A 55,015-nucleotide genomic window follows, 5' to 3' on the forward strand; every position below is an offset into this window, starting at 1 on the left:
ATGCCGGCGGCCGCCCGCTGAGGCCAGTCCGGGTGCTCGTCGAGCCGGACGTCGAACGGGTAGGAGGAGGTCAGGATCAGGGCCTTGAGTCGGACGATCTCGGGCACGTCCATCGCCGTCGCGTTTCTCACCTGCACGCTCAGCAATCTAGTCGACCCATCCGAACGCGGCCGTGACAAGCGCGCGACGCCAGCGCGCAACCGCAGCAGACGACCGCGGCCCCGAAGGGTCGCGGCCGTCTCGTCGAGGGGTGGATTCAGTGCTGGTGCGCCATCCGGCCGCCGTGCCGTGCATTCATCGCGGGCCGGAAGGCCGCGGCGGTCACGACAGCGGCGATGATGCCGGCGATCCACGACGTCCAGGTCGCGGAAGAGAAGGCCAGCGTCGCGGGCGACGCATACATGCCGACCCACGGGGACACGAACAGCAGTACGCCGAAGGCGCACTGTGCGTATTCGAGCCACGGGGTTCCTGGCATGGACAGGTTGAGGATTCCTGTGACGATCAGCAGTCCACCGAACACCAACATCAGTGTCATCGCGATAGGCGTCGTCGTCGCCCAGATGAGCGCTGCAAGCACGGTGAACAGGCCGGCCGCCAGAGCCACGTAGTCCTCCCAACGTGTCCATTTCTTCATGGGAAGTGCTCCTTCCGACTACTCGTCCCCCGGTCCCTCCGGGGGAACCGTCAGGGGTGGTGGTCGGTGCGGTGCGCCGGCACGCGACGCCTCTGGCTCACTTCAAGTGAACCCCGGGATCGGCCCCTTACCAACTGCGCAACGTCACGACTCGGGATCAACTGGAAGCGACTGACAGGGACCACACCTGCCAAGGATCACGGCTAGGGCCGGGCCGGGCCGATGGGCCTGCGGATGGGCTCACCACCTTCCACCACGCGCCGACGACGACTCGTCGTCTCGACGACGGCCATGACGATGGCGATGGCACCCACGACCCACGCCGACAGGGCGAGAGCGTTGCGTCCGGCGAAATCACCGATCCAGGGCGAGGCGATGATGAAGGCGCCGGCGAGAGCCACCATGCCTTCGGCGAAGGCCGAGGCCTTCTCGCGGAACTCCGCCCAAGCGCCGAAGGCGATCAGCATCACGCCGAACGGGACCAACCAGATCGCTCGCGGTTGCCTCATCTGCAACCAGAGCGGGGCCAGGACCAGATAGAGGCCGGCCAGGATGCTGATGTCGTCTTCCCAATGCCGCCGCACCCGAACTTCCAGCGGAAGGTGAACGGCCTGATGACGTGTACTCATGACGGACTGACCCTCTCCTGAGAGCTGTACGGACCGCCGCGGGACAAGACTGCGGTCCCAAGAGCCGTTTCCAGCGTAGTTCCGCTACCTATGCAGGCTCTGTGCCGGCACGTTGAGAGGTCTCGACGGCGACGGCCGCTCGTACCATCGACACGTGGACGAGCGAATCGTGGACGCGGTCGTCATCGGAGCCGGACACCACGGGTTGGTGGCTGCCGCGCTGTTGGCTGACGCCGGATGGGATGTCGTCGTCCACGAAGGTCGCGACCGGCCAGGGGGCGCGGTCGCCTCCCGGACGATCGACGGGTTCGTGGTCGACGAGTTCTCCTCCTACCACCCTCTGGGCAAGGCCTCGCCGGTGCTGCAGTCGTTGGACCTGGAGCAGCACGGCCTGGAGTGGGTCGACCACCGTCCCGCTGTGGTGCACGTCGCCAGCGGCGAGGACGGCGAGGGCACCCCGGTGAGGGCCACCGCGGAGGACACCGCGAAAGCGCTGGACGAGGACCATCCTGGCGACGGCGACGCGTGGCTGAAGCTCTTCACCGGCTGGCGTCGGGTGAAGGAGCCCCTGCTCGACGCACTGCTGCACGGCTGGCCGCCGGTCCGGGCCGGAGCACGACTCGCCTTCGGGCTGGGCGGATCGGAGTTCCTGGACTTCGTACGGTTCGCGATGCTGCCCTCGCACCAGATGGGCAGGGAATGGTTCGGCGGCACCCGGGGACGCGACCTCCTGGCCGGGAATGCCGCGCACGCCGACGTCTCTCCCCTGGCCCCGTGAGCGGGTTGATGGGGTTCCTGATGACGATGCTGGCCCAGGACGTCGGCTTTGCGGCACCCAAGGGAGGCGCGGGCACTCTGGCGCAGGCCCTGGCGCGCCGGGCCGAGCATGCCGGCGCCAGGATCGAGCTCTCGTCGCCGGTCGCCGGGATCACCGTCAGGGGCGGTCGGGCCACCGGCGTACGGCTGGCTGACGGGACCACACGCCGGGCCCGGCGCGCCGTCATTGTGGATGTCTCCGCGCCGGCGTTGTATCGGGAATTGCTGCCCGGTGATGCGGTTCCCGCCGGCGTGCTCGCGCGGATGGACCGCTTCACCTGGGACCCGTCCACCGTGAAGCTGAACCTCCTCCTGACCGGCCCCATGCCCTGGCGGGCCGCCCGCGCCCGGGAGGCCGCCGTCGTCCACGCGGGGCTCTCCCATACGGAGCTGGTGCGCTGGCATGCGGACATCGCCAGCGGCAAGGTCCCTGAGCGCGCCTTCTGCCTGGTCGGCCAGACCACCACGACCGACCCGACCCGCTCCCCCGCCGGCACCGAATCGCTGTGGGCCTACACCCACGTTCCGCTGGTGGAGGCGGGCAAGGACGAGGAGGCCGTCGCCCGGTCCCTGGTCACGGTGGAGGCGATGTTCGACGAGCTCGCCCCCGGCTGGCGGGATCTGGAGCAGGGACGGTGGCTGCAGACCCCCACCACACTGCAGGAGGCCGACCCCAATCTCGTCCATGGCGCGGTCGGCGCGGGTACGTCGCAGTTGTTCCAGCAGGGACCGTGGCGGCCCCTCACCGGCCTGGGGGGACCGTTCACCCACGTCGCCGGTCTCTACCTGGCGTCGGCCGGCACGCACCCAGGGGGCGGCGTGCACGGAGGCGCCGGCTTCAACGCCGCCAAGGCCGCCCTGTGGGGGGCGAACCGCTGGTCGCGTCCGCTCAGTCGGGCCACGTCCCGCGCCCAGCTGCTGCTGCAGCGTCCGCTGCCACGGTTCTGACCCGCTCGGCTTCTGCAGGCAGGTCGCGGGAGGGAGCCCTGAGCTCCTCGCGTCCCTCAGGCCCGGACGACGATCCGGACGACCTCCCTCGGCCGCTGCCGCGGCGACAGGACGGTCAGGTCGAACCGATCCCGCCGCGCCCGCAGGATCAGCTCGGCCAGGTCCGGGTCCCGGGTCACGTACGCGTGCCGCTCGCAGCAGCCCTCGATGACGAAGCCCTCGATCCGCCCGTGGCAGTCGAAGACGATCTCCTCGACCCGCCCGCTGTGTTCGACCAGGTCCTCGTCGCACTCGCCCTTGCCCGGCCGTCCGGTGTCCGGCAGCGGCACGCCGGTCGGCGAGGGCTGGATCGAGTCCGGATCGCCACCCAGGCCGGCCACCCGCCCCGCGACCAGGTCGACGTGGCGTTTCGTCACCGGGTACCAGCGATCGCCGGGTGGCAACTGCCCCAGCCGCCAGCGCAGGATGGCCAGAGTGTTCTCCTCCGGCAGCAGCATCGTCTCGGCGGTCCCGACCGGGATCTTCACCGAGAACGTCCCGATCACGTAGCGCCACGTGGCCCCGGCCCGGGTGGCCGGTTCCTCGTGGTCACCCTCCCGGTGCTCGCGGTCCTTGCGGAAGTAGATGATGCGGTCCGCCTTGTGCCCGAGCCGTCGGACGACGACCTCGTAGTCCTCCCCGGCCCGCACGGTTGTCGGCAGGTCGACGGTCAGCAGGCCGGCGAAGTTCTCCCCGGCCCGGGCCGGGATGGGCAGGTACGTCACCCCACCGGTGACGTCGCAGCGGATCGTGTGCGGATCCGCCCCGACGCTCAGCCCGTGCGTGCGGTACAGCGACGAGGCCAGGTCGAGCACCTCCGTGGCATCGACCGCCGGCCAGTAGATCGAGGCCGTGCTCCCGGCCGGGATCGCGCCCCAGTCGATCATCAGTTCGTCGACGCCGTCCACCGCTCCGAGTTGGCTCGGTCGCACGTCGAAGGTCTGCGGGACGCGGTGCGCGGACGCCGGACCGGGGTTGTCGGACGTGGTGACCTGCAGGTTGCGCTGGGCCAACTTGTCCGACGCCTCCGGGGTGGCCCCGTCGAAGACCGGTGCCCCGTCGTACGCGACCTGCGCCACCAGGCAGTGATGCGTGCCGTTCAGCCACCCCTGGATCTGCCGGCCGTCGATGACGTACGACCCGTCGTAGAGGTTGAGGAAGCAGCCGAAGTACGCCCAGACGCTGTCCTGCCCGCCGGCGATGACGAGGTCACGGGTGTTGGTGCCACCCGGGCCGTAGTCGTTGTTCGCCCCCAGATTGCCGGAGGCGAAGAACGGCAGGGTGGTGTGTCCGGCGCCCACCTGTGGGGCGCTCGGCAGGCCGGCGGCGTCGAGGTCACTGGCGTACGTCGACGTGGGCTGGTAGTCGGTGTCGGCGGTCTCGGTGGACCACAGCCGGAAGAACGTCCGCACCCCGCTGGCCGCGCCGGCCGGGCCGGCGGTGCCACGCAGCCGTACGCGGGCGATGGCGAACTGGTAGTTGGTGAAGATCTGCGGGAAGAAGCCGCTGAAGTCGACCGTGAACGGCGTCACCGACGAGTCGCTGGTGAGGGCCGTGCCCTGGTCCGGCAGGACAGCCGTGAACGGATCAGTCCCGGCCGGGTCCGCGTACGTGGCGTTCAGCCAGGTGAGCAGCCGCTGCACGTAGTCGTACGCCCCGGCGGTGTCGTCGGACAGGAACGCCGGCCCGCCGGGCACCGGGGTCGCGTCCATCCCCGGCGTCGCCGTGAAGACACGTAGGTCCTGACTGAGGTAGAAGACGTTGCCCTGCGACGGGTCGATGTTGGTGACGTACGGGTCGGCGCCGGCGACCAACTCGAAGAGGGTCGACGTGTCGGTCGAGGCCACCTTGCTGCCGTCGGTGGCGAGAAACGCATCGAGGGCGTACGTCTGGCTCCCGCTGGCCGGGAATTGCGACAGCACCGCGGCGTCAAACGTGATGTCGAATGCCACCCGGATCCGCTGCTGCTCGTCGGGGTGGGCCGCATTCTCGAAGTCGATCGCGCCGTTGGCGCTGATCGTCACCCCCGGGATCGAGGCGAACGGCCCGGTCGGCACCGGCGTGGAGACGTTCAGTGAGCCGAAGGTCGTCTGACTGAAACCCTCGACGACGAGCCAGAACGCGTTCGGCACGGTGCCACCGCTCGCGGCGATGAGATCGGCCACCTCGTCGCGACCGAAGGTGTCCTTGTCCACCCAGAAGTCGACCGAGCCGAGCGGCAGGACGCAGGTGTCGGCCGCCTTGCTCCAGTAGCTCTGGACGGAGCAGGTGATGCCGTTCATGTCGACGGTGGCGAACTCGTTGTTGCAGGTGTCGCCGATCTCGTCGTTGGTGACGGTGGTCCCGTTCGACATCGTGCCCTGGACGAGGATGCTGTTGTTCGAGGTGTCGACGTCGGGATTGGTGAGCGCCTCGACGAGTTCGTGGGAGAAGACCTTGGTCACGCAGTCGTGCCCGGTCAGCGAGCCGGTGTTGTCGACCCAGGCGTAATAGGCCGTGGCGCCGTTGTAGGTGAGGCTCTGATGCTGGCCGGCGAACTGGCTGAGGCTGTTGGCGACTCCCTGCGGGGCGATGACGGCATAGAAGCGGTTGTGCCCGGAGGCCGGCTTCGGCATCGACGTGTTGTTCGCGAAGCGACCCTTCAACATCGCGACGACGTCGGCGTCGGTGTAGCCGTTCGACGGGGAGGTGCCGTCGAAGATCTCGCTGTAGACGACGCTGCCCTGCCCGACGCCGCGGTACTGGTTGAGTCCGCTCAGGTAGGGCCCGGTGACGATACCCTGGATGGCCTGCTCGTACTCGTTCCGCGAGGGCGACGGAGCAGGGGTGGCACTCCAGAAGCCGCCCCAGAAGACGAGGATCACCTCGACGTCGGCGAGGACCTTGCCGCCCTTGTCGTCGGTGCTGGTGACCGTGTAGTCGGGGGAGAAAGTCAGGTCCCCGGATTTGGCCTCGGCCTCCGGGTCGACCTTGCGGACGATCCCCCGATGGCGTGTGTCTGATGTGACGTTCCCGCTGTTCCTGGGCATGGCGCCCACTCCCTTTCACGGGCCGGGGGGACACGCTGGGACATTTCGAGAGTAGCGGAACCCCCGCCCAATGTGTCTTAAGTCACAGGTAAGCCTTACCTTCGTGCTCGAGCCGGCGGCGGAGGGGCACCATCCCTCCGCCGCCGGGTCTTCTCCCCCTCGCCGGCCGCCTCAGCGGCCGGACATCTCCTGTGGGGCCGGCCGAGCGGCCACCATTTCCGCGATGAGGTCGAAGCTGCGTTTCGCGTCCGCCTCGCGGTCCTCCTCAGCCACGTCGTGGGTCTCCAACTCGAGGACGTACGACCCCCCGAACCCGTGCCGCTCCAGCGTGTCGATCACCGCCGCGAAGTCGACCGTGCCCCGGCCGATACCGACATTGAGGTTGCCCGGCAGGGCGTCGCGGAAGTGGACGCGCTCGATCCGGTCGTGCACCTGCTCGGCCCAACCGACCACGTCCTCCTCCGAGGCCCCCACGTGCGCGGTGTCGAAGAGCAGCCCGAAAACGGACGGGTCCACCAGCTCCAGCAGCCGGTTCGCCCGGTCCACGGAGTGGATCCATCGGCGGTGGTGCAGCACCTCGACGAGGAGTCGTACGCCGTGGTCGGCGCTGAGTCGGCCGAGGTACTCCAGGTTGCCCGCGACGGCAGCCATGTCGGACCTCTCGTCGACGTAGTCGGCCCGGTCCTGGCGCCCGCAGTTGACGATCAGCGCCCCACCCGTGGCGACCGCGAGGTCCAGCAGTGGCTCGGTCCGCTCCTGCAGCGCCTCCCGGTCGTACGCCGGGTCGTTGATGTTGCCGATGTCGGCGTTCACCGCCCCGGCGCGCAGGTGGTGCCGTTCGAGGAGTTCGAGATAGGCCGCGACATCGCCGTGGAAGGGCACCGGGACGTGGTCGGTGACGTCAGGGATCGCGCCGAGGTCGATCTCGACGGCACCAATGCCCTCGATCAGGCGCAGCGCCTCCTCGAGCGGGCGGTGGCGGAAGGTGATGGTCGAGATGCCGACGACCTCGCGGCCGCGAGGAGCGGTGGGATCGGGAGAGGTGGAGGGGGTTCTGGGACTGGTGGGAGTCATGGGGTCACCGCTGTCAGGGCCGGAGGTCAGGCGATGTAGGTGCCGCCGTTGATGCTGTGGGTGATGCCGGTGATGTAGGCGGAGTGCTGGCACGACAGCCACAGGAACAGGTCGGCGATCTCGTCGGGGCGGGCCTGGCGCTTCAGTGGCACGGCGTCGGCGAGGGCCTGCTCGGCTTGATCCGAGGTGTTCCCGCGGATCTCGGTGCTGACGACGCCCGGCGCCACCGCGTTCACGGTGATGCCGTACTGGGCCAGCTCGCGGGCCATGCCGCGCGTGAGGCCAAGCACGCCAGCCTTCGCGGAGGCGTACGAGGTCTTGGAGAAGACGCCGCCGCCATGCTGGGCGGTGACCGAGGACATGTTGACGACGCGGCCGTAGCCGCCCGCGATCATCTGCGGCACGAAGGCCTGGCTGAGCAGGAACGGACCGGTGAGGTTGACGGCGTGGACCCGGTTCCATTCCTCGAGGGTGAGGTCGAGGAAGGAGGCCGGGCTGGGGATACCGGCGATGTTGCACAGGCTGCCGACGGGCGGCAGGTCGGAGTCGGCGATGGTCTGGGCGGCCTGCGCGATCGACGCCGGGTCGGTGATGTCCAAGGCAAACGTGGCGACCTGCGCGTCCGCGACCTGCTCGCGCACGGCGTCGGCGGCCCGCTCGAGGCCTGCGGCGTTGATGTCGATCATCGCGACAGCCCAGCCCTCCTGGGCGAAGCGGAGGGCGGTGTGGAAGCCGATGCCCTTGAGGGAGGAGGCTCCGGTGACGACGGCGGTGCGGGTGCCGATTCCGGTGGAGAAGCTCATGATGATTGGTCCTTCGGTGTGGTGGTGCGGATCTGGATATGGGGGTAGGGCCCCACAGGGGCGCGCTCGGATGACACCGGGGCGCCCCGGCGGGATGGCCCGTGATCGGGCCGGAGGGGGTTCAGCGTCGAGGAGTCGGCGCCGGATCAGTGCAGGCCGGCGAGGACCCGGGCGACCACGGAGTCCGTGGACAGCCCGTAGCGGTCGTGCAGCGTCGGCAGCGCGCCAGCGTCGATGAACTCATCGGGCAGGCCGATGGCGCCGACCTTCTTGCCGATGCCGCGCTTGACCAGCGCGGCGGCGACCGTCTCGAACAGGCCGCCGACGACGGTGTGGTTCTCCGCGGTGAACGCGGCCCGGTCCGTGTCGAGCTCGGCGACGACGGTCTCCTCGTCGAAGGGCTTCAGCGTCGCGCAGTGCACGACCGAGACCTCGACCTTGTGCTCGCTGGAGAGCTTCTCGGCGGCGAGCAGGGCCCGCATCGTCATCAGGCCCGACGACACGATCACCGCGTCATCACCGGGGCGGACGACCTTGGCCTTGCCGACCTCGAACGTGTAGTCGTACTGGTCGAGGATCCGCGGCACCTTGCCGCGCAGCAGCCGGGTGTACGTCGGGCCCTCGATCGCCGCCGCGGCGGGCACGATGCCCTCCACATCGACGGCGTCGGCCGGGTCGAAGATCGTCAGATCCGGCATCCCCCGCAGGATCGCGACATCCTCGGTCGCCTGGTGCGACGGGCCGTAGCCGGTGGTCAGGCCCGGCAGTGCCGCGACGATGTTGACGTTGAGCTTGGGCTCGGCGGCGTCCAGGCACAGGAAGTCGTACGCCCGCCGGGTGGCGAAGACCGAGTACGTCGACGCGAACGGGACCAACCCGACGGCGGCCATCCCTGCGGCCGCGCCGATCATCACCTGCTCGGCCATCCCCATCTCGAAGAAGCGATCCGGGTACTCGGCCGCGAAGAGGTGCATGTCGGTGTACTTGGCGAGGTCGGCGGTGAGACCGACGATCCGCGGGTCCCGGGCGGCCAGCGCGTTCAACGCGTGGCCGAAGGGGGCCGAGGTGGTCGGGACGCCGGCGTCCGCGATGGACGCGATCATGGCGGCGGACCGCTGCGGAGTGGTCACGGTTGCGGTGGTGGTCGACATGGTCACTTCTCCTCGTTCTGGTAGTCGGCGGCCTGATATCCGGCGGTGAGCTGCGCCATCGCGACCGGCCACTCCTCGGCGGCCACACGCAGGAAGTGCAGCTTCTCCTTCGCCTCCAGGATCGGGACGCCGCGGGCGAGCCGGGTGTCGCAGAGGATCACCTGGGGCTGTCCCTCCACCGTGGCGTTCGCGATGGCGGTGTCGAATGCGGCCAGGACGGCATCCAGGTCGTTGCCGTCGATCCGCTGCACGCTCCAGCCGAAGGCGGCCCACCGCTCGTGCTGCGGCTCACCGCCGAGGATCTGGGCGGTCCGCCCGTCGGCCTGCAGGCCGTTGAGATCGACGATGGCGATCAGGTTGCCGAGCCGCCAGTGTGAGGCCGACATCGCGGCCTCCCAGGTGGAGCCCTCGTTCAGCTCGCCGTCGGAGAGCAGGTTGTAGACCAGCTGCCCGTCACGGCCCTGCTGGCGCAGGCCCAGAGCCATCCCGACGGCCTGACCCAGGCCGTGGCCCAGCGAGCCGCCGGAGATCTCCATCCCGGGGGTATAGGTCGCCATGCCCGACATCGGCAGCCTCGACCCGTCGGCGGCGTACGAGAGGAGCTCCTCCCGCGGGATCACCCCGCCGGCCGCCAGAGCCGAGTACAGCGCGAGGGCGTAGTGGCCGATGGACAGCAGGAAGCGGTCGCGGCCCTCCCAGTCGGGATCCTCGGCGCGGTAGCGCAGGGTGTCGCAGTAGGCGGCGGCGAGGACGTCGGCGATGCCGAGCGCCTGGCCGACGTAGCCCTCCCCCTGGGCTTCGCCCTGCTCGAGGACGCCCATCCGGATCTGGTAGGCGGCCTCGGCCACTCGGGCGCGTCGGGACGGATCGATCGTGGCAGGGTCGGTGGTCGTACGGGTGGCGGTGGTGGTCGTCATGGTGGTCACTCCTCGACGTTCTGGACGAGCCGGTCGGCGGCGATGTCGCGCTGGTACTGGTCAAGCGGGGTGCGGGCGCTGATGTCCTCGGCGGCGCAGCGTTCCTTCGGTCCCCAGGTCTCGCGGGTCATGAGCGTGGAGACCAGACCGATGAGCGAGTAGACGAGGAAGAGGATGGCCGGGCCGGCCCACTGGTACTTCATGTAGAGCAGCGTGGTGAGGAAGGGCGTGACGCCGGAGATCATCGCCGAGATCTGGTAGGCCAACGAGGCGCCGGACGAACGGGTGTTGGCCTGGAAGAGCTCGGGGAACCAGGCGCCCTGCGAGCCGGCCAGGGCGTTCTGGCTGATGATGTAGCTGATCACGACAGTGATCACGACGGCGAGGAAGACCTTGGTGTTGACCACCAGGAACATCGGGACGGCCCAGGCGGCGTTGAAGATCGTCACCCACAGGTAGAGCGGCCGGCGACCGATGCGATCGGTGAGGGCACCCCAGCCGATGGTGGCGGCGATGCCGATGGCCGACGCGATGCACAGGGCGAGGATGGTCTCGGCCGAGGAGGCGATCTTGGCGGTGTGCAGGTAGCTGATCATGAACGTGATGGAGATGGCGTAGCCGGCGGTCTCGGCGATGCGCAGGCCGATGCCGCGCAGGATGTTGCGCCAGTCCTCCACGATGACCTGCTTGATCGGGGACTTGACCACCTCGCCGGCGTCCTTGATCTGGTCGAAGACCGGGGACTCGGGCACCTTGGAGCGGATGATCAGGCCGACGATGACCAGCACGGCGCTGAAGAGGAACGGCACGCGCCACTTCCAGTCTCCGGGCAGCGCGACGGAGACGAGGAAGACGAGGTTGGCCAGCAGCAGGCCGATCGGGAAGCCGGACTGGACGATCCCGGTGAACTTGCCCCGTTTGAGCCACGGCGAGTGTTCGTACGTCATCAGGATGGCGCCACCCCATTCCGCGCCGTACGCAAGGCCTTGGATGATGCGGATCGTCACCAGGAGCACCGGGGCGAGGACGCCCACGGCCGCGACGGTCGGCAGGCAGCCGATCAGGAAGGTGGCCAGGCCCATCACGATCAGCGATGCGACGAGGACGGGCTTGCGGCCGACCTTGTCGCCGAGGTGGCCACCGACGATGCCACCCAGTGGACGGGCGACGAAGCCGACGCCCAGGGTGGCGAAGGAGGACAGCGTCCCCATCAGGGGGTTCTGGCTCGGGAAGAAGGCCGAGCCGAAGTAGAGAGCGGCCGCGGTGCCGAATCCGATGAAGTCATAGGCCTCGATGACGGCTCCGGCGGTCGATCCGAAGGCCACGCGGAGCTGGTCGCCGGTGCCGTGCACCGGGCCGCGCATGCGGTGTTCCGTGAAGGTTGTGGTGGCGGACATCCCCGCACCTTTCCTGGTCAGTGCGACACACCGTTGTGATCGCCTCTGCACTAAGTGTTAACAGTTGACAGTCACCTGTCAAGAGTTGGTTGTTCGACCTCCTGGTCGTATCCTGGGAGAAGCCCGCGACCGACCGGCCGACGAGCCGTCATTGGTAGCATGTGCACCGTCAAGGGAGAGGTGAGGGGTTGTGTCCGTGACCGCGATCAACCGCACGACACTGCGCGAGCAGGTGGTCGACAAGCTTCGCGCCGCGATCCTCGACGGCACCTTCCGGCCCGGCGAGAAGATGGCCGAGGTCGAGCTGGCAGCCCAGTTCGGTGTCAGCCGTGGGACGGTGCGGGAAGCGATGCGTACGCTCCACAACAGCGGCCTCCTTCAGGGTGAGGAGCGCAACAGCCTGCACGTCCGGCGGCTGACGGGCGCCGAGATCGCCGAACTGTTCGACGTCCGGGCGGCGCTCGAGGGACATGCCGTGGTCGCCATCATGGCCTCCCCCGAGCACGACGCGATGATCGACGCCCTCGAGGCCCGCCTGCCCGAGATCGAGGCCGGCTTGTCGTACGCCGAGAAGTTCGAGGTCGACCTGAGGTTCCACGAGGAGCTGTGCCGTCTCTCGGGCAACGCGACGCTGCTGGGGATGTGGACCAGCATCAAGGACCTGATGCGGGTCGCGGTGGTCAGCGGGCCTGACGAGTCGGGCACGTCGTTGATGACCAAAGCCCACCATCAACCCATTATCGACGCCATGCGCACCGGCGATCCCGGCCGGGCACGGGCCGCACTCGCCCAGCACATGGCAGCGGCCGCCGAGGTCTGGAACAACAAGGCTGACGCCTAGCGACGTCGGCGCCCGTGGGGCACCCTGATCCCATGGACACCGAGGCAGGTCCGTACACCGGGGAGCGCCGCGTACGCTTGGCGGACGCCGAACTCGAGGCGACGGTCAGCGGGGTCGGCGAGCCCGTCCTGGTGATCCCCACCGCGGTCAACCCGTACGAACTCGCCCCGCTCGCCGGCCTGATCATCGGCAGCGGCCGCTACCGCGTGATCCAGTACGGCCGTCGCGGGTCCGGGGCCAGCAGCCCCGCGGAGCGGCCTGCCACGATCGACGGAGAAGCGGCAGACGCCGCCGCCCTGCTGCGGTCCCTCGGCATCGCGCGCACCCACGTCATCGGCGCCTCCTACAGCAGCGCGATAGCCCTCGCCTTGGCCTCCGCCCATCCCGACCTGGTGGCGACGCTCGCGGTGCACGAGCCACCACCGATGTTCGTGCCCGCCAAGGAGGACTTCCTGGCGGCCAATCGGAGCCTGTTGCAGTCGCGGGACGAGCGCGGCGCCCGGGCGACGCTGGAGGCCTTCGAGGACCGGTTGGACGGTCCGACCTGGCGTGAGGACCTTGAGCGCTTCACCCCCGGATCGGTCTCGGCGGTCGAGCGTGAGGCCGACCTGTTCTTCGACCACGACATCCCGGCGCTGATGTCGTGGCGATTCGACGCCGAGCAGGCGCGGACGATCGAGTGTCCTGTCCTCTCCCTCGGCGGCAGCGGCAGCGGGCCATGGTTCGCCGAGGTGCACACCGTTCTGGCCGAGTGGTTGCCGCATGCGTTGACGGTCGTGCTCGACGGCGCGGACCACTCGATGATGCTCAACCGGGCGCCGCAGGTCGCCGCGCTCATCACCGGGTTTCTCGGCGAGCACGCGATGGTCTGAGCGGGTGCCTCAACGCTGCCTGTAGGTCAACGCTGCCTGTAGGTCAACGCTGCAGGTAGGCCAGCACCGCCAGCACGCGCCGGTTGTCGTCCTCGGAAGCCGGGAGGCCGAGCTTGGCGAAGATGTTCGCGATGTGCTTGCCGACCGCTTTCTCGGTGATCGACATGGCGTCACCGATCGCCGCGTTCGAGCGGCCCTGCGCCATGTGCTCCAGCACCTCCCGTTCCCGCGGCGTCAGCGCGGCGACCGGCGCCCCGCGGCGGCGCAGCAACTGGGTGACGACCTCCGGGTCCATCACGGTGCCGCCGGCCGCGACCTGACGGACCGTCGTGATGAACTGCTGCACGTTCGTCACCCGATCCTTCAGCAGGTAGCCGACCGCCCCCTCCTCCGAGGCGAGCAACTCCCGGGCGTACAACTGCTCGACGTACTGGCTGAGCACGAGGATCGGCAGCCCGGGTCGCCGGCGCCGGGCCTGCACAGCCGCGCGCAGCCCCTCGTCGGTGCCGGTCGGCGGGAGGCGCACGTCCAGGATCGCGACCTCGATGTCCGGGCGCTCGAGGGCCCGGACCAGGGACGGCTCGTCGGCGACCGCCTCCACGACCTCGATGTCGTGCGCCTCGAGCAACTGGATCAGTCCTGCCCGGAGGAGGGCGTGGTCTTCGGCGACAAGGGCTCGCACGGCATCTCCATGGTCACGACGGTCGGCCCCCCGGCGGGGCTGGACACGCTCAGTGTCCCATCGAAGGCGGCCAACCTCCGGCGCATGCCGACAAGCCCATTGCCGGCCGCCGGCGAGGCGCCCCCGCACCCCTCGTCGCGGACGATCGCTCGCAACCTCCCGGCACCCAACTCCAGCGCGATGTCTCCCCGTGCCGCCCCGGAGTGCTTCACGACGTTGGCGAGGGCCTCCGTGATGACGAAGTAGGCACAGGCCTCCACCGGCGCAGGCAGGCGGACCGTCTCGTCATCACCGAACCCGGCCGTACGGACCGAGACGTCCAACGGCAGGTCGAGCGCCAGCGCGCGGACCGCCCCGACGAGCCCGCGGTCGGCGAGGACGGGGGATGGATGCCATGGACGAGGCGCCTCAGCTCCTGCAACGTCTCCGTCACCGACCCCTGGGCCTCGGCCAGCAGCTGACGCGCACGATCGGGCCGCGAGTCGATCAGCTCCTCCGCCAGCCCCACGGTCATCCCCAGGCTCACCAGCCGCACCTGGACCCCGTCGTGGAGGTCACGCTCGATCCGCCGGATCTCCTGGGCCGCCGAGTCGACGCTGTCGGCGCGGCTCGTGGTCAGCTCCGCCACCCGGCTGTTGAGCACCGAGGTCCGTGAGGGGCCGAGCATGCCGGCCGCGATGGCCGCCCACGTCCTGACCAGCGGTGGTGTGGCGTACCACCAGGCGGCGACCAGTCCGACCGCCCAGAGCCAACCGACCCATCCGAGGGCCCACCAGGGTCCCGGTGCCATCGCCCGCCACGGCGTCAGCGCCAACGCCGGCAACAGGGCGGCGGCCACGCCCCCGACCAGGAACACCAGTGGCAGCAGCGTGAGGGCGAGACCGGCCGTGACGTTGACGCCGATCCAGAGCAGATCCCGCCAGGTGGCCTCGTCCGTCAGCAGGTCCCGGGTGACCACGAAGAAGCCGCGGTGCTGCGCCTGGGAGCGATAAGGCTGCGGCACGTCCCGGCCGAGCACATAGCCCGCGCCGTACCGGTGCGCGGTGAGCAGGCGACGGCCGACCCACGTCGCGCCGATCAGCAGCGGGATCCCCACCCAGAGCAGGGTGAGCGGCAGGCTGACCAGGGTCACGGCCGCCGGAACGAGACAGACCACGGAGAGCAGCGCGGCGATCAGTGCCACCAGGGTCATTTGCAGTCGCCGCTTCACGCCTCCATTGTCGCGGTGTCCCGGCGGTCGCGCGGCACGTCCACGGTCGCCGTCGCGTTCGGCGTCTACGGCGAGCGTCGTACGCAGGGGTGGAGGGGTGCCAGCCCCCCTATGGATTCGGGCTCTGCCACCAGTGTCCCCAGCGCCCTCCGGGACCAGACTCGGAGTATGACCACATTCCTGGAAGCTGCGGCGCCCGAGGCGACGCCGCGTACGCAGCGGCGGAGCGGGCAGAGCACCTTCCGGCCCCTGATCAACCGAATCAAATCCAGCGGCCTCATGGGCGGCGCGACCCGGTTCTACGTCGTCACGGGCATCGCGCTCGTGGTCGCGACGGCCGCCATCGTCGCCGGCCTGGTGCTGCTGTCGGGCAGCTGGTGGGCGCTCCTGCTGGCACCACTGCTGGCCATCGTCTGGGGACAGATCAGCTTCGTCGCCCATGATGCCGGGCACAAGCAGCTCCCCGGCCCGCGCTCCCTGAGCCACCGCGTCGGCCTCGTCGCCGCGAACGTCCTGCTCGGCGTCAGCTTCGGCTACTGGAACGACAAGCATGACCGGCATCACGCCAACCCCAACCACGAGGGTCTCGATCCCGACGTGGCCGAGGGCATCATCACCTGGTCCGAGCGCCAGCACGCGAAGAAGACCGGTCTGGGTCTGTGGATGGCGCGTCACCAGGCCGGCCTGTTCTTCCCGCTGCTGACCTTCCAGGGCTGGGGCCTCCAGGTCGAGGGCATCAACTGGCTGCGCCGTCGTCCCCGTGGCAGCCGGCTGGTCGAAGGACTCCTGCTGACCCTGCACTTCGCGCTCTACTTCGGCCTGCTGCTCTGGTTCCTCTCGCCCCTCCAGGCGCTCGCCTTCCTGGCGATCCACGAAGGCATCTGGGGCTTCATGCTCGCCTCGGTCTTCGCCCCGAACCACAAGGGCATGGAGATGCTCGACATCACCGACACCGAGAAGCTCGACCACCTGCAGAAGCAGGTGCCGACCTCCCGCAACATCATCGGTTCGCCCGTGGTCGACTTCTTCATGGGCGGCCTGAACTACCAGGTCGAGCACCACCTGTTCCCGTCGATGCCGCGAGCCCACCTCAAGGACGCCCAGCCGATCGTCGAGGAGTACTGCCACGAGATCGACCTGCCGTACGTGAAGGTCGGTGTCACCGAGTCGTACGGTCAGATCCTGCGCTACCTGCACGCGGTCGGCACCGGTCAGCGGCCCGAGCGGCTCGTCTGACGGTCGGCGTCCGCAGTGAGTGCCACCAGCCAGGCGACCTTGCGCCCGAGCGCGAACCCGCTCAGGTCCGGGACGCGGACCAGGTACTCGTCCTCCACCAGCATGTTCAGCAGCCGGTAGGCGGTGGCCTTCGGCATCCCCAGGTGCCGGGCGACCTCGGTGCCGGTGACGCCGGCACCGCAGCGGGCCACCTCCTCCAGGACGGCGAACGCGTTGCGTACGGCCTGGGGCTGGCGGGCCCGCAGCCCCACTCCGTCGTCAGGATCGGGGCTCATACGGACGGCTCCTCGCCGCCGAGCACGTCACGCGTCGTCGGGACGTCATAGCGGCCCCACCACCCCGGCGGCCGGCGCCGTACAATCTCCCACCCGGTCAGCACCAGCAGGAGCGGCCCGATCACCCCGATCCAGGCACCCCAGCGGTCGGTGGGCTGCACCGGCCCCGCGACGAAACCGAGCCACACGGCGGCCAGCCCCAGGGCCGTCCCGATCGACCCCAGCACGGGGGCGGCGGTGACCTCGCCGATCCGGCGCAGGAACAGCGGCACGGCGACCGCGGTGAGCAGGTAGGCGAGGACGTACGCCGACGCGGCCGCCGAGGTGGCGATCGAGACCACCGCCCAGGGACCGGCCAGCGCGACGGCCCCCGCCGTGAGCGCGAGGATCGGCACGGCCGTCACCAGGACCGCCGTGACCGGACTGCCCTGGTCCGTGATCCGGCCGACCGCTCCGGGAAGGATGCCGTCCTTCGCCAGGACGAGGAAGAGACGGGACAGCGCCGTCAGCGACGCCAGCGCACAGGCCGTGAAGCCCAGGATGCCGGCCAGCGCCAGCGCCGGGGTCCACCACGTCCCGCTCGCCTGGAGGACGCCCGTCTGGAGGGCGCCGGCTCCGGCCCGCAGTGCCGCCGTCACCGTCAGCAACTGCACGACCGCGACCACCAGGACGCTGGCCGACAGCACGCGAGGGATCGTCCGCAACGGCCGTCGGGTCTCGGCGCCCACGAACGACGCGTGGTCGAACCCGATGAACGCCGCCACCGTGATCATCACACCTGCCGCCACTCCTCCCGGATGCGCCACGGTGGGGCTGGCCGCCGACGTCGCCGCGGCCTGCCCCCAGCCGCCGAGCAGCACTCCGAGCACCGGCACCAGCAGCACCACCAACGCCCCGGCCTCGACAGCCAGCATCACCCGGGAGGAGAGCGAGATCCGCCGGACGAGCAGGCCGAGACAGCCCAGGCCCACGGCCAGGACGGTCCCCACCGGCACCAGCGGTGACACCGGCGCGCCCACGGATGCCGCGAACCGTGCGACGTAGAACCCTGCTCCCGCCAGGGCGGTGACCCCGACCAACCCGTACGCTCCGGTCAGGAAGGCCGCCGTGGCCAGCGTCATCACCCGCCCCGGTGCCCGTGACGTGTCGACCGACTGGGCGACGTACGTGTAGAGCGACCCGGAGCCGCTCAGCCGGCGGGCGAACACCCCGACCAGCAGCGCCATCGCGAGGGCCAGTCCGGCCGCGAGCAGCACCGCGATCCAGGCCTGCGCGCCGCTGTGCTGGAGCAACAGGGGCGGCAGGGTGAGGCCGGCCGCTGTCGGCGCGGAGGCGGCGATCGAGCCGGCCAGGGCGTCGACCGGGCGTAGCGAGCGCCGCCGCAGACCGGCCAATGGCGATGACGTCGCGAACTGCGGTGCGGGCGTCGGGGACGCGATCTCGTCCTGGAGGCTCCTCATGGCCGGGGAGCGTAGGAATCCCGTATGTCCCCGGTGTTACGTACGGATGAATCCGGGAACACTCCCCCGCATCCGCGCCGGTCTCATTTGGACGTCGTGCCGGGTTCACCGCACCGGTGAGCCGCTGAAACACGGCGTCCGCACCATCGTCGCCATGACATCACTCGCACCGGATACGGCGACCACCACCGCCGCCGATCATCGTCTCGCAGGTTCCCTCGGGCCCGGCTCGATCGTGTTCATGGTCGTCGCCGCCGCAGCCCCTCTCACCGTCATCGCCGGCGGAGCACCGCTCGGCATCCTCCTCGGCAACGGCGCCGGCTACCCGGCGATGTTCGCCGCCGTCGCCGTCGTCCTCCTCATCTTCTCCGCCGGGCTGAGCACGATGAGCCGCCTCGTGCCCAAGCCCGGCGCCTTCTTCACGTACGTCGGCTACGGCCTCAACCGCCGCTGGGGCCTGGGCGCCGCCTACCTCGCGCTCCTCACGTACACAGCCGTCCAGATCGCCGTGTACGCCTACCTGGGCTTCAGCCTCAACCTCACCGTCACCTCGCTCGGCGGGCCGTCACTGCCCTGGGGCGTCTACACGCTGGCCATCGTCGCCCTGGTCGGCTACCTCGGCTACCGGCACATCGAACTGAGCTCGAAGGTGCTCGGCGTCCTCCTCGTCGGCGAGATCCTCATCGTCCTCGCCCTCGGCGCCGTCGTGATCGGCACGGGCGGGGCCGAAGGGCTCTCGCTGGCCCCCTTCTCGCCCGCCGCCATGACGTCGGGTGCGCCGGGCGTCGGACTGATGTTCGCCGCCGCCGGCTTCATCGGCTTCGAGTCGACCGCCATCTATCGCGACGAGGCCAAGGATCCCGAACGGACGATCCCCCGCGCGACGTACGCCGCGGTCATCCTGATCGGCGTCTTCTACACCTTCGGCGCCTGGGTGCTGGTGATGGCCGAGGGCCCGAGCCGGGTCCTCGAGGTCGCCGCGCAGGATCCCGGTGCGATGGTGATCAACACCACCGCCCACTACCTCGGCCCGATCGGTGGGGTCATCGTCAACGCCCTGCTGCTGACGTCGCTGTTCGCCTGCGTGCTGTCGTTCCACAACGTCATCGCCCGCTACCAGCACTCGATGGCGCACGCCGGCACCCTGCCCGCCGTCATCAAGGGCGTCCACCCGGTGCACGGCTCCCCGGCGCCGTCCTCGCTCGCCCAGACGATCACGGCGGCCGTCCTCATCATCGGTCTGGCGTTGGCGGGTCTCGACCCGGTGCTCGCCGTCTTCACCTGGTTCTCCGGGGTCTCCACGCTGGGCGTCGTCGTCCTGATGGCGATGACCTCACTCGCCGTGCTGGTGTTCTTCGCCCGGCACCGGGACATCGTCGGCTCCGTCTGGCAGACCCGGGTGCTGCCGGTCCTCGGCCTGATCGGCCTGGTCACGATGTCGGTGCTGATCGTCGCCTACTTCCCGGTCCTGGTCGGCGGCGGCCCGGTGCTGACCGCCGCGCTGATCGCCACCGTCCCGCTCGCCCTGGCCGGCGGTTACGCCCAGGCGGTCCATCTGCGGCGTCGTAGGCCGGAGCTCTACGCCGACCTCACCGAGCACATCTCCGCCTGACCTTCCACCCACCAGTCCCCATCGATCCGCAGAGGAGCACCCATGAGCACGACCTTGATGACCAGCACCCCGAACGCCACCCCGGTCACGAGCACGGACCCCGCCACGGAGGCCCCCTCGCCCACCATCGACTTCCGCTATCTGTCCGAGCAGGACATGATCGCCGCCGGCGTCACGGACATGGCTGCCTGCATCGACACCATGGAGGAGATGTTCGCGCTGCTGGCGGCCGGTGACTACCGGATGGCCGGTGCGAACAACGACTCGCACGGAGCGATGGTCACCTTCCCGGACGTGTCGCCGTTCCCGACCATGCCGAAGAACACGGCAGATCGCCGCTTCATGGCGATGCCGGCCTACCTGGGTGGCTCGTTCGGCACCACGGGCGTGAAGTGGTACGGCTCGAACGTCGACAACCGGGCCAAGGGCCTGCCCCGCTCGATCCTGATGTTCACCCTCAACGACACCGACACCGGCGCCCCGCTGGCGTTCATGTCGGCCAACCTGCTGTCGGCCTACCGCACCGGGGCCGTCCCCGGCGTCGGTGCCCGCTACCTCGCCCGCCCCGATGCGGAGGTCATCGGCATCGCCGGGCCGGGCGTGATGGCCCGTACGGCTCTGCGGGCCTTCCTCGTCGCCTGTCCCGGCATCCACACCGTCAAGGTCAAGGGGCGCGGCCGCGCCAGCCTCGAGGCGTTCGTGAACTGGATCGCGGCCGAGCTGCCGCAGATCACGACCGTCACCGTCGTGGACGAACTCGAGGACGTCGTCCGCGGATCCGACATCGTCACCTACTGCACCTCCGGTGAGGAAGGCGACCCGAGCACCTACCCCTTGGTGAAGCGCGAGTGGGTCAAGCCCGGCGCCTTCCTGGTGATGCCCTCGCTGTGCGAGATCGACGAGGGCATGGAGGCAGCCGACGTACGCAAGGTGGTGGATGCGTCCGGCCTCTACGAGGCCTGGGCCTCAGAGACGAACGGGCCGACCCACCACTCCATCCCGATCATCGGGTGCAAGTTCACCGACATGATCGAGGACGGCCGGATGACCCGCGACCAGATGGAGGACCTCGGTCGCATCGTCAACGGCGAGCTGCCGGCCCGCCGCGACGACGAGGAGATCGTCCTGATGTCGGTGGGCGGGATGCCGGTCGAGGACGTGGCCTGGGGCACCACCGTCTACCACCGGGCCGTCGAGCTCGGCATCGGCACGCCGCTGCGCCTCTGGGACGCCCCGGAGCTGGCATGAACGGCGAGGACATCACGGCCGTCGATGTCGTGGTCGTCGGCGTGGGCACGATGGGGTCGATGGCGCTGTGGCAGTTGAGCCAGGTGCCGGGGCTGCGGGTGCTGGGGATCGAGCAGTTCGGCCCCGCCCACACCTACGGCTCGTTCAGCGGCGAGTCGCGGCTCTACCGTGCGGCGGCCAAGGAGGGCCGGATCTACATCCCGGCCCTCCTGGAGTCCCGCCGGCTGTGGCAGGAGCTCGAGGCGGAGTCCGGACGGCGGCTTCTGCTGCCGGTCGGCGCGCTCAGCATCGGCCCGGAGGGGCATGAGGACCTCGCGTCCACCCTGGCCGCCATCAGGGAGTACGACCTGCCGCACCGGGTGCTCGACGCGGCAGAGCTGGCGGCGACGTACCCGCAGTTCGCCGTACGCCCCGGGGACATCGGCATCCTCGACGAGCTGGGGGGCGGGCTGCGCCCGGAGCTGGCGGTGATGAGCGCCACTGAGCGGGCCGTCGCCAGGGGTGCGGAGGTCCGCTACCACACGGAAGTACTCGGCCTGGCTGAGGACGGTGACGGGGTGACGGTGTCCACCAGCACGGGCACGATCCGGGCACGGCGGGTCGTGGTGACGGCCGGGTCGTGGACCACCCGGGTGCTGCCCGAACTCCGCTCGCTGATCCATGTCGAGGCGTACGCCCTGACCTGGTTCATGCCCCGCCACCTCGAGCTGTTCACCCCGGAGAGATTCCCGGTGTTCATGCGGGACCTCGACGGCGTGCATGCCTTCGGCGCGCCGAGCCTGGACGGGTACAGCATCAAGATGTGTCCCCACCTGATGTGGCCGCCGCTGGACCATCCCTCCCAGGTGCCGGCGACGATCAGTCCCGAACAACTGGCCTGGGCCGGGGAGTGGGCCCAGCGGATGATCCCCGACCTCGTCCCGGATCCCGTCCGCTGGTCGGTGCACCACGACTCGGTGTCGCCGGACCACGTACCGGTGATCGATCGGGTCGGCGCCGGACACATCGTGGTCGCGACCGGCATGTCCGGCAACGGGTTCAAGTTCGCCCCGGTGTACGGGCGGGTGGTAGCCGAACTGGCGACGCAGGGCGCCTCCGCTCTGCAGCATCCGATGTTCACGCTGGCCGGTCACCTGGACCGGGCGGGGGTGGCGGCCTGAGGTCCGCCCGGGTCCGCGGGCATGACGGAGGGTGGGGCATGAGCGGGGGCCATGATCGGGGGCGGCACTGGTGGGCCGCCCCCCTCGGGGCCAGGCAGCCGAGACGCCCGCGGACGATGTGCCCCACCGATCAACCGCCCCGGTCGGGCTCCTCGCGGATGGTCAAGTACCTCGCGGACCACATAACGGCAGCGGGGTGACATGAGCATCCGCGAGGACCCTGCAGACCCCACACCATCCGCGGCAGCCCCCGAGCCCCCGGGGGACTGCCTACCGGGGCGCCACTGAGGTCATGAAGCCGAGGCCCTCCCCGGCGACGCCCACCGACTCACCCGCTGCCAGGAACACCGACTGACCGCTGGTGAGGCACAGGTCCTCCCCCGCCTGGGTGAGCACTGAGTCCCCTGCAGGGTCATGAAGATGCGGGGGCTGTCCGTGGCGGGCAGGTCGCGGCGGACGGTCGACGGATCGAGGCGCCACAGCGCGAAGTGCGGGGCGGGCGTGAGGTAGCGCCAGATCCCGTCACCGGCGGCCTCGACCGGCACGAGGGTGGGGACCGACGGCCGTGGGTCGACGACCTCCATCAGGCCGTCGAGGTCGATGTGCTTGGGCGTCAGGCCGCCACGCAGCACGTTGTCCGAGGACGCCATCACCTCGACGCCGGTGCCGGACAGATAGGCGTGCATGACCCCCGCCGGGACGAAGAGCGCCTCGAACGGCTCGAGCCGCAGGCGGTTCATCAGCAGGGCGACGACGACACCCGGGTCACCGCGGTACTCACGGCTGAGCAGCGCGACGGTGTCGCGGGCCTGGGCCACGTCGGCCTCGTCCTCCGAACGCCCTGCCGCCGCACCGGACTCAAGTTCCGCGAGGAGCTCCGCGTCACCGTTCTCCAGCAGGTCCCGGACGATTGCCACCACATCCGCGCCGTCCGCCTCGAGCCGGCCGGCCAGCCGCTCGGCGGCCGAGCCTCCCAGGGCCCGCAGGATCGTGGCACTGCGCGCCGGCTCACGGAACCCGTACAGGGCCTCGAAGGGGTCGAGGGCGACCATGATCTCCGGCTTGGGCCAGTCGTCCTTGTACGTACGCTTCGGGTCGTCGAGGGCGATGCCGGCGCCGTTCTCCCGGACGAAGCCCGCCCGCGCCTGGTCGCCGGTGGGATGCACCTGGAGCGACAGTGCCCGTGCGGCGCTGAGCAACTTCATCAGGAAGGGCAGTCGATCCCCGAACGCGGCCCGCGACCGCTCACCCAGCACGCTCGGGTCAGCGGCGATGGCCGCGTCCAGCCCGACACCGTCGACGGTCGCCGGGCCGCTGGGATGGGCCCCCAACCAGTACTCGGCGAAGGGTTCGGCCGTCGGGCTCTGCCCGAGCAGGTCGGGGATCCGATCGGTCGTCCCCCAGGCGTAGTTCTTGTCGGCTCCGCGCAGGATGTGCATCGGTCGGTACTCCCTTTCCTTCACCTGTCGCCGGTCAGCATAAGGGAGCCGGCTGTACGGGCGGGGCTGCCCCCGCGCCCTACGGGACGGCACAACCCTTCCGAATACCCCTAGGGGTATGTGCTAGCGTGGAGGCCAGACACTCACCTGAAAGGGCTTGACCATGGCGACGCTGCAACTGACGTCGGAGAATTTCGAGGGCACGGTGCTCGGCGAGGGCATCACGTTCGTGGACTTCTGGGCCGCCTGGTGCGGGCCGTGCCGCGCCTTCGCGCCGGTGTTCGAGAAGGCCTCCGAGGCTCACCCCGAGATCCGCTTCGGCAAGGTCGACACCGAGGCCGAGCAGGGCCTGGCGATGGCCGCGCAGATCTCCTCGATCCCCACTCTGATGGCATTCCGTGACGGGATCCTCGTGTTCCGTCAGTCCGGCGCGCTCCCCGCCAAGGCGTTCGACGAGCTGATCGCCGCGGTCGAGGCGCTGGACATGGACGACATCCGCGCCCAGATCGCCGCCGAGCAGGCCGAAGCCCCCGCGCAGGCATGACCACGACCGTACGCCCGAAGGGCGCGACCCTCTGGGGCCTCGTGCTCACCCTGCTTCTCGGATCCTTGACGCTGGTCGGCTGCAGCTCCGGCGGCGGCGTCACCACGGTGACACCGCACGACTGGCTGACCGCCGCAGCGAAGCCCGGAGTCGTCGTCGTGGACGTCCGCACCCCGGCCGAGTACGCGGCCGGCCACGTACAGGGCGCCGTCAATCTGGACGTCCAGGCTGCCGACTTCACCACGAAGATGAACCAGCTCGACAAGACAGCGACGTACGCGATCTACTGCCACAGCGGGAACCGGTCCGCCGCGGCCACGACCGCGATGGGCAAGGCCGGATTCTCGCACGTGTACAACCTCAAGGGCGGGATCGCGGACCTCCAGTCGGCCGGCGCTCCCATCGTGGCGAGCTGATCCAAAGCGATGGCGAACGTCCGGCCCCCGGAAGCCCCGACGCAGATCACGGTCCCGAGCGCAAGCATCAGGTCCGTCCTGCGCGGTTGGCCCCCCAGCCGGTGGGCGGCAGCGGCCGGCGGGGCGGTCGGCACCATCCTCGTCGTCGGCCTGCCCACCGTCCTCATCCCCAACTCCGTCTTCGCCCGAGCCGTCCCGGTGACCTGGTGGGCCTGGCCGACGTTGATCGTGACGGCGGTCCTGGCCGGGCTCGTGGGTGCGACCTACGTCAGGCGTGGCTCGACCTCCGCCGAGGCGCCGTCCGCCAGCCACGGGTCGAAGGCCGGGATGGCCGGTGGGTTGTTGAGCTACTTCGCCGTCGGGTGCCCGGTCTGCAACAAGATCGCCCTGCTCGCCCTGGGCTACTCCGGCGCGCTGCGCTGGTTCGCCCCGGCCCAGCCCTTCCTCGCCCTGCTGGGCATCGGTCTGCTCGCGTACGCCCTGCATCGACGGCTGCGCGGCGACATGGCCTGCGTCAGCCGATAGCTCGAGGCAGTTGCTCCCAGTCCTCGATCGGCAGCAGGTCACGGTCGAGGTCCACACCCTCCGCGGCATCCAGGAGCGTACGCAGCACCGGGTCATCCAGGGACCCGGGCCCCTCGTACACGGAGTAGTACTCGGTCAGGAACCGGGCCAGCAGGTCGGGCGCCGGGTGGGCATGCCGATCGAGTCGGATCAGGAACATCCCCGCGACCCGTCCCGCGCCGGGCTGCAGCTGGGGCTGGACGAACGCCATCGGCAGCAACCGGGCGCCGTGCCGGCCGTAGAACTGGAGCCGGGCCACCGGATCCCCGGTGCCCGGGGTCCCCGGCCACACCCGCGGGTCGTCGATCTCGGCCAGCAGCACGGCGTTCGGGCTGATTTCGGCCATCGACCCCGCCAGGTGGTCGAACAGTTGCGACCCGATCCCGCCGCCGCGGGCCGAGGAGGCCACCGCCAGGTGGCTGAGCATCAGCACCTGGCCGTCCACGTACGTCTCACACAGGTGGATGCCGAGCGGACGCCCGTCCCGCAGGAGGACCCCCGAGGGTGCGGGGTGGTCGCCGGCATAGACGCGGAGGACGTCGCCGATGCTCGGCAACTCCTCCCGCCGGAAGGAGGGGCGCAGCAGGTCGTCGTACACGGCGATGATCTCCGCCGTGGTGAGCGCCGCGAGCGGGAGGATCTTCGTGCCGGGCCCCTCGGCCACCGCCCGCACAGGCGTCGCCGGTGTCGGACGATCCGGGGCCGTGAAGGGACGTGAAGGGGACTCACGGGGGTTCACGGGGCGATCCTTCCTCTCGGCGCAGTCCTCCCCTCCACTGTGCCAGCACGCCATGCCGGGCGCCTCCGGTTTCGGGTGTTCGGCCTTGTCAGGCCGCGGGCTCTGGACGTGGGCGGCCGGTGGAGATCACCGCGATGCCCTCCAGCAGGGCCTGGCCCCCCAGCAGGAAGCCGAGGAGCTGGGTCGAGGCCAGGCCCAGGTGCAGCAGGACGAAGAGTCCCGCCAGCATCGGGACCAGTCCGCCGACGACCAGCCACCAGCGTCCGACCGGGAGTGCCCAGCCGAAGACCAGCCGGGTCAGGCCACTGCCGAGAAGCATCGCGGCGCCGACGAGGGTGAGATCCACGATGCCGAGCACGGGAAAGCGCAGCAGGATGACCAGACCGGCGACGATCAGGGCGGCCCCACCGAGCACCGACTGCCACGAGCCGGCCGATCGGGACGGGGAGAGCGTGGCCAGGAGCACCACCGTTCCGGAGACCAGGGCGAACCAGCCGATCAACCAGACCGACATCGTGGTCGCAAGGGCGGCTTCACCGAGCAGGACCAGGCCGGCAAGCACCGGCGCGATCCCCACCAGCAGGTCCCACCCGGTCGGCTTCCTCGTCGCGCTGGGGACGGCCACGATGTCCATTGCCATTGCCTCCACTCCCTCGTTCGAGCCGCTGATCTGCGTACGATCCCAGTGTCCGTCGACGGTGGGCCGTGCCGGGCACGCGCGACGGCGATCCGGCCGCTGCAGAGACCCCACTGACACGCATCCCCTGACACCGCATCCCCCTGACAACGAGATGGAACGGGCGTTGGATGGGGCCATGAAGAAGCTCATCAACGCACCGGACGCGGTGGTCGCCGACGCCCTGCGCGGCTTCGAGGCAGCGTACGCCGGTCGGGTGAAGGTCGACCACGAGCTGGCCACCGTCTACCGCGCCGACCCACCGCTGCTCGGCACGGTGGGACTGGTCTCCGGGGGCGGTTCGGGGCACGAACCGCTGCACGCCGGCTATGTCGGGCACGGCATGTTGTCGGCCGCCTGCTGCGGCCAGGTCTTCACCTCCCCGGTGCCCGAACAGGTCCTCACCGCCACCCGACGCGTCGACACCGGGGCCGGGGTCCTCCAACTGGTGAAGAACTACACGGGCGACGTGATGAACTTCGAGATGGCCGCGGAGATGGCGGCCGAGGAGGAAGGCGGCCTCGAGATCGCGACGGTGGTCCTCGACGACGATGTGGCGGTGGAGAATTCGACCTGGACCGCGGGCCGCCGCGGCACCGGTGCCACGGTGTTCGCCGAGAAGCTCGCGGGCGCGGCCGCCGAGGAGGGCCGCCCGCTCGCGGACGTCGCGGCGATCGCCCGCCGGGTCAACGAGAACGCCCGCAGCATGGGCATGGCCCTCGCCCCCTGTACGCCACCCAGCGCCGGACGGCCGAACTTCACCCTTGCCGAGGACGAGATGGAGATGGGGGTCGGGATCCACGGGGAGCCGGGCCGGGCAACCGCGCCGCTCGCCCCCGCCGCCGAGATCGCCGAGCAGCTCCTCGCGCCGATCCTCGCCGACCTCCCGTTCTCCCGCGGCGACCAGGTCCTGACGCTGGTCAACGGCATGGGCTCCACGCCCCTGATCGAGCTCTACCTGATGTATGGCGAGGTGGCCCGGATCCTCGCGGCCCACGGGATCCACGTCGCGCGGCCGTTGGTGGGCAACTTCATCACCTCACTCGACATGGCCGGCTGCTCCGTCACCCTGGTCCGCGCCGACGACGAACTCGTCCGGCTCTGGGACGCCCCGGTCGACACCCCGGCACTGCGGTGGGGGCGATGATGACCCCACCGGACGATCCGACGACCCGGGGCACCGCGGCCACGTCCCTGACCGTCGAGGGCCTGACGCGGTGGCTACGAACGTACGCCACCACGATCGCCGACCACGAGGAGCACCTCACCGAGCTCGACGCCGCGATCGGCGATGCCGACCACGGCACCAACATGGCACGTGGGATGACGTCGGTGGCTGCCCTGCTCGACGACCAGACCTTCGAGACCCTCGACGTCCTGGCCAAGAAGGTCGGAATGGCGCTGGTCAGTGCGGTGGGCGGCGCCGCCGGGCCGCTCTACGGGACCTTCTGGCTCAGGTTCGCCCAGCCGCTGGCGGGGCTGGCCACCGCAGACGCCGACCAGCTGAGCCGGGCCCTGCACGCGGCGGTCGACGGCGTACGCCAGCGCGGCAAGGCCGACGTCGGTGACAAGACGATGCTGGACGCCCTCGTGCCGGCCGTGGACGCGTACGACACCGCGATCACACAAGGGGCGGACCTGCCGGTCGCGCTGACCCGTGCGGCCGAGGCCGCCGACGCGGGATGTGCGGCGACGGTCCCCATGGTCGCCCGCAAGGGACGCGCCAGCTACCTCGGCGAGCGCAGTGCCGGTCACCAGGACCCGGGCGCGACCAGTGCCGCGCTGCTGCTGCGCGCGGCGGTGAAGTGAGACCGTCATGATCGGCATCGTCGTCGTCTCGCACAGCCGGCCACTCGCGGACGCGGCGGTGGCGCTCGCGGGCGCGACGGTGCCGACCGGGCCACGACCGGGAGTGGCGATCGCCGCGGGGATCCCCCAGCACGACGACAGCGGAACAGCCTCCCCGAGCTGGGCCTTCGGCACCGATGCCGCCGTCGTCGCGGAGGCGATCACCTCGGTCGACTCCCCGGACGGTGTCCTGGTGCTGATGGACATCGGCTCCGCGGTGATGAGCGCGCAACTGGCCACGGAGTTCCTCGGCCCGGACGTCGCCACGCACGTGCAGCTGTGCAGTGCGCCGCTGGTCGAGGGGCTGATCGCCGCGGTGGTGACGGCCGCGGGCGGTGCTCCCCTGGCCCGGGTCGCCGCCATGGCCCGCGACGGCCTGGCGGCCAAGCAGGACCTCGTCGGTGATCAGGTGACCGCGGGGACGCCCGATCCCCCCGTGCCCACGGCCGACGACGCCCGGCCGACGGTGGTGCGGGATCTCCCGGTGGTCAGCCGGATCGGGCTGCACCTGCGCCCGGTCGCCCGGCTGGTGGCGTTGGCGCAGGCGTACGACGCCGACGTCTGGCTGAGCAACCCCGGCCGCGCCTCCGTGCGAGTGCAGGCCAGCGACATCACCGAGCTCCTCGCCCTGGCGGCGACACAGGGCGACACCCTGCGACTCGAGGCCAGCGGCAGACAGGCCGAGGAGGCCGCCGCGGCGATCGGCGCCCTGGCGGCGAGTGGCTTCGGTGACCTCGACGGGGATGCGGATTTTCCGGGTCCCAGCACAGCCGCCCGGCGTAGCATCGGGGAATGAAGTCCAGCCAGAGCAGCCATGAGGTTCGCGAACAGATCGCCCGCGGGGCGTTCGAGGCGCTGGGCCCCAGTCCCAGCCAGAAGGCCGTACTCCAGGTCCAGTGCAACTCGGCCCACCACCTCGCGGGCGTGTATGCGACCGATGCCGGGCGGGTCTACCACTCGGTCCTCCACTCCACGTCGCACGGCCGCAAGGATTTCGTCGATACCGGGCATCACGCCTCGCAGAGGGGGACCGACTGGTTCGACCTCCTCGACGCGGTGCCCGGCGCCGACGTCCCGGACGAACTCCCCGCCGGCTGCGAGTGTGGCCCCTACACGTTGTCCCGGGCACAGCTCGTCCAGCAGATCGCCGACGGCGAGGGCCGCGTCATCGTCGAGTGAGGCCCACCCACCGGTACCCGAGCGTCAACAACCAAGGAGGACAGCCATGGGCTTCGCCCTGACCATCGATCTGGAACGGCCGTTCGGCGAGGTCCTGGCGGCGACCCGGGGGGCGCTGGCCGCCAGCGGGTTCGGCATCGTCAGCGAGATCGACCTGCAGAAGACGCTGCGGGACAAGATCGGCGTCGACGTCGGCGAACACGTCATCCTCGGCGCCTGCAACCCGCGGTACGCCCAGCGCGGGCTCGAGATCGAGCCGTCCCTGGGGGTGCTCCTGCCCTGCAATGTGGTCGTACGACACAGCGCCGGGCTGACCGTGGTGGAGGCCATCGACCCCGAGACGATGGTGATGGTGACGGAGAATCCCGCGATGGCGGACCTCGCCGACGAGGTCCGCCAGGCCCTCAAACAGGCCTTGGACCAGGTGTCCGCGAGCTGACGGACGGACGCGTGCGGCACCGCGTTCGATTAGCGGGGCGTTCCACCCGAGGGAGGACAATGGGTCAGGGCTCCACATCAGGGGCCCCTGATCCCAAGGACATCAGATGACCAGCGGAACCATCGTCCCCATCCTCGTCGTCGTCCTGGTCCTCCTGTTGCTGGCGGCCTCGATCCGGGTCCTGCCCGAGTACCAGCGCGGCATCGTCTTCCGCCTGGGTCGCGTACGCCCCGTCTACAACGCTGGGTTGCGCCTCCTCATCCCCTGGGTGGACCGGCTGGTCCGGGTGGACCTACGCGTCATCACCCACACCATCCCGGCCCAGGAGATCATCACCAACGACAACGTGTCCGCCCGGGTCAACGCCGTGGTGCTGTTCCGGGTGATCGATCCGGCGAAGGCGATCCTCGAGGTCGAACAGTTCCAGGTCGCCACCTCCCAGATCGCCCAGACCACACTGCGCTCACTGCTGGGCCGGGTCGACCTCGACCAGCTGCTGGCCCACCGCGAGGACCTCAACGTGGACCTACGGGCACGGATGGATGAGCGTACGAAGCCCTGGGGCGTCGAGGTGCGGGTCGTCGAGATCAAGGACGTCGAGCTGCCGGAGAGCATGCAGCGGGCGATGGCCCGCCAGGCCGAGGCCGAGCGTGAGCGGCGCGCCAAGGTGATCAATGCCCATGGCGAGCTGCAGGCATCGGAGGAGCTGCGCCGCGCGGCCGACACCCTCTCGGCGAGTCCCGCCTCGATCCAGCTGCGCTACCTGCAGACGCTGCTCGAGGTCGGCGCCGATCAGAACTCGACCATCATCTTCCCGATGCCGATCGATCTGCTGGCGCCGTTCATGGGGCAGTCCCGGACATGGCCGGTGGGCTTCGCACCCCACACCGCAGGTCCGCAGACCACCCCGGAGGACGCGCGGCAGGAGCCCGGTACAGCCTGACGGCGCCGATTGTGCCCTTGTCGTGCTTGTGGGGTAGGTCACATCGTTCTAGCTTTGGGACAGGGCGAGTCACCCGTGCGGATGCGGCCCTGAGGAGGAAGCGATGAATGCGAGGCTCTTCGGCGCGGCTGCGGTCCTGTCCGCGGCCTTGGTGACGCTCTCCGGCTGCGGATCGGGCGGCTCCTCCTCGGGAGGCTATGGGGCAGGGGGCGGCGCGACTGCCTCGGCCTCAGCCTCAGCCACTACATCGGCCTCGGCTTCCGCCTCCACGTCGGCGGCGGCCAGCACGGCCGGTCTCAAGGTCGCCGACTCCTCGCTCGGCAAGATCGTGGTGGCCGACAACGGGATGACCGTGTACCAGTTCACCAAGGACGTGAAGGACTCCGGCAAGAGCAGTTGCACCGGCGGCTGTCTCAAAGCCTGGCCGCCCGTCCTCACCACCCAGGCCACCCCGGCCCTCCAGGGCATCACCGGCACGGTGGGCACCATCACCACCCCGGAGGGCGCCAAGCAGGTCACCCTCAACGGCCTGCCGCTGTACTACTGGGCCTCCGACACCAAACCGGGTGACACGACAGGGCAGGGCGTCCAGGGCGTATGGTACGTCGTCTCCCCGTCCGGCTCGATGATGAAGTGAGTCCGATGCCGACCCCCGCCTCCGACGACTCCATCCGCGACCGTCTGGACGCCGCCGTCCCCCAGGCGCTGCGGGAGAACGACCAGCCCGCGGTCGAGGCCGCCGAGGAGACGATCGGCGTCATCGAGAGCGCCGCCGAGGCGGCGGTCGGCCCGCTGACCGAGGCCGAGATGTTCGCGATCGTGGTGGCCGAGGCCGCGGCCCGTGAATCGCTCGCCGCCGAGAAGCGCGCTGCCGGTGACACGGCCGCGGCGGATCGTCTGATCGCTCAAGCGACCTACCTGCGGGAGTTCACCGCCTGAACCGGGTCACTCCAGCCCCGGCACCACGCACACCAGGCACGGCGCCTCGCGCAGGACCCGATCGGCGGTCGACCCGAGCACGGCCCGGACGAATCCCCCGCGGCCGCGCGATCCGATCACGAGCGCACGGACGGACTCCCCCTCGGCGAGGGCGACCAGCGCGTCGGCGGCGTCCTCGCCGACCAGGGGGAGGAACTCGGTGTCCGGCACCTGCAGGGCGGTGGCGGCCGCCACCAGGATCTGCTCGGCCTCGTCGGCCTGGCGACGTTCCACCAACTCCTCGAAAGCCCCTTCCCCGACGGACCGTGGCGGCCCCACGACAGTGGCCACCGCCAGCGGCAGATCACGCGCCAGCAGCGGCACGACAGCCGCCCCGGCACGGACCGAGCGCTCCGAGCCGTCCACGCAGACCACCACGGGACCGGCGGGCGGCGCCTCGACCTCTCCGCCGCCGACCAGGACCGGACACGGCGCGTGCCGGACAAGGTGCTCCGAGAACGAGCCGAGGACGAGGCGGGCGGCCCCACCCAGCCCTCGGGAACCGACGATAACCAGAGCCGCCCCGACCGCTGCGAGGTGATCGACCACGACGGGACCGGGCGGCCCCACCAGCACCCGTACGGACTCCGGCGCCAGCCCCAACCGCCCGGCGATGCCGACGCCGACCTCCCGGCCGGACTCCCGGGCCTCCTCGCGCGCCGCCGCCAGGTCGGTGGCGACGAACGCGGTGCTGAACGACCCGCCCGGCATAGGGCCGGGCACGCCCGGGTCGAGGATGATGTCAGGGACCGCCGTGACGACCTGGATCGTCCAGCGCGACCGGTCGAGCAGCGACAGGCCGGCCTCGATCGCCGCCAACGAAACATCTGAACCGTCCGTGCAGCAGACCACCGTGTCGCTCATGCCGACCTCCTCGTCGCCAGGCTCTGTGCTCCCAAGGTAGCGCCGCGCATCGTCCCGCAGCACGGGACAAATGGACCTATTATTCCTACATCTTTAGGGGTGCATTGACTCGACTTATATGTGCTTCTAGGGTCGAGTCACGACGAGCCGGAGCCCACCCACCATGTCGAGGAGTGACATGACCACCATCCTGACCAGACCCGATGTCGCATCCGCGACGCCGATTCCCGTCACCGTACGCCCGAGGGGCGCCGCGACGTCCTCCAGCGCCGACCAGGTTGTCCGGCGGCACCGCGATCGCCATCGCCATCGCATGGCCCCGCCGCGATGGCTGAGCCTCCTCGTGCTGGTCCTCGGCTGGCAGGTGACCGGGAGCACCGGTCTCCTGCCGGGCGACGTCCTCGCGACGCCGGCCACCATCGCCGCCACCGCCTGGCAACTGCTGACCAACGGCCAGCTCATCGACGCGCTCGGTGTCTCCCTGGGCCGGGTCGGCATCGGTCTGGTCACCGGCCTGCTGGCGGGCACGGTGCTGGGGCTGCTCACCGGCCTGTCCCGGTGGGGAGACGCCCTCGTCGATCCGCCGCTGCAGGCGCTGCGTACGCTTCCCCATCTGGGCCTGGTGCCGCTGTTCATCCTGTGGTTCGGGATCGGTGAGTTCCCCAAGGTCCTGCTCATCGCCCTGGGTGTGATGTTCCCGATCTACCTCAACCTGCACAGCGCCGTGCGTGGCGTGGACCGCGCGCTGCTCGAGGTGGCCGCCGTCAACGGGCTGGGCCGGTGGCGTACTCTCCGCGAGGTCATCCTCCCCTCGGTCACCGCGCCGTGGCTGGTGGCGCTGCGGCAAGCGCTGGCCATCGCCTGGCTGACGCTGATCGTCTCCGAACAGGTCAACGCCAGCGCCGGTCTCGGCTACCTGATCAACAACGCCCGCGACTTCCTGCAGACCGACGTGATCGTGGTCGGGCTGGTGGTCTATGCGGTCCTCGGTCTGGTCTCCGACGGAATCGTCCGGGGCGCCGAACACCGCTTCCTCGCCTGGCGCGCAGGGACGGTGCTGCGATGACCCCGACTCTGCCCGGCACGTCTCTGCCCCGCACCGACCTGCCGCCCACCACGGTCTCCCTGCGTTCGGTCAGCCGCCGCTACGGGAAGTCCACCGTCCTCGACGGTCTGGACCTCGACATCGGCGCCGGGGACTTCGTCGCCCTCCTCGGCCGCTCGGGCTCGGGCAAGTCGACCCTGCTGCGGGCGCTCGCCGGTCTCGATGCCGAGGCGACCGGCACCGTCGAGGTCACCGGTGCGACCTCGGTCGCGTTCCAGCAGCCGCGCCTGCTGCCGTGGCGCCGGGTGTGGCAGAACGTCGTCCTGGGGCTTCCCCGCACGGCCGCCACCCGGGAGCGGGCCGCGGCCGCCCTGGCCGAGGTCGACCTCGCCGGCTACGGCGAGCGCTGGCCGGCGACCCTGTCCGGCGGCCAGGCCCAGCGGGTCTCCCTGGCCCGGGCCCTTGTCCGCGAGCCGGCGCTGCTCCTCCTGGACGAACCCTTCGGCGCCCTCGACGCCCTCACCCGGCTGGCGATGCATGACGTCCTCGAGGAGCTGTGGCGCCGCCACCGGTTCGCCGTGCTCCTCGTCACCCATGACGTGGACGAGGCGGTCCGGCTCGCCGATCGTCTCCTCGTCCTGCGGGACGGCCGCATCCAGGCCGACCACCGCAACCCCACCGACCGGCCCCGTACCCGCGCGGCCACCGCAGACCTGCGCCAGCAGGTCCTCACCGATCTGGGAGTGACCCACCATGACTGACCTCCGACAACGACACCGCGCGCCGCTGGCCCTGGTCGTCCTGATGCTCGCCACGCTGCTCTCGGCCTGCAGTGGGGCCCAGGCGACGACGGCCACCCGGACGGTCCCTACGCCCGGGCCGGTGAGCAGCGCCGATCTGGCCGGCGTCACCCTCAAGGTCGGGGACCAGAAGGCCGGGCTCCAGGCCCTCCTCAAGGCCTCCGGGCAGGACAAGGACCTGCCGTACGCCGTCGAGTGGTCCACCTTCACCGCCGGGCCGCCGCTGCTCGAGGCCGCCGCGTCCGGTGCGATCGACGTCGGCACGGTGGGCAACACGCCACCGATCTTCGCCGGTGCGGCGAAGTCCCCGGTCTCGATCGTCTCGGCCAGCCGCGGCGAAGGTCAGGGCGACGCGATCCTCGTCGCCAAGGGATCCACCGCCACCTCCCTGGCCGACCTCAAGGGCCGGACGATCGCGGTGACCAAGGGCAGCAGTGCCCATGGCCACCTCCTCCTCGCGCTCCGCAAGGCGGGCCTGCAGCCGAGCGACGTGAAGATCTCCTACGTCTCACCCTCCGACGGCTACGCGGCCCTGAAGAACGGTGCCGCGGACGCCTGGGCGGTCTGGGATCCCTACACCGCGGCGGCGGAGAAGGAGATCGGCGCACGCATCCTCGTCAGCGGCGTCGGGATCGTCAACGGACTCGGCTTCCAGGTGGCGTCCAACCGGTCGCTCGCCGACGCCGGCAAGAACGCGGCCATCGCCGACCTGGTCACCCGGTCGGCCCGTGCGTATCAGTGGTCCGCCAGCCACCCGGACGAGTGGGCCAGGGTCTACAGCTCCGAGACCGGGCTGAGCCTCGACGTCACCACCGTCCAGGCCCACCGCTCCATCAAGCGCCCGATCACCCTCGACCCGGAGGCGATCCGCAGCTCCCAGGACCTCACCGACGCCCTCGCGTCGGGCGGGTTCATCCCCGCCAGCTTCGACGTCAGCACCATCGTCGACCATCGCTACGACGCGGCCGTCGCCGCCGTCATCGGAAAGGCCTGAGCATGTCCATCAGTCTCCATTGGTTCCTCACCTCGAGCGGCGACATCCGCCCGGTCCCCCACCGCGGCGAGACCGCCCTCGGCCTCTTCCCCAGTGCGGGCGGGGCCGGTGGGCGTCCGGGCCGTCGGCCCGCCGGCTTCCGGGAGCCCGACATCGAGTACCTGGCCCAGCAGGCCCGGGCAGCCGATGCCCTCGGCTTCACCGCGGTGCTGACACCCACCGGCACGGTCTGCGAGGACGCGTGGCTCACCGCCGCCGCACTGGCCCGCGAGACGGAGCGGCTGAAGTTCCTGGTCGCCTTCCGCCCCGGTCTGATGTCGCCGACGTTGTCCGCGCAGATGGCGGCCACCCTGCAACGCCAGTCCCGTGGCCGGCTGCTGCTCAACGTCGTGACCGGCGACGACGCGGAGCAGCCACGCTTCGGTGACTGGCTGGCGAAGGATGAGCGGTATGCCCGTACCGACGAATTCCTCGAGGTCGTCCGCGGCGTCTGGTCCGGTGAGCCGTACAGCTTCGAGGGAGACCATTACCGGATCCGTGACGCCGGTCTGCTCGCGGCGCCCGACCCCGTCCCGCCGCTCTACTTCGGCGGCTCCAGCGACGCCGCGCTCCCGGTGGCGGGTCGGCACGCGGACGTCTACCTGACCTGGGGCGAGCCGCCCGCCCAGGCACGGGAGAAGATCGAGCGGGTACGTAGGGAGGCGCAGAAGGCCGGTCGTGGTGACCGGATCCGCTTCGGGATCCGCTTCCACGTCTTCACCCGGGACACCTCCGCGGCCGCCTGGGCCGAGGCCCAACGCTTCCTCGACGCTCTCGACCCGGAGGACATCCGCCGGACCCAGGAGATCCTGCGCCGCAACACGTCGGTGGGCCAGCAGCGGATGCTGGCGTTGCACGGCGACAGCAAGGACGGCGATCTCGAGGTCTATCCGAACGTGTGGGCCGGCATCGGCCTCGCGCGGGGTCACGCCGGCACCGCCCTGGTCGGCAGTCACGACGAGGTCGCCGATCGCATCGAGGAGTACCACCGGGCCGGTATCGACGAGTTCATCTTCTCCGGCTACCCGAACCTGGAGGAGTCGTACTGGTTCGGTGAGAACGTCATCCCGCGGCTGCGCGACCGCGGCCTGCTCGACGAGGTGCTCGACGAGGCCGGGGACGAGTTGCGTGTCCTCACCGCCGCCGCTTCCTGACCGGTCGGCACGACGAAGGGCCGGGTGGGCACCGTACGGGGGTGCCCACCCGGCCCTTCGGTCATCGGGCCGCCGATTCCGTCGGACAGGGCGCTCGGCGGGGTCGTACGTTGGATCCCATCCAGCGGCTCCGGCGCCCGGCCGGACCGGCCCAGCCATGGAGGCGGCATGGACGCAGCGACGCCCCGCATTCCCGCGGTCCCCGAGACGATGAGGGCGTACGGTTTCGCCCGCTACGGCGGCCCCGAGGTCGAGGAGTACTTCGCCGCCCCCGTACCGGTCCCGGGCAGCGGCCAGGTGCTGGTGCAGGTCCTCGCGGCCGGCCTCAACCCCGCGGACATCAAGGTCCGGGCCGGGAAACGTGCCGGCGTCTTCGACGTGGTCTTCCCGATGGCGATGGGCCGGGAAGCCGCCGGCGCGGTCGTGGCCCTGGGGCCCGACGTGGAGGGTCTCACGGTCGGGGAGCGTGTCTTCGGCAGCCCGGTCGCCGGCGTCGGAACGCTGGCCGAGTACGTCCTCCTCGACGCCGCGGCGACGGCACCGGTGCCCGCCTCGCTGACGATCACCGAGGCCGCCTGCGTCCCGGTGGCCGTGGGCACGACCCTCGATGTCTTCGATCACCTGCTCGTCACCGCCGGGGATGGCCTCCTCGTCCTCGGTGCCGGCGGTGGCGTCGGCTCCGCTGCCTGTCAACTCGGCGTGGCCCGGGGACTGCGGGTGGTCGGCGTGGCGTCGGCGGCCAAGCAGGACCTGGTGGCGGGCTTCGGTGCCCATCCCGTCGTCAGCGGCGAGGGCTGGGTGGATCGTGCCCGGGCGGCTTTGGACGGGCCGGTGGTGGCTGTCCTCGACCTGGTCGGGGGCGAGGTGCTGCACGAGGCCTTCCGTCTGTGTGGTGACGAGACCCAGTTGGTGAGTATCGCCGATCCTGTCCAGGCCGGGCAGGTGGGCGGCACGGGGGTGGTGCGTCGCCGGACCAGCGAGGCGTACGCGGCCGCGGCCCAATTGATCGCTGACGGGGCGGTACGCCCGGTCATACGTACGGAGCCCTTCTCACACGCTCGCGAGGCGTACGCCGAGATCGAGACCGGGCACACCACGGGCAAGATCGTCGTGATCTTCGACGCCGACTGACCGGGGCGCCACCCGTCGGTCAGGGCAGTTCGCGATGCTTGGCCCGGGTGAAGGCGTAGATCCCGTACGCGACGAGCCCCAGCGCCACCACTGACAGGAGCAGCCGCCCCAGTGGCAGGCCCAACAGCGCCCGCAAGGCACCGTCCATCCCGGATGCCTTCTGAGGGTCGTGGGTCGCGACCGCCACCCAGAAGAGCGCACCGACGACGAGCAGAGCGACGCCCTTGGCGACGTAGCCGAGGATGGCGACCAGCACGACCGCACTGCTGGGCTGGTGCCGCAGGTCGTCGCGGTACTTGCCGGTCACGCCCTTGTAGATGTGGAAGCCGCCGATGATGACGACGACCAGCCCCACCACGACGACAAGGACCGTCCCCGCCGCGTTACCCATCATGGCCGCCGTGATGTCCTTGCTGCGCTGCGAGCTCGAGGACTGACCACCAGTGGCCACCAGCGCGGCGCCCACACCGAGAACGGCGTACACCACGGTCAGGGAGGCGAATCTCAGCGCATCCTTCAGTTCATGGCGAGCCAGAAACGCCTGCAACAGGTTCCACAGGCCCAACAGGAACAGACCGGCCGCCAGCACGCCGAGCAGGATCACCCCCGCGGTGGTCGAGGCAAGCGCCTGAAAGGCGCCCGACTGGTCGGCCTCCCCGTGGTACTGCCCCCAGGCGAGCCGCAGGGCCAGCCAGGCCATCAGAAGATGCAGCACGCCGCTGGCCGCGAAGCCGGCGCGTGCGCCGTTCTCGACCACAGGGTTGTCAGCCGCCTTGCGGGCCCCATCTTGAGCGGTCATGGTCAAGTAGTACCCCACTGACCCCGACATGTCGACGGTCCGGACCCGTCCGCGTTCGCGGCGTGGAAACCTCTCGAGGGGGACAAGGTCCGTAATTGCAGAGCGGGCCGACACCTGTGAGGGTGTCGGCCCGCTCTGTTACACCACCCCGAGGGGTGGTGTGTGTTGTCCGGCGATGTCCTAGTCTCCCACACACTCCCGTGTGCAGTACCATCGGCGCTGGAAGGCTTGACTTCCGGGTTCGGAATGTGGCCGGGTATTTCCCTTCCGCCATGATCACCGTAACACTGTCGAAACAGTTTCACACTATTCAACTGTCACCACCCCGCCCTTACGGGTTGGGTGGCCAGGAACCGTGTGTTTGTGTTCCGGGAACAACATAGTGGACGCGAGTCTTTGCAGCATATTTTCTTGGTGTGTAAGGTAAGCCCTCGGCCTATTAGTATCGGTCAGCTCCACCCATTTCTAGGCTTCCACATCCGACCTATCAACCCAGTCGTCTACTGGGGGCCTTACCAAAAAGTGGGAGTCCTCATCTTGAAGCGTGCTTCCCGCTTAGATGCTTTCAGCGGTTATCACTTCCCAACGTAGCCAACCAGCCATGCTCTTGGCAGAACAACTGGCACACCAGAGGTTGGTCCGTCCCGGTCCTCTCGTACTAAGGACAGCCCTTCTCAAGACTCCTACGCGCACAGCGGATAGGGACCGAACTGTCTCACGACGTTCTGAACCCAGCTCGCGTGCCGCTTTAATGGGCGAACAGCCCAACCCTTGGGACCGACTCCAGCCCCAGGATGCGACGAGCCGACATCGAGGTGCCAAACCATGCCGTCGCTATGGACGCTCGGGCAAGATCAGCCTGTTATCCCCGGGGTACCTTTTATCCGTTGAGTGACGGCGCTTCCACACGCCACCGTCAGATCACTAGTCCCGACTTTCGTCCCTGCTCGACCCGTCAGTCTCACAGTCAAGCTCCCTTGTGCACTTACACTCGACACCTGATTGCCAACCAGGCTGAGGGAACCTTTGGGCGCCTCCGTTACTCTTTGGGAGGCGACCGCCCCAGTCAAACTACCCATCAGGCACTGTCCCTGAACCAGATCATGGTCCGAGGTTAGATAACCAGAACAACCAGAGTGGTATTTCAACAATGACTCCACAACCACTGGCGTGGCCGCTTCAACGTCTCCCACCTATCCTACACAAGCTGTACCGATCACCAATACCAAACTATAGTAAAGGTCCCGGGGTCTTTCCGTCCTGCTGCGCGTAACGAGCATCTTTACTCGTAGTGCAATTTCACCGAGTTCGTGGTTGAGACAGTGCCCGAGTCGTTACTCCATTCGTGCAGGTCGGAACTTACCCGACAAGGAATTTCGCTACCTTAGGATGGTTATAGTTACCACCGCCGTTTACTGGGGCTTAAGTTCAGTGCTTCACCGAAGTTGACACGTCCCCTTAACCTTCCAGCACCGGGCAGGAGTCAGTCCGTATACATCGTCTTACGACTTGGCACGGACCTGTGTTTTTGATAAACAGTCGCTTGGGCCTGGTCTCTGCGGCCATCAACGCTTCACCACGCAAAGGCGGATCACGCATCCGGCCCCCTTATCCCGAAGTTACGGGGGTATTTTGCCGAGTTCCTTAACCACGATTCTCTCGATCGCCTTAGTATTCTCTACTCATCCACCTGTGTCGGTTTAGGGTACGGGCGGCTCATGACATCGCTCACGAAGCTTTTCTCGGCAGCATAGGATCACCCACACCACCACACGAATGTGGCAGTGGCATCAGGTCTCAGACACACAAGGCACGGATTTACCTATACCTCGTCCTACACCTTTACCCTGGGACAACCACCGCCCAGGATGGGCTACCTTCCTGCGTCACTCCGTAGCTTGCCTACTACACGTCTGGGTCGCAGAGTCACTGAACCCGGCCACCCGAAGGTGACATGGGAACAGCTTCCGTGCTCAGCATCGCGCGCCTCGGCAGGGGCGCCATTACACCGGTACGGGAATATCAACCCGTTGTCCATCGACTACGCCTGTCGGCCTCGCCTTAGGTCCCGACTTACCCAGGGCAGATTAGCTTGACCCTGGAACCCTTGGATATTCGGCGGACGGGTTTCTCACCCGTCATTCGCTACTCATGCCTGCATTCTCACTCGCGCACACTCCACGGCCGGGTCACCCCGCCGCTTCACCACGTGCACGACGCTCCCCTACCCATCCACAACTAGTGTGAATGCCATAGCTTCGGCGGATTACTTAAGCCCCGCTGAATTGTCGGCGCAGAATCACTTGACCAGTGAGCTATTACGCACTCTTTCAAGGGTGGCTGCTTCCAAGCCAACCTCCTGGTTGTCACCGCAACTCCACATCCTTTTCCACTTAGTAACCACTTAGGGGCCTTAGCTGATGATCTGGGCTGTTTCCCTCTCGACAATGAAGCTTATCCCCCACTGTCTCACTGCCACGCTCTGGCTTCACCGGCATTCGGAGTTTGGCTGATTTCGGTAAGCTTGTGGGCCCCCTAGACCATCCAGTGCTCTACCTCCGGGAAGAAACACGTGACGCTGCACCTAAATGCATTTCGGGGAGAACCAGCTATCACGTAGTTTGATTGGCCTTTCACCCCTATCCACAGCTCATCCCCCAGTTTTCAACCTAGGTGGGTTCGGTCCTCCACGACGTCTTACCGTCGCTTCAACCTGGCCATGGATAGATCACTACGCTTCGGGTCTAGAGCATGCGACTCAACGCCCTTATCGGACTCGCTTTCGCTACGACTACCCCACACGGGTTAACCTCGCCACACACCACTAACTCGCAGGCTCATTTTTCAATAGGCACGCCGTCACCCTCACAGGCTCCGACGGCTTGTAGGCGACCGGTTTCAGGTACTATTTCACTCCCCTCCCGGGGTACTTTTCACCATTCCCTCACGGTACTGATCCGCTATCGGTCACCAAGGAGTATTTAGGCTTAGCGGGTGGTCCCGCCAGATTCACACGAAATTCCAGGAGTCCCGTGCTACTTGGGAACCGCCCCATGGAGTGCACACCTTACGTCTACAGGGGTATTACCTGCTCTGCCGGACCTTCCCAGAATCCTTCGACTTCAGCGCACATTTTTGACTCCACGACCCGTCGACAGCCAGGTCAAAGACGGCCCCACAACCCCACGCATGCAACCCCTGTCAGGTCTCACACACACGCAGTTTGGCCTCATCCGCGTTCGCTCGCCACTACTTACGGAATCACTTTTGTTTTCTCTTCCTATGGGTACTGAGATGTTTCACTTCCCCACGTTCCCTCCCACTACCCTATAGATTCAGGTAGAGGTCGCTCCACATGACTGGAGACATTCGAGGTTTCCCTATTCGGACATCCCCGGATCACAGCTCGTTTACCAACTCCCCGGGGCTTATCGCAGGTTACAACGTCCTTCATCGGCTCTTGGTGCCAAGGCATCCACCGATCGCCCTTAGTAGCTTTCCCAACACAAATATCAAGAAAATAAATCTACAAAGATGCTCGCGTCCACTATGAAGTTCTCAAAACACAAACAACACCACAACCACACACACGTGCAGATGCAATCCCGTCCAAGACCACCACCCCAAAGGGAGCAGCAGCCGCGTCACGCGGCCGAGGTCTCAGGACCCAACAGTGCGCCCCACCCACCACACCACCCCCGGACCCGAAAGCCCACGGACGCGCAGTGACCCCCGCCAGGCCAACCGGCCCAACGGGAGCAGTCAATGTTCCACCCAGAAAACCCTTACCGGCACGCCGGCCACACCACGTGACCGATCCACCGGCAACCACCCCACCCCCACCCACCAACGCGGGCAGACGCGGAATGTTCTGTTTCGGGCTCCTTAGAAAGGAGGTGATCCAGCCGCACCTTCCGGTACGGCTACCTTGTTACGACTTAGTCCTAATTACCAGCCCCACCTTCGACGACTCCCTCCCCAAAGGGTTGGGCCGCCGGCTTCGGGTGTTGCCGACTTTCATGACTTGACGGGCGGTGTGTACAAGGCCCGGGAACGTATTCACCGCAGCGTTGCTGATCTGCGATTACTAGCGACTCCGACTTCATGGGGTCGAGTTGCAGACCCCAATCCGAACTGAGACCGGCTTTTTGAGATTCGCTCACCCTCACAGGCTCGCAGCTCTTTGTACCGGCCATTGTAGCATGCGTGAAGCCCTGGACATAAGGGGCATGATGACTTGACGTCATCCCCACCTTCCTCCGAGTTGACCCCGGCAGTCTCCTATGAGTCCCCAACCGAATTGCTGGCAACATAGGACAAGGGTTGCGCTCGTTGCGGGACTTAACCCAACATCTCACGACACGAGCTGACGACAGCCATGCACCACCTGTAAACCGGCCCAAAGGGAGGCCACATCTCTGCAGCTTTCCGGCATATGTCAAACCCAGGTAAGGTTCTTCGCGTTGCATCGAATTAATCCGCATGCTCCGCCGCTTGTGCGGGCCCCCGTCAATTCCTTTGAGTTTTAGCCTTGCGGCCGTACTCCCCAGGCGGGGCACTTAATGCGTTAGCTACGGCACGGATCACGTGGAATGTGACCCACACCTAGTGCCCACCGTTTACGGCGTGGACTACCAGGGTATCTAAGCCTGTTTGCTCCCCACGCTTTCGCTTCTCAGCGTCAGGAAATGTCCAGAGAACCGCCTTCGCCACTGGTGTTCCTCCTGATATCTGCGCATTCCACCGCTCCACCAGGAATTCCATTCTCCCCTACATTCCTCTAGTCAGCCCGTATCGAAAGCAAGCTCAGGATTAAGGCCTGAGTTTTCACTTTCGACGTGACAAACCGCCTACAAGCTCTTTACGCCCAATAATTCCGGACAACGCTCGCACCCTACGTATCACCGCGGCTGCTGGCACGTAGTTGGCCGGTGCTTCTTCTGCAGGTACCGTCACAAAAGCTTCGTCCCTGCTGAAAGCGGTTTACAACCCGAAGGCCGTCATCCCGCACGCGGCGTTGCTGCGTCAGGCTTCCGCCCATTGCGCAATATTCCCCACTGCTGCCTCCCGTAGGAGTCTGGGCCGTATCTCAGTCCCAATGTGGCCGGTCACCCTCTCAGGCCGGCTACCCGTCGAAGCCTTGGTGAGCCACTACCTCACCAACAAGCTGATAGGCCGCGAGTCCATCCCCCACCGCCGGAGCTTTCCACCCCCACCCATGCAGGCAGGAGTCATATCCGGTATTAGCCACCATTTCTGGTAGTTATCCCAAAGTGAAGGGCAGGTTACTCACGTGTTACTCACCCGTTCGCCACTCGTGTACCCCGAAGGGCCTTACCGTTCGACTTGCATGTGTTAAGCACGCCGCCAGCGTTCGTCCTGAGCCAGGATCAAACTCTCCATCGAAAAAATATCGCAAAACCCCGAAAGGCTGATGCGTCACAATGAAAAGAGATCTGACAATCCCAGACATAAACTGGTCATTACATATCTCAAAGAAATCCGACCATCACCGAAGCAATGGCCGAGGACAACACAAAAACAACATATTGTGATGTCAGACACCCCACAAAGAGGCGCCTATTTGGCATTGACTAAACAAAGCACACTGTTGAGTTCTCAAACATCGGACACACACCTCACCACCCCGGAACAACCCGGAGCCGCTCGGGGCGACCAGATCAACTTTACTCGGCCGTTCAAGCCCTGTCAAATCCGCATTTCCGCGAACCGAACGGGATGCTCGTACGAGCCCCGGAAACCATCCCTGACTTCCAGGTTTGCCAGCCCGGTTCCCCGTTCCGGCAACTCGCTGAACTATACGGGTCGACCCGGGAAGGGTCAAATCGGTGCACACACCCCTGCCGACGGCCAGTCCGAGCGCCCACAGGAGGTGCCACCGGCCCCTCCGTACGTCCCTGACGCAGGACTGCTACACGCAGGCCCGCCACCTCCCCGCGTCGGGAGGGATGAGGATCGTGAGGAAGCAGCAAGGATTCCGTGCACCCCCGGCTACCTCGGTGGTGTTGGCTCGAGGAGACGGCTCGCCCCCACGGCGCCGACGGGCTACTCCTCCTCACGGGGTAGCGCCGGGAATGCGAGGACGTCGCCGCATGGGGTCGTGGCCACGCTGGGGGGAGCGTTGGTCCACGATCCACGGGGGGCTGGTCAGTGGAGGGATGCGCGAGCGCCCGTGTTCCTCCACTGACCAGCCGAGCCGATGACATCGACCAGCTGATCGGCTTCTCCACCGGTGCCGACGACTACCTCGTCAAACCCGCCAACCCGCGGCTGCTGCTGGCTCGCGTCGCCGCCGTGCTGCGACGTACGGACGGCAGGAGGAGGGCCCAGGAGCCGACCCAGGTCACCCTCGACGGGGTCCGGATCGACCTGGAACGGCGCTCGGTGACCGTCAATGACACCCCCGTCGACCTGACCCGGATCCAGTTCGACCTCCTCGCTGTCCTGGCCGAGAATCCCCAGCGCGTGCTGACCCGCGGCCAACTCGTCGAACGGGTGTGGGGCGACTGGTTCGGCGACGACCATCACCTCGACGTCCATCTCTCCCGGCTGCGGCAGCGGATCAGCGCCGCCGGAGGTCCTCGCGTCGCCCACGCCGTCCGCGGCGTCGGGTTCCGGTTCGTCGACTAGGAGGCCGGCATGCGTACGATCCTCGTCGTCGAAGACGACCTCGACGTCTCGATGCTGCTCGACTACGCCTTCCGCGTCGCAGGGTGGACGGTCCGGACCGCCGCGTCGCTGGCTGAAGCCAGAGCCGCCCTGTCGGAGGAGGGCATCGACCTCGTCCTCACCGACGATCGGCTCGGTGACGGCAGGGCCGAGGACGTCCGCCTCGCCGGGTGCTCTCCCCGTCGTCCTGCTCAGTGCCTCCGTCGACGGCCCGCCGTCCGCTCTGGTGCCGCGCCCGGGCTTCGCCGGGGCCATCACCAAACCGTTCGACGCGGTGCGTCTGGCCGAACTGGTCGGCTCCCTGCTCGGGGACTGAGAGGTCAGCGGATTGGTCGGTCGCCGATCGTCCCGTCACCCTGTCGCCCGAAGGACCAGCCCCGGGCCGTCACACGATCAATAATTGGACCTGCGGACTGAAACGGGAGCGCTATCCGGGGGTGACCAATGGGGGTCTCCGAGCTGCACGCCCTGCGCCTCGTCGGCGACGGGGACAGGGTGGTCGTCCTGGCGCATGGCCTCGGCGGCAACCAACACCAGTGGGATCCGGTGGCCCGCCATCTCGCGGCGCACGCCCGGGTCATCAGCTTCGCTCTCGCCGGTTCCGCCGACTGTGATCCCGCGGTGTACTCCCCGAGCGGCATGCCAGCCTGCTCGGCTTCGCCGACGATCTCGCCCGGATCTGCGCCGACCAGGGGCTGCGCGGCGCGACCTACGTCGGACACTCGATGTCCGGCATGGTCGGGATGCTCGCGGCCGCCGCAGACCCGGGGCTCTTCTCCCGGCTCGTCGTGATCGGGACCAGCGCGTGCTATCTCGACGACCCCACCACCGGCTACATCGGCGGTCGCACGAGGGAGGAGGTGGACACGATGCTCGCCGCGGTGGCGTCGGACTTCGCCCTGTGGTCGGGCGGCTTCGCCCCCCAGGTAATGGGTAACCCCGAACGCCCGGAGTTCAGCACGGAGTTCGCGAAGAGCCTGCGCCGCTATCCTCCGCAGGTCGCGTTGTCGATCCTGCGGACCGCCTACACCAGTGACTACCGGGACGTCGTTCCCCGGGTCAGTCCACCGACCCTGGTCCTGCAGGCCCGCGGCGACACGGCGGTCCCCGATGCGGCGGCGACGTGGCTCGCGGACGCGCTCCCCGACGGCCGGTTGATCCACCTGACGGCGCAGGGCCATTTTCCCCACGTCGTGGACCCGGACGAGGTCTGCGCGGCCATCGACGCGTTCATCGAGGAGACCGTGCCATGACCTCGACGATCCGGGCCTCGCTGGACCTGGTGGCGACGGCACTGCGATGTGACGTGGTGGTCTTCTGGCGGATCACCGGCCCAGGAGCTGGGACGGTCCTCGACAGCACCGTGACGGGGCTGGCGTTCGGCGCGCCCTGGTTGCCGGCTCCCGGCGACGCCCCGGGCACCGCCCCGGGCGGCCGGCTGGTCGTCGACCCGGCCCTGTTCGCGGCCCTGCTACCGACCGCCGTACGCCTGGACCTGGCTGCGCCGCTCACGGGCGTAGCGTGGAGCTGCCTCGACGGGACGGATCACCGGGTGACCGTCGGCTGGGCGGGGCGCCCACCGCCGCCGGACGTGCCGGCGCTGCTGGCCGGTCTGCAGGGCCAGCGGCTGGCCGAGACGCTCACCCTCCTCGAGTCAAGCCGACGGGAGACGGGCAGGGCAGCCCGGTTGTCGGAGTTGGTGGCGACCCTGGACCAGGCGGTGGCGCTGGTCTCCCTCGACGGCACACCGGGCATCGTGAACGCGGAGGGAGCCAAGCTGCTCGGCGTCCCAGCCGGTGAGGTGCCCGCCGCCCGACTCGCCGCGGCGCTGGAGACCCTGCGAGCACGTTCCCTGGAGGGCCCCGGCGACGACGGCTACGTCGTCCGGTTGGCCACGGACCCCCGGGCGAGGATCACCGACTGGCGCTGGACCTTCCCGACCGCCCCCACCCACCTTCGTGTCGCGACCTTCCCGGTCGACACCGGCCCGCGCCCCACCCGGGCGTGGGTGTTCGACGACGTCTCCGCGGAGCGGGAGTCGGAGGACCTTCTCCGGGCGACCGTGGAGGGCATGCTCGAGCCCCACGCACTGATCGAGGCGGTGCGGGACACCGATGGACGGGTCCTCGACTTCACCTTCCTGGTGGTCAACCAGGCGACTCTGGACTACTGGGGGATGGATCGCGCCTCAGCCACCGGCACCAGCTTGCTGGGACGGCTACCCGGCCTCGTCGAGGCCGGCCTGTTCGACCTCTACGTCGAGGCCCTGGAGACCGGTCGGGACCTGGTGCTCAACGATCAGCCGTACGAGAACGAGCAGCTCGGAAAGCTCGCCTACTACGACATCCGCGCGATCCGCGCCGCCACCGATCGACTCAGCCTCAGCTGGGCCGATGTCACCGATCGCCACCGTGCCCTCCAGGCGCTGGAGGAGGCGAGCGAGCGTTTCCGGTTGCTCGCCGAGAACGCCTCGGACATCGTCTTCCGTGGCAGCACCCAGGGGATCGTGGAGTGGGTGTCGCCCTCGGTGACCAAGACGCTGGGATGGGTGCCTGCCGAGCTCATCGGCCGGCGCTTCGTCACCCTCGTGCACCCGGGCGACGTCGGCACCATTCGAGCCGCGCAGGCAGCGCTGGACGCCGGGCTCAGCCAGCATTTCGAGGCCCGGCTGCGTACCACCGAGGGTGGATACCGCTGGATGGAGACCACCGTCAAGGTGGTTCTCGATGACGAGGGCCGGCCGCTTGCCCGGATCGGGAACTGGCGCGACATCGAGGCCGAGCGGGAGGCCCGGCAGGAGGCCCGCGAGGAACATGCGCGTTTCGACGCGATCCGGGCCTCCTCGACGGACGCCTTCGTCACGGTTCGCGCATCAGGCGAGATCGTGGCCTGGAACCCTGCGGCGACCACGCTGTTCGGCTACACCGAGGAGGAGGCACTGGGTCGGTCGTACGCCCTGATCGTGCCGGAGCCCCAGCGCACCGTGGTCGGACGGCTGCTCGCGGACCTGGACGGCGAGCAGGCCCGTGGCGCCGCGAGCCGGACCCACGCGCTGCACCTCGCCCGCCGCGACGGCAGCCTGTTCCCGGCCGAGGCCTCGGTGGCGGTGTGGGCGGGCGGGGAGGACCTGTTCGCCACCGCCATCATCCGCGACGTGACAGCCCGCGACGCCGCGCAGGAGGCCCTGCGGGCCAGCAAGGAGGAACTGGCCGAGGCGCAGCGACTCGCCCGGGCCGGCAGCTGGGCGTACGACCCGGTTGCCGGCACGTACGAGTGGTCGGACGAGTTGCTGCGGATCCACGGGCTGCTGGACCTCGATCCGTCCCTCCCCCGGAGACGATCGCGGCGGCTCGGGCACGGAGCTTGGAGAGGTTGGAGCAGGCCGCCGAGGCGGCCATCCGGACCGGTGAGGTGACCGAGCTGGAATACGACATCACCGGCCAGGACGGGGAACGGCGCCACCTGCATGCGCGGGTGGCGCCGGTGCGCGACTCCACCGGGCGGATCGTACGTTCCCGAGGGACCGCCATCGACGTGACCGAGGCCGACCGGGCGGCCGACGCGCGAGCCCGCCGGATCGCCCGGCACGCCGAGTACGCGAAGGCCGACAGCCTGCTGGTCGGGCCGATCGACCTGGCCGCGCTGGTCGCCGGCGTGGCGGGCGACTATCGAGGGCTGGCAGCGCAGCGGGTCATCACCGCCGACCCGCCGGCCGGGGTGAGTGGGCTCGGTTCGGCGGCCGCGCTGGACACGGTCGTCCGGCACCTGATCGAGAACGCGATCCGGTTCACCGCCGAGGACGGCAGGATCGACCTCGTCACCAGGCCCGTCCGCGGTCACCGGGTGGAGCTGGCGATCCGGGACGACGGACCGGGGCTGCCCTCGGATGTGGACCTGTTCTCCGCCTTCGCCAAGGGGGAACGCTCCGCCGGCGACGGCCTGGGGCTCCACGTGGTCCGCACCCTCGTGGAGGCGATGGGGGGTGAGGTCACCGGCCACAACCGCGAGGACGGCACGGGCTCCGAGTTCATCGTCACCCTGCCGGGGGCGCCGGATCCGCAGGGCGCCGGGACCTGATCGGTGTCCGGCGCGTCGGTTCGCCCGGCCACTGGCGCCCGGGCGTGCTAAAAGTCCGTTATGACGTACCGTCCCGAAACGCTCGCGATCCACGCCGGCCAGGAGCAGCCCGATCCCACCACCCACGCCCGGGCCGTCCCGATCTACCAGACGACCTCGTACGTGTTCGACTCCGCGGAGGAGGCCGCCGACCTCTTCGCCCTGCGCAAGCCGGGCAACATCTACGGCCGCATCATGAACCCGACCGAGGACGTCTTCGAGACCCGCATGACCGCTCTGGAGGGCGGCGTGGGCGCGCTGGCGACCTCGGCGGGCGCTGCGGCGATCACGTACGCCGTCCTCAACCTCGTGAACGCCGGCGACAACATCGTCGCCGCCGCCACGCTCTACGGGGGCACCTTCGCCCTGTTCGAGCACACCCTGGCGCAGTACGGGATCGAGGCGCGCTTCGTCGACCCCGAGCAGCCCGAGCGGCTCGCCGAGTACGTGGACGACCGGACGCGCCTGGTCTTCGGCGAGACCCTGGCCAACCCGAAGCTCAACGTCCTCGACCTGGACGCCTGGTCGGCGGCGGCACACGACCTCGGCCTGCCGTTCATCGTCGACAACACCGCCCCCTCCCCGGCACTGTGCCGGGTGTTCGAGCACGGCGTCGACGTGGTGGTGCATTCCGCCACCAAGTACATCGGCGGTCACGGCACCACCCTGGGCGGCATCATCGTCGACTCCGGCAACTTCGACTGGTCCGCCCATGCCGAACGGTTCCCCAACCTCACCAGCGGTGACCCGGCCTACCACGGTGTGGTGTGGACGGAGGCGGCCGGCAAGGCGGCCTACATCATCCGCGCCCGCACCGTGCTGCTCCGCAACATGGGCGCCACCATCGCCCCGCTGCACGCCTGGCTCTTCCTGCAGGGTCTCGAGACCCTGTACCTGCGGATGGAGAAGCACAGCGAGAACGCGCTCGCCGTGGCCCAGCATCTCCAGCAGCACCCGGACGTCGCGTGGGTGAACTACCCGGGTCTGGAGGACTCGCCGTACAAGGCGACCGCGGACCGGCTCTTCACCGGCCTGGGGTACGGCGGCCTGGTGTCGTTCGGCCTCAAGGCCGGCCGCGAGGCGGGCTCGAAGGTCGTCGAGGGGCTCGAGCTCTTCAGCCACCTGGCCAACATCGGTGACGTGAAGTCGCTGGCCATCCACAACGCCTCGACGACGCACTCCCAGCTCTCCGACGAGGAGCTCGTCGCCGCCGGCGTCAGTCCGGAGATGATCCGGCTGTCGATCGGCACCGAGCACATCGACGACCTGATCGCCGACCTGGACCAGGCGCTCGCCGCCGCGCGCTGACACGCCTCTCCGTCCGCCTCCCGGGCTGCGCTCGGGGGCGGACACGGGTCGGACGGGGCTCAGCGGACGATGTCGACGACCACCCTGGTCGGGCTCTGCAGGGTGTGCACCGCGAACGGGCGCTGACCGTCGCTGAGGCCGATGAACGAGAGGGTGTCGCCCTCGAAGGTGCCGTTCTGCACGACCTCGGTGACGACCCCCGCGCCGTCCCCGGGCACCCGCTGCGGCACCGGTGCGGGTGCCGGCGACGCGGCCGGGTAGGTGGTCCCCGTCATGCTGACCCGCAGCACCGACCGACCCGCCACGGTGATCTGCTGCCCGCTGCCCTGGGCGATGGCCTTGTCGACGTACTCGACCGCCCAGCCGGGTGCCCCGGTCCCGGTGAACTCGAACACGACGCGGTCGACGCCGGGATGGCTCGCGGTCCGGACACCGGTGAGCACGAGCTGGGATCCGGCCGCCGGTTCCTGCTGGTTGCGGCTGGTCGAGGCGTCCTTGGGCACGGTCACGTCGTCCTCGGCGGGCGGCGTGGGCATCGGCGTCGAGGGCGAGGACGACGCGGTGACCGAGGTCGTCGGTGAGGCACTCACGCTCGCGGCCGGACCGCCGCCACCGGCACAGCCGGCGACCAGCACGCCGATGGTGGTACCCAGCACGATGACACCCAGTGCGCTCCTCATGCGTCCACGGTAACGGGACGACGGCCGAGTCGGGCCCAGGATCGGGCGAGCGACTACCGTGGACAGTGACCCCACGACGAGGAGGACCCATGTCCGTCGACGCACTGCTCGCCGCGCTCCCCCACGGCCAGTTCATCGGGGGCGAGTGGCGCCCCTCGGAAGCCACGTTCGAGGTGATGAACCCGGCGACCGAGGAAGTCATCGATCGGGTGGCCGACGGCACGCCGGACGATGCCCTGGCCGCCCTCGACGCCGCCTGCGAGGCCGCCGAGGCCTGGGCCGCGACGAAGCCCCGGGACCGGGCCGAGGTGCTGCGCCGTACGTTCGAGCTGGTGACCGAACGCCGCGACCTCTTCGCCACCTGTATGACCGTGGAGATGGGCAAGCCCCTGCCCGAGGCGTACGGCGAAGTGACGTACGGGGCCGAGTTCCTCCGCTGGTTCTCCGAGGAGGCCGTACGGATCGAGGGACGCTTCTCCGTCGCCCCGGTCTCGGGCCAGCGGATCCTCACCATGAAGCAGCCCGTCGGGCCGGTCTATGCGATCACGCCGTGGAACTTCCCGCTGGCGATGGCGACCCGCAAGCTGGCCCCCGCGATCGCCGCCGGTTGCACCGCGGTGATCAAGCCGGCCCACGAGACACCGCTGACCACACTGCTCTTCATGCAGGCCTTGCAGGATGCCGGCCTGCCCGCCGGAGTCGTCAACTGCGTCACCTCGACCAGTTCCGCGGCCGTCTCCGAGCCGATCATCGCCGACCCTCGGCTGCGGAAGCTCACCTTCACCGGCTCGACGGCCGTCGGCCGGGTGCTGTTGCGGCAGGCGGCCGACCACGTGCTCAAGACCTCGATGGAGCTGGGCGGCAACGCCCCCCTGCTGGTCCTGCCGTCCGCCGACCTCGACAAGGCCGTCCAGGGCGCGCTGGACGCGAAGATGCGCAACATCGGCGAGGCCTGCACCGCGGCCAACCGGCTGTACGTGCACGCGTCGGTCGCGGCCGACTTCTCCGCCCGGCTGGCCGAGAAGATGGCCGCCATGCCCGTCGGCAACGGTCTGGACGAGGGCGTACGGGTCGGGCCGCTGGTCAGCGCCAAGCAGCTCGACACGGTCACCGACCTGCTGCAGGACGCCGTCGACCGCGGGGCCCGGGTGGCCACCGGCGGCTCTCGGCCGGAAGGTCCCGGCTACTTCCTCCAGCCGACGGTGCTCACCGACGTGCCGACCGATGCGCGGGTGTTCCGTGAGGAGATCTTCGGACCGGTCGCGCCGATCGCCACCTTCTCGACCCTGGACGAGGCGATCGCGCTGGCCAACAACACCGAGTTCGGCCTGATGGCCTACGTCTTCGCGGAGAACCTGGGCGAAGCGCTGTACGTGGTCGAGCGGCTGGAATCCGGCATGGTCGGGCTCAACTCCGGGGTGATCTCCGACCCGGCGGCCCCGTTCGGCGGGGTCAAGCAGTCCGGCCTCGGTCGGGAGGGCAGCCACGAGGGCCTCGAGGAGTACCTCGAGACGAAGTACGTGGGCATCAAACTGTGAGCCGTGACCACGGGTCCGGATCGGGTTAAGGCGTTCCCGCGGGAACGCGGCGGGCGCGTGGAATGATGGCCGGATGGACCTCGGCTACCGACTGATCGTCGCCCTCTGCCGCGTCGTGTTCCGATGGATGGGGCTGCGCTTCCGGATCACCGGCCTGCACCACGTCCCCCGCCGCGGCGGCGCGCTCCTGGCCATCAACCACACCGCGCACGTGGACTTCCTCTTCGCCGGGTTCGGCGTGCTGAAGGCGAACGGACGCCTGGTGCGGTTCATGGCCAAGAAGTCGATCTGGCAGCACCCGGTCGCGGGGCGCGTGATGCGGATGTGCCGCCACATCCCGGTCGATCGCGCCTCGGGCGCGGCGGGCTACGCGCTGGCGGTGGAGGCGCTGCTCGACGACCAGCTCGTCGGCATCTACCCCGAGGGGACGATGTCGCGCTCGTTCGAGATCAAGCAGCTGAAGACCGGTGCCGTACGGATGGCGCGCGACACCGGCCGCCCCATCATCCCCACCATCGTCTGGGGCGCGCAGCGGATCTGGACGAAGGACCATCCGCGGGACTTCTCGCGCTCCGGGATCCCGGTGCACATCGCCTTCGGAGCGCCACTGGACGTCGGCCCAGGCGACGACATCGCCGCCGCCACCCAGGAACTGCGCCGGGCGATGGCCCGCCTGCTCGACGAGGTCATCGCCGGCTACCCGACGATGACCGGCGCCGATCGGGCCTTCCTGCCCCACCGCTGGGGCGGGACCGCGCCGACACCGGCCGAGTCGTACGACCGGGACCTGCACGACATGACCAGGACCGCCGACGAGTGGACCCGCTGAGGGTGGGAGAGTAGCGCCGCACGAGACCGGGTGTCAGTACCGCAGCACGTGCTGGGTCCACGGCCGCAGGTCGGTCTCGACGAGATCGGTGATCCGGTCGCGGAAGAGGCGTCGCCCGCGGTCGTTGAGCAGACCGTCGTGGATGAAGAACGATGTCGGGGCGCCGACCGCCCGGGCCCAGTCGATGGTCTCCTTGAGGGCCGCCCACGGACCCATCACCGGGACCGCCATCAGGTCGATCGCCGCCGGCACCTCGGCGAGCGAGTCACCGGGGTGGAAGAGGCGCGGCTCCCCCTCAGCGGCGAGCACCACCCCGATGTTGCCGACCATCGGGATGTCGCGATGGATGACCGCGTGCTGGCCGCCGACCGCCTCGATGATCAGGCCCCCAGGGTCTCCACCTGCCCCGCCTCGAACGGCTCCGCGCCCTCCACCTCGGTCTTCCGGAAGGTCTCGGGTTCGAGCAGGACGCGGACCCCGGGGTTACGCGCCAGTAGCGCGGGCATCCGGGAGGGATCGACGTGGTCGGCGTGCTGATGGGTGACGACGACGGCGTCGAGGCCCTCCACCTCCTCCCAGCCATCCGTGAAGGCGCCGGGATCGATCAGCACACGGATCCCCACGGTCTCGACCAGCAACGTCGAATGGCCCAAGCGGATGATCTCCATGCCTTCACGCTAGGCGAGCCGCCGCAGCTGCGGTAGCGATTCGGGGCGCGAGGAGGGGGTGGTTCGCGTCCGCCTCAGCCGGCCAGACCGCGCCAGAGCAGCAGCACGGTGCCGGCCAGGCTGGCGACGAGGGAGCCGACCCGCATCCACCAGGTCACCCGGCGCAGCGTACGTTCCTGCAGTCGTCGGCGGGCCGGCACCTGGTCGGCCGCGACCACCGGGCCCCAGGCCGGCAACAGGACCAGGCCGGTCACCGCGACGAGCACGCCGATCCGTACGGCCACCGGCAGAGGGGAGGCGCCGATCCGCTGGGCCATCGCCAGGTAGAGCGGGACGGTCGTCAGGTTGGTGGCCATGCTCACCGCTCCCCAACCGACCAGGCTGCGGGGCAGGTGGGGCTCCGCGACGACCGGCGTCGGGCCGCCGGCCCGCTGCCTGGCCCGGTCCTGCAGCAGGCCGCGGAGCAGGACCAGCGACACGATCAGGAGCAGGACCCCGAGAACGAGCTCGACCCGTCGCGAGTCGAGCTCCGAGATGGCCGCCTCCTCCAGGGCCGCAC

Annotated in this window: 55 protein-coding genes and 3 rRNA genes (2 of these 58 cut by a window edge); 32 read left to right on the top strand and 26 right to left on the bottom strand. The window is 69.1% G+C overall.

Features of this window, described 5'->3' with window-relative positions:
* The 3 genes from Rai3103_RS04440 to Rai3103_RS04450 form a co-directional block, all read right to left on the bottom strand.
* Nucleotides 1-137 carry the 5' end (the start) of a GNAT family N-acetyltransferase gene (locus tag Rai3103_RS04440; protein WP_153571564.1) on the bottom strand. 337 nt of this gene lie to the left of the window's left edge, so only the first 137 of its 474 coding nucleotides appear in the window; its start codon is at nucleotides 135-137; its stop codon lies beyond the left edge, outside the window.
* A gap of 119 nt (nucleotides 138-256) precedes the next feature.
* Nucleotides 257-637 carry an SPW repeat domain-containing protein gene (locus Rai3103_RS04445; RefSeq protein WP_153571565.1) on the bottom strand — a complete coding sequence of 127 codons (381 nt, stop codon included), beginning with the start codon at nucleotides 635-637 and terminating at the stop codon, nucleotides 257-259.
* A 203-nt stretch (nucleotides 638-840) separates the two neighbouring features.
* Nucleotides 841-1,266, bottom strand: coding sequence for an SPW repeat protein (locus tag Rai3103_RS04450; protein ID WP_153571566.1), 426 nt, complete (start codon nucleotides 1,264-1,266; stop codon nucleotides 841-843).
* Between the two features lie 154 nt (nucleotides 1,267-1,420).
* On the opposite strand from Rai3103_RS04450, the gene Rai3103_RS17465 reads away from it, so the two are divergent.
* Nucleotides 1,421-2,044 (top strand): phytoene desaturase family protein, encoded by a 624-nt coding sequence (locus Rai3103_RS17465; RefSeq protein ID WP_228489164.1) that lies wholly within the window; start codon nucleotides 1,421-1,423, stop codon nucleotides 2,042-2,044.
* Nucleotides 2,041-3,030, top strand: coding sequence for a phytoene desaturase family protein (locus tag Rai3103_RS17470; RefSeq protein ID WP_228489165.1), 990 nt, complete (start codon nucleotides 2,041-2,043; stop codon nucleotides 3,028-3,030). The genes Rai3103_RS17465 and Rai3103_RS17470 overlap by 4 nt, the downstream gene beginning before the upstream one ends.
* A 56-nt stretch (nucleotides 3,031-3,086) precedes the next feature.
* Here Rai3103_RS17470 and Rai3103_RS04460 read toward each other — a convergent pair whose 3' ends face one another.
* From Rai3103_RS04460 to Rai3103_RS04485, 6 genes are all read right to left on the bottom strand, one after another.
* Nucleotides 3,087-6,098, bottom strand: a complete 3,012-nt coding sequence (locus Rai3103_RS04460; protein WP_153571567.1) for an RHS repeat domain-containing protein — start codon at nucleotides 6,096-6,098, stop codon at nucleotides 3,087-3,089.
* Between the two features lie 171 nt (nucleotides 6,099-6,269).
* Complete coding sequence (locus Rai3103_RS04465; protein ID WP_153571568.1) at nucleotides 6,270-7,172, bottom strand: sugar phosphate isomerase/epimerase family protein; 903 nt, start codon at nucleotides 7,170-7,172, stop codon at nucleotides 6,270-6,272.
* A 26-nt stretch (nucleotides 7,173-7,198) separates the two neighbouring features.
* Entirely contained in the window at nucleotides 7,199-7,975 is a 777-nt protein-coding gene (locus Rai3103_RS04470; protein WP_153571569.1) for an SDR family NAD(P)-dependent oxidoreductase, read from the bottom strand.
* Between the two features lie 146 nt (nucleotides 7,976-8,121).
* Nucleotides 8,122-9,126 carry a transketolase family protein gene (locus Rai3103_RS04475; protein WP_153571570.1) on the bottom strand — a complete coding sequence of 335 codons (1,005 nt, stop codon included), beginning with the start codon at nucleotides 9,124-9,126 and terminating at the stop codon, nucleotides 8,122-8,124.
* 2 nt (nucleotides 9,127-9,128) lie between these two features.
* Nucleotides 9,129-10,043 (bottom strand): transketolase, encoded by a 915-nt coding sequence (locus Rai3103_RS04480; protein ID WP_153571571.1) that lies wholly within the window; start codon nucleotides 10,041-10,043, stop codon nucleotides 9,129-9,131.
* 5 nt (nucleotides 10,044-10,048) lie between these two features.
* Nucleotides 10,049-11,440, bottom strand: coding sequence for an MFS transporter (locus Rai3103_RS04485; RefSeq protein WP_194793263.1), 1,392 nt, complete (start codon nucleotides 11,438-11,440; stop codon nucleotides 10,049-10,051).
* Between the two features lie 196 nt (nucleotides 11,441-11,636).
* On the opposite strand from Rai3103_RS04485, the gene Rai3103_RS04490 reads away from it, so the two are divergent.
* Both Rai3103_RS04490 and Rai3103_RS04495 read left to right on the top strand, forming a co-directional pair.
* Entirely contained in the window at nucleotides 11,637-12,281 is a 645-nt protein-coding gene (locus Rai3103_RS04490; protein ID WP_194793264.1) for a GntR family transcriptional regulator, read from the top strand.
* A 32-nt stretch (nucleotides 12,282-12,313) separates the two neighbouring features.
* Nucleotides 12,314-13,153 carry an alpha/beta fold hydrolase gene (locus Rai3103_RS04495; protein WP_153571573.1) on the top strand — a complete coding sequence of 280 codons (840 nt, stop codon included), beginning with the start codon at nucleotides 12,314-12,316 and terminating at the stop codon, nucleotides 13,151-13,153.
* Nucleotides 13,154-13,196: 43 nt separating this feature from the next.
* Here Rai3103_RS04495 and Rai3103_RS04500 read toward each other — a convergent pair whose 3' ends face one another.
* Genes Rai3103_RS04500 through Rai3103_RS04510 form a run of 3 tightly spaced genes read right to left on the bottom strand, consistent with a single transcriptional unit; the run spans nucleotide 13,197 to nucleotide 15,045 of the window.
* Nucleotides 13,197-13,835 carry a response regulator gene (locus Rai3103_RS04500; protein ID WP_153571574.1) on the bottom strand — a complete coding sequence of 213 codons (639 nt, stop codon included), beginning with the start codon at nucleotides 13,833-13,835 and terminating at the stop codon, nucleotides 13,197-13,199.
* Entirely contained in the window at nucleotides 13,787-14,095 is a 309-nt protein-coding gene (locus Rai3103_RS04505) for a sensor histidine kinase (RefSeq protein ID WP_194793265.1), read from the bottom strand. The genes Rai3103_RS04500 and Rai3103_RS04505 overlap by 49 nt, the downstream gene beginning before the upstream one ends.
* Nucleotides 14,044-15,045, bottom strand: coding sequence for a sensor histidine kinase (locus tag Rai3103_RS04510; RefSeq protein WP_153571576.1), 1,002 nt, complete (start codon nucleotides 15,043-15,045; stop codon nucleotides 14,044-14,046). The genes Rai3103_RS04505 and Rai3103_RS04510 overlap by 52 nt, the downstream gene beginning before the upstream one ends.
* 168 nt (nucleotides 15,046-15,213) lie before the next feature.
* Here Rai3103_RS04510 and Rai3103_RS04515 point away from each other — a divergent pair, with 168 nt between their 5' ends.
* Nucleotides 15,214-16,281: a fatty acid desaturase family protein gene (locus Rai3103_RS04515; protein ID WP_153571577.1), complete on the top strand. Its 1,068-nt coding sequence runs from the start codon at nucleotides 15,214-15,216 to the stop codon at nucleotides 16,279-16,281.
* Here Rai3103_RS04515 and Rai3103_RS04520 read toward each other — a convergent pair.
* Both Rai3103_RS04520 and Rai3103_RS04525 read right to left on the bottom strand, forming a co-directional pair.
* Nucleotides 16,257-16,556, bottom strand: a complete 300-nt coding sequence (locus Rai3103_RS04520) for a helix-turn-helix domain-containing protein (protein WP_153571578.1) — start codon at nucleotides 16,554-16,556, stop codon at nucleotides 16,257-16,259. The genes Rai3103_RS04515 and Rai3103_RS04520 overlap by 25 nt on opposite strands.
* Nucleotides 16,553-18,016 carry an APC family permease gene (locus Rai3103_RS04525; protein WP_153571579.1) on the bottom strand — a complete coding sequence of 488 codons (1,464 nt, stop codon included), beginning with the start codon at nucleotides 18,014-18,016 and terminating at the stop codon, nucleotides 16,553-16,555. The genes Rai3103_RS04520 and Rai3103_RS04525 overlap by 4 nt, the downstream gene beginning before the upstream one ends.
* 154 nt (nucleotides 18,017-18,170) lie before the next feature.
* Between Rai3103_RS04525 and Rai3103_RS04530 the strand changes: the two genes are divergently transcribed.
* From Rai3103_RS04530 to solA, 3 genes are read left to right on the top strand one after another with little or no spacing between them, the layout of a single operon-like run.
* On the top strand, nucleotides 18,171-19,628 hold the full coding sequence (locus Rai3103_RS04530) for an APC family permease (protein ID WP_153571580.1): 1,458 nt from the start codon (nucleotides 18,171-18,173) through the stop codon (nucleotides 19,626-19,628).
* Between the two features lie 42 nt (nucleotides 19,629-19,670).
* Nucleotides 19,671-20,876: an ornithine cyclodeaminase family protein gene (locus tag Rai3103_RS04535; RefSeq protein WP_228489166.1), complete on the top strand. Its 1,206-nt coding sequence runs from the start codon at nucleotides 19,671-19,673 to the stop codon at nucleotides 20,874-20,876.
* Nucleotides 20,873-22,036 (top strand): N-methyl-L-tryptophan oxidase, encoded by a 1,164-nt coding sequence (gene solA / locus Rai3103_RS04540; RefSeq protein WP_153571581.1) that lies wholly within the window; start codon nucleotides 20,873-20,875, stop codon nucleotides 22,034-22,036. The genes Rai3103_RS04535 and solA overlap by 4 nt, the downstream gene beginning before the upstream one ends.
* A gap of 290 nt (nucleotides 22,037-22,326) precedes the next feature.
* On the opposite strand, the gene manA is transcribed toward solA, so the two are convergent.
* Nucleotides 22,327-23,475: a mannose-6-phosphate isomerase, class I gene (gene manA, locus Rai3103_RS04545; protein WP_153571582.1), complete on the bottom strand. Its 1,149-nt coding sequence runs from the start codon at nucleotides 23,473-23,475 to the stop codon at nucleotides 22,327-22,329.
* Nucleotides 23,476-23,638: 163 nt separating this feature from the next.
* On the opposite strand from manA, the gene trxA reads away from it, so the two are divergent.
* From trxA to Rai3103_RS04560, 3 genes are read left to right on the top strand one after another with little or no spacing between them, the layout of a single operon-like run.
* Entirely contained in the window at nucleotides 23,639-24,019 is a 381-nt protein-coding gene (trxA, locus tag Rai3103_RS04550) for a thioredoxin (protein WP_153571583.1), read from the top strand.
* A complete protein-coding gene (locus tag Rai3103_RS04555; protein ID WP_153571584.1) occupies nucleotides 24,016-24,435 on the top strand; it encodes a rhodanese-like domain-containing protein in 420 nt (139 codons plus the stop codon). Before trxA ends, Rai3103_RS04555 begins: the two co-directional genes overlap by 4 nt.
* Nucleotides 24,436-24,444: 9 nt before the next feature.
* Nucleotides 24,445-24,960, top strand: coding sequence for a hypothetical protein (locus tag Rai3103_RS04560; protein WP_228489167.1), 516 nt, complete (start codon nucleotides 24,445-24,447; stop codon nucleotides 24,958-24,960).
* Here the strand turns inward: Rai3103_RS04560 and Rai3103_RS04565 are convergent.
* A complete protein-coding gene (locus tag Rai3103_RS04565) occupies nucleotides 24,950-25,738 on the bottom strand; it encodes a GNAT family N-acetyltransferase (RefSeq protein ID WP_153571585.1) in 789 nt (262 codons plus the stop codon). The two genes, Rai3103_RS04560 and Rai3103_RS04565, sit on opposite strands and share 11 nt — an antisense overlap.
* 88 nt (nucleotides 25,739-25,826) lie before the next feature.
* Nucleotides 25,827-26,378 (bottom strand): HdeD family acid-resistance protein, encoded by a 552-nt coding sequence (locus Rai3103_RS04570; RefSeq protein ID WP_194793266.1) that lies wholly within the window; start codon nucleotides 26,376-26,378, stop codon nucleotides 25,827-25,829.
* A gap of 175 nt (nucleotides 26,379-26,553) precedes the next feature.
* Here Rai3103_RS04570 and dhaK point away from each other — a divergent pair, with 175 nt between their 5' ends.
* The 8 genes from dhaK (at nucleotide 26,554) to Rai3103_RS04610 (ending at nucleotide 31,762) form a co-directional block, all read left to right on the top strand.
* A complete protein-coding gene (gene dhaK, locus Rai3103_RS04575; RefSeq protein WP_153571587.1) occupies nucleotides 26,554-27,561 on the top strand; it encodes a dihydroxyacetone kinase subunit DhaK in 1,008 nt (335 codons plus the stop codon).
* A complete protein-coding gene (gene dhaL, locus Rai3103_RS04580) occupies nucleotides 27,558-28,223 on the top strand; it encodes a dihydroxyacetone kinase subunit DhaL (protein ID WP_228489168.1) in 666 nt (221 codons plus the stop codon). The genes dhaK and dhaL overlap by 4 nt, the downstream gene beginning before the upstream one ends.
* A gap of 7 nt (nucleotides 28,224-28,230) precedes the next feature.
* Nucleotides 28,231-29,058, top strand: a complete 828-nt coding sequence (locus tag Rai3103_RS04585; RefSeq protein ID WP_153571588.1) for an HPr family phosphocarrier protein — start codon at nucleotides 28,231-28,233, stop codon at nucleotides 29,056-29,058.
* Nucleotides 29,055-29,441, top strand: a complete 387-nt coding sequence (locus Rai3103_RS04590; protein WP_153571589.1) for a hypothetical protein — start codon at nucleotides 29,055-29,057, stop codon at nucleotides 29,439-29,441. The genes Rai3103_RS04585 and Rai3103_RS04590 overlap by 4 nt, the downstream gene beginning before the upstream one ends.
* A 46-nt stretch (nucleotides 29,442-29,487) precedes the next feature.
* Nucleotides 29,488-29,880, top strand: a complete 393-nt coding sequence (locus Rai3103_RS04595; protein WP_153571590.1) for a DUF302 domain-containing protein — start codon at nucleotides 29,488-29,490, stop codon at nucleotides 29,878-29,880.
* Nucleotides 29,881-29,986: 106 nt separating this feature from the next.
* Complete coding sequence (locus Rai3103_RS04600) at nucleotides 29,987-30,823, top strand: slipin family protein (RefSeq protein ID WP_153571591.1); 837 nt, start codon at nucleotides 29,987-29,989, stop codon at nucleotides 30,821-30,823.
* Nucleotides 30,824-30,926: 103 nt separating this feature from the next.
* Nucleotides 30,927-31,460, top strand: a complete 534-nt coding sequence (locus tag Rai3103_RS04605) for a COG4315 family predicted lipoprotein (protein ID WP_153571592.1) — start codon at nucleotides 30,927-30,929, stop codon at nucleotides 31,458-31,460.
* A gap of 5 nt (nucleotides 31,461-31,465) precedes the next feature.
* A complete protein-coding gene (locus Rai3103_RS04610; RefSeq protein WP_153571593.1) occupies nucleotides 31,466-31,762 on the top strand; it encodes a hypothetical protein in 297 nt (98 codons plus the stop codon).
* Nucleotides 31,763-31,768: 6 nt separating this feature from the next.
* Here the strand turns inward: Rai3103_RS04610 and Rai3103_RS04615 are convergent, their stop codons facing one another.
* Entirely contained in the window at nucleotides 31,769-32,665 is an 897-nt protein-coding gene (locus Rai3103_RS04615) for a universal stress protein (RefSeq protein ID WP_153571594.1), read from the bottom strand.
* Between the two features lie 178 nt (nucleotides 32,666-32,843).
* On the opposite strand from Rai3103_RS04615, the gene Rai3103_RS04620 reads away from it, so the two are divergent.
* From Rai3103_RS04620 to Rai3103_RS04640, 5 genes are all read left to right on the top strand, one after another.
* Nucleotides 32,844-33,731, top strand: coding sequence for an ABC transporter permease (locus Rai3103_RS04620; protein WP_228489169.1), 888 nt, complete (start codon nucleotides 32,844-32,846; stop codon nucleotides 33,729-33,731).
* A complete protein-coding gene (locus Rai3103_RS04625) occupies nucleotides 33,728-34,471 on the top strand; it encodes an ABC transporter ATP-binding protein (protein ID WP_153571596.1) in 744 nt (247 codons plus the stop codon). Before Rai3103_RS04620 ends, Rai3103_RS04625 begins: the two co-directional genes overlap by 4 nt.
* Nucleotides 34,464-35,504: an ABC transporter substrate-binding protein gene (locus Rai3103_RS04630; protein ID WP_153571597.1), complete on the top strand. Its 1,041-nt coding sequence runs from the start codon at nucleotides 34,464-34,466 to the stop codon at nucleotides 35,502-35,504. Before Rai3103_RS04625 ends, Rai3103_RS04630 begins: the two co-directional genes overlap by 8 nt.
* A 2-nt stretch (nucleotides 35,505-35,506) precedes the next feature.
* Nucleotides 35,507-36,697, top strand: coding sequence for an LLM class flavin-dependent oxidoreductase (locus Rai3103_RS04635; protein ID WP_153571598.1), 1,191 nt, complete (start codon nucleotides 35,507-35,509; stop codon nucleotides 36,695-36,697).
* A 168-nt stretch (nucleotides 36,698-36,865) separates the two neighbouring features.
* A complete protein-coding gene (locus tag Rai3103_RS04640) occupies nucleotides 36,866-37,828 on the top strand; it encodes an NADP-dependent oxidoreductase (RefSeq protein ID WP_228489170.1) in 963 nt (320 codons plus the stop codon).
* A 19-nt stretch (nucleotides 37,829-37,847) separates the two neighbouring features.
* Here the strand turns inward: Rai3103_RS04640 and Rai3103_RS04645 are convergent, their stop codons facing one another.
* The 4 genes from Rai3103_RS04645 to Rai3103_RS04660 all read right to left on the bottom strand — a co-directional run bounded on the left by Rai3103_RS04645 (nucleotide 37,848) and on the right by Rai3103_RS04660 (nucleotide 44,033).
* Nucleotides 37,848-38,627 carry a DUF1206 domain-containing protein gene (locus tag Rai3103_RS04645; RefSeq protein WP_194793267.1) on the bottom strand — a complete coding sequence of 260 codons (780 nt, stop codon included), beginning with the start codon at nucleotides 38,625-38,627 and terminating at the stop codon, nucleotides 37,848-37,850.
* 167 nt (nucleotides 38,628-38,794) lie between these two features.
* A 5S ribosomal RNA gene (rrf, locus tag Rai3103_RS04650) occupies nucleotides 38,795-38,911 on the bottom strand.
* A gap of 135 nt (nucleotides 38,912-39,046) precedes the next feature.
* Nucleotides 39,047-42,129 (bottom strand): 23S ribosomal RNA (locus tag Rai3103_RS04655).
* A gap of 387 nt (nucleotides 42,130-42,516) precedes the next feature.
* Nucleotides 42,517-44,033, bottom strand: a 16S ribosomal RNA gene (locus tag Rai3103_RS04660).
* Together the 16S, 23S and 5S rRNA genes form the textbook arrangement of a ribosomal RNA operon.
* 765 nt (nucleotides 44,034-44,798) lie before the next feature.
* Between Rai3103_RS04660 and Rai3103_RS04665 the strand changes: the two genes are divergently transcribed.
* The 6 genes from Rai3103_RS04665 to Rai3103_RS04690 all read left to right on the top strand — a co-directional run bounded on the left by Rai3103_RS04665 (nucleotide 44,799) and on the right by Rai3103_RS04690 (nucleotide 50,741).
* Nucleotides 44,799-45,278: a response regulator transcription factor gene (locus tag Rai3103_RS04665; protein ID WP_153571600.1), complete on the top strand. Its 480-nt coding sequence runs from the start codon at nucleotides 44,799-44,801 to the stop codon at nucleotides 45,276-45,278.
* A gap of 175 nt (nucleotides 45,279-45,453) precedes the next feature.
* Nucleotides 45,454-45,633 (top strand): response regulator, encoded by a 180-nt coding sequence (locus Rai3103_RS16890; protein WP_194793268.1) that lies wholly within the window; start codon nucleotides 45,454-45,456, stop codon nucleotides 45,631-45,633.
* Nucleotides 45,634-45,964: 331 nt separating this feature from the next.
* On the top strand, nucleotides 45,965-46,570 hold the full coding sequence (locus Rai3103_RS04675; protein WP_153571602.1) for an alpha/beta fold hydrolase: 606 nt from the start codon (nucleotides 45,965-45,967) through the stop codon (nucleotides 46,568-46,570).
* Entirely contained in the window at nucleotides 46,567-48,732 is a 2,166-nt protein-coding gene (locus Rai3103_RS04680; RefSeq protein WP_153571603.1) for a PAS domain-containing protein, read from the top strand. The genes Rai3103_RS04675 and Rai3103_RS04680 overlap by 4 nt, the downstream gene beginning before the upstream one ends.
* Nucleotides 48,729-49,394 carry an ATP-binding protein gene (locus Rai3103_RS04685; protein WP_239022387.1) on the top strand — a complete coding sequence of 222 codons (666 nt, stop codon included), beginning with the start codon at nucleotides 48,729-48,731 and terminating at the stop codon, nucleotides 49,392-49,394. Before Rai3103_RS04680 ends, Rai3103_RS04685 begins: the two co-directional genes overlap by 4 nt.
* Nucleotides 49,395-49,454: 60 nt before the next feature.
* Entirely contained in the window at nucleotides 49,455-50,741 is a 1,287-nt protein-coding gene (locus Rai3103_RS04690; RefSeq protein WP_153571605.1) for an O-acetylhomoserine aminocarboxypropyltransferase/cysteine synthase family protein, read from the top strand.
* 59 nt (nucleotides 50,742-50,800) lie between these two features.
* Here the strand turns inward: Rai3103_RS04690 and Rai3103_RS04695 are convergent, their stop codons facing one another.
* Nucleotides 50,801-51,421 carry an AMIN-like domain-containing (lipo)protein gene (locus Rai3103_RS04695; RefSeq protein ID WP_153571606.1) on the bottom strand — a complete coding sequence of 207 codons (621 nt, stop codon included), beginning with the start codon at nucleotides 51,419-51,421 and terminating at the stop codon, nucleotides 50,801-50,803.
* 89 nt (nucleotides 51,422-51,510) lie between these two features.
* On the opposite strand from Rai3103_RS04695, the gene Rai3103_RS04700 reads away from it, so the two are divergent.
* On the top strand, nucleotides 51,511-52,959 hold the full coding sequence (locus tag Rai3103_RS04700) for an NAD-dependent succinate-semialdehyde dehydrogenase (protein ID WP_153571607.1): 1,449 nt from the start codon (nucleotides 51,511-51,513) through the stop codon (nucleotides 52,957-52,959).
* 73 nt (nucleotides 52,960-53,032) lie between these two features.
* Nucleotides 53,033-53,788 carry a lysophospholipid acyltransferase family protein gene (locus tag Rai3103_RS04705; protein WP_153571608.1) on the top strand — a complete coding sequence of 252 codons (756 nt, stop codon included), beginning with the start codon at nucleotides 53,033-53,035 and terminating at the stop codon, nucleotides 53,786-53,788.
* A 33-nt stretch (nucleotides 53,789-53,821) separates the two neighbouring features.
* Here Rai3103_RS04705 and Rai3103_RS17475 read toward each other — a convergent pair whose 3' ends face one another.
* From Rai3103_RS17475 to Rai3103_RS04715, 3 genes are all read right to left on the bottom strand, one after another.
* Entirely contained in the window at nucleotides 53,822-54,118 is a 297-nt protein-coding gene (locus Rai3103_RS17475; RefSeq protein ID WP_228489171.1) for an MBL fold metallo-hydrolase, read from the bottom strand.
* Between the two features lie 50 nt (nucleotides 54,119-54,168).
* Entirely contained in the window at nucleotides 54,169-54,456 is a 288-nt protein-coding gene (locus Rai3103_RS17480) for an MBL fold metallo-hydrolase (RefSeq protein WP_228489172.1), read from the bottom strand.
* Nucleotides 54,457-54,530: 74 nt separating this feature from the next.
* Nucleotides 54,531-55,015: the 3' portion of a hypothetical protein gene (locus Rai3103_RS04715; protein WP_153571609.1), read on the bottom strand. The gene runs 187 nt beyond the window's last position; the window shows 485 of its 672 coding nt (coding positions 188-672); the start codon falls outside the window, past its right edge; the stop codon is at nucleotides 54,531-54,533.

Source organism: Raineyella fluvialis (assembly GCF_009646095.1).
Taxonomy (GTDB): domain Bacteria; phylum Actinomycetota; class Actinomycetes; order Propionibacteriales; family Propionibacteriaceae; genus Raineyella; species Raineyella fluvialis.

Excerpts from the sequence above, each read along its gene's own strand:
- Rai3103_RS04445 (WP_153571565.1), bottom strand. The coding sequence starts at position 637 with ATGAAGAAATGGACACGTTGGGAGGACTACGTGGCTCTGGCGGCCGGC.
- Rai3103_RS04450 (WP_153571566.1), bottom strand. The coding sequence starts at position 1,266 with ATGAGTACACGTCATCAGGCCGTTCACCTTCCGCTGGAAGTTCGGGTG.
- Rai3103_RS04460 (WP_153571567.1), bottom strand. The coding sequence starts at position 6,098 with ATGCCCAGGAACAGCGGGAACGTCACATCAGACACACGCCATCGGGGG.
- Rai3103_RS04465 (WP_153571568.1), bottom strand. The coding sequence starts at position 7,172 with ATGACTCCCACCAGTCCCAGAACCCCCTCCACCTCTCCCGATCCCACC.
- Rai3103_RS04470 (WP_153571569.1), bottom strand. The coding sequence starts at position 7,975 with ATGAGCTTCTCCACCGGAATCGGCACCCGCACCGCCGTCGTCACCGGA.
- Rai3103_RS04475 (WP_153571570.1), bottom strand. The coding sequence starts at position 9,126 with ATGTCGACCACCACCGCAACCGTGACCACTCCGCAGCGGTCCGCCGCC.
- Rai3103_RS04480 (WP_153571571.1), bottom strand. The coding sequence starts at position 10,043 with ATGACGACCACCACCGCCACCCGTACGACCACCGACCCTGCCACGATC.
- Rai3103_RS04485 (WP_194793263.1), bottom strand. The coding sequence starts at position 11,440 with ATGTCCGCCACCACAACCTTCACGGAACACCGCATGCGCGGCCCGGTG.
- Rai3103_RS04495 (WP_153571573.1), top strand. The coding sequence starts at position 12,314 with ATGGACACCGAGGCAGGTCCGTACACCGGGGAGCGCCGCGTACGCTTG.
- Rai3103_RS04515 (WP_153571577.1), top strand. The coding sequence starts at position 15,214 with ATGACCACATTCCTGGAAGCTGCGGCGCCCGAGGCGACGCCGCGTACG.
- Rai3103_RS04520 (WP_153571578.1), bottom strand. The coding sequence starts at position 16,556 with ATGAGCCCCGATCCTGACGACGGAGTGGGGCTGCGGGCCCGCCAGCCC.
- Rai3103_RS04525 (WP_153571579.1), bottom strand. The coding sequence starts at position 18,016 with ATGAGGAGCCTCCAGGACGAGATCGCGTCCCCGACGCCCGCACCGCAG.
- Rai3103_RS04530 (WP_153571580.1), top strand. The coding sequence starts at position 18,171 with ATGACATCACTCGCACCGGATACGGCGACCACCACCGCCGCCGATCAT.
- Rai3103_RS04535 (WP_228489166.1), top strand. The coding sequence starts at position 19,671 with ATGAGCACGACCTTGATGACCAGCACCCCGAACGCCACCCCGGTCACG.
- solA (WP_153571581.1), top strand. The coding sequence starts at position 20,873 with ATGAACGGCGAGGACATCACGGCCGTCGATGTCGTGGTCGTCGGCGTG.
- manA (WP_153571582.1), bottom strand. The coding sequence starts at position 23,475 with ATGCACATCCTGCGCGGAGCCGACAAGAACTACGCCTGGGGGACGACC.
- trxA (WP_153571583.1), top strand. The coding sequence starts at position 23,639 with ATGGCGACGCTGCAACTGACGTCGGAGAATTTCGAGGGCACGGTGCTC.
- Rai3103_RS04555 (WP_153571584.1), top strand. The coding sequence starts at position 24,016 with ATGACCACGACCGTACGCCCGAAGGGCGCGACCCTCTGGGGCCTCGTG.
- Rai3103_RS04560 (WP_228489167.1), top strand. The coding sequence starts at position 24,445 with ATGGCGAACGTCCGGCCCCCGGAAGCCCCGACGCAGATCACGGTCCCG.
- Rai3103_RS04570 (WP_194793266.1), bottom strand. The coding sequence starts at position 26,378 with ATGGCAATGGACATCGTGGCCGTCCCCAGCGCGACGAGGAAGCCGACC.
- dhaK (WP_153571587.1), top strand. The coding sequence starts at position 26,554 with ATGAAGAAGCTCATCAACGCACCGGACGCGGTGGTCGCCGACGCCCTG.
- dhaL (WP_228489168.1), top strand. The coding sequence starts at position 27,558 with ATGATGACCCCACCGGACGATCCGACGACCCGGGGCACCGCGGCCACG.
- Rai3103_RS04585 (WP_153571588.1), top strand. The coding sequence starts at position 28,231 with ATGATCGGCATCGTCGTCGTCTCGCACAGCCGGCCACTCGCGGACGCG.
- Rai3103_RS04590 (WP_153571589.1), top strand. The coding sequence starts at position 29,055 with ATGAAGTCCAGCCAGAGCAGCCATGAGGTTCGCGAACAGATCGCCCGC.
- Rai3103_RS04595 (WP_153571590.1), top strand. The coding sequence starts at position 29,488 with ATGGGCTTCGCCCTGACCATCGATCTGGAACGGCCGTTCGGCGAGGTC.
- Rai3103_RS04600 (WP_153571591.1), top strand. The coding sequence starts at position 29,987 with ATGACCAGCGGAACCATCGTCCCCATCCTCGTCGTCGTCCTGGTCCTC.
- Rai3103_RS04605 (WP_153571592.1), top strand. The coding sequence starts at position 30,927 with ATGAATGCGAGGCTCTTCGGCGCGGCTGCGGTCCTGTCCGCGGCCTTG.
- Rai3103_RS04610 (WP_153571593.1), top strand. The coding sequence starts at position 31,466 with ATGCCGACCCCCGCCTCCGACGACTCCATCCGCGACCGTCTGGACGCC.
- Rai3103_RS04615 (WP_153571594.1), bottom strand. The coding sequence starts at position 32,665 with ATGAGCGACACGGTGGTCTGCTGCACGGACGGTTCAGATGTTTCGTTG.
- Rai3103_RS04620 (WP_228489169.1), top strand. The coding sequence starts at position 32,844 with ATGACCACCATCCTGACCAGACCCGATGTCGCATCCGCGACGCCGATT.
- Rai3103_RS04625 (WP_153571596.1), top strand. The coding sequence starts at position 33,728 with ATGACCCCGACTCTGCCCGGCACGTCTCTGCCCCGCACCGACCTGCCG.
- Rai3103_RS04630 (WP_153571597.1), top strand. The coding sequence starts at position 34,464 with ATGACTGACCTCCGACAACGACACCGCGCGCCGCTGGCCCTGGTCGTC.
- Rai3103_RS04635 (WP_153571598.1), top strand. The coding sequence starts at position 35,507 with ATGTCCATCAGTCTCCATTGGTTCCTCACCTCGAGCGGCGACATCCGC.
- Rai3103_RS04640 (WP_228489170.1), top strand. The coding sequence starts at position 36,866 with ATGGACGCAGCGACGCCCCGCATTCCCGCGGTCCCCGAGACGATGAGG.
- Rai3103_RS04645 (WP_194793267.1), bottom strand. The coding sequence starts at position 38,627 with ATGACCGCTCAAGATGGGGCCCGCAAGGCGGCTGACAACCCTGTGGTC.
- Rai3103_RS04680 (WP_153571603.1), top strand. The coding sequence starts at position 46,567 with ATGACCTCGACGATCCGGGCCTCGCTGGACCTGGTGGCGACGGCACTG.
- Rai3103_RS04690 (WP_153571605.1), top strand. The coding sequence starts at position 49,455 with ATGACGTACCGTCCCGAAACGCTCGCGATCCACGCCGGCCAGGAGCAG.
- Rai3103_RS04695 (WP_153571606.1), bottom strand. The coding sequence starts at position 51,421 with ATGAGGAGCGCACTGGGTGTCATCGTGCTGGGTACCACCATCGGCGTG.
- Rai3103_RS04700 (WP_153571607.1), top strand. The coding sequence starts at position 51,511 with ATGTCCGTCGACGCACTGCTCGCCGCGCTCCCCCACGGCCAGTTCATC.
- Rai3103_RS04705 (WP_153571608.1), top strand. The coding sequence starts at position 53,033 with ATGGACCTCGGCTACCGACTGATCGTCGCCCTCTGCCGCGTCGTGTTC.
- Rai3103_RS17475 (WP_228489171.1), bottom strand. The coding sequence starts at position 54,118 with ATGGTCGGCAACATCGGGGTGGTGCTCGCCGCTGAGGGGGAGCCGCGC.
- Rai3103_RS17480 (WP_228489172.1), bottom strand. The coding sequence starts at position 54,456 with ATGGAGATCATCCGCTTGGGCCATTCGACGTTGCTGGTCGAGACCGTG.